The following is a 56,175-nucleotide window of genomic DNA, read 5'->3' as shown; positions in this document are numbered from 1 at the left end:
TAACGCCAATTTAAAAATAGAAAAAGGCGAAATATTTGGTGTTATCGGATATAGCGGCGCTGGGAAAAGTTCTTTAATCAGATTGTTTAATCAGTTAGAGAAACCGACTTCTGGCCAAATTACAATTGCGAATCGTGTTATATCAGCAATTACAGGAAGTGAACTTCGTAAGGCAAGGCAAGAAATCGGAATGATTTTTCAGCACTTTAACTTACTTTGGTCACGAACTGTACGTGAAAATATAGAGTTTCCACTTGAAATTGCAGGTGTTGATAAAACGAAGAGAAGAAAACGTGTTGATGAATTAATTCATCTTGTTGGATTAGAAGGAAGAGGAGACGCGTACCCATCTCAGCTGAGCGGGGGACAAAAACAACGCGTTGGGATTGCAAGAGCATTAGCTAACAACCCACAAGTACTTTTATGTGATGAAGCAACGTCGGCTCTTGATCCAGAAACGACAGATCAAATTTTGGATTTACTATTAGACATTAATAAGCGCCTTGGTTTAACAATTGTACTCATTACACATGAGATGCACGTAATTCGAAAGATTTGTAATCGAGTGGCGGTAATGGAGAGAGGAAAGATTGTAGAAACGGGTCCAGTACTTGATGTATTCCGTAATCCGAAGCAAGATATTACGAAACGATTTGTACAGCAGTTAACAGATTCTGAAGATACAAATGAAACGATTGAAAGTTTAATTGAAAAATATCCAGATGGAAAAGTAATTCGTTTGCAGTTTATTGGTGAGGCTGTAGAAAGACCAGTCCTTCAACGATTGATGCAACGCAGTGATATAGAAGTTAGCATTTTGCAAGGAAATATCGCACAAACGAATAACGGTTCTTACGGTAGTTTAGTTGTTCATTTAAATGGTGAGGAAACAGCGATCCAGCAAGCGATAGAAGGAATTCATCAAGATCAAGTAGAGCTGGAGGTGATTGCACATGGATAAGTTACTCGCAAATGTTGATTGGAATCAAATGTTAGAAGCAACTGGTGAAACGTTATATATGACGGCAATCGCAGCTCTTGCGACATTTGTTTTAGGATTAATTTTAGGATTGTTACTCTTCATGACAGCGAAAGATAATTTATGGGAAAACAAATCAATTAATACGGTGATTGGAGCATTCGTAAATATATTCCGTTCTATACCGTTCATCATTTTAATTATTTTATTAATCCCATTCACAAAGATTCTTCTTGGAACAATTCTTGGAGCAAGTGCAGCTCTGCCGGCTTTAATTATTGGAGCGGCACCATTCTACGCGAGAATGGTTGAAATTGCACTTCGCGAAATTGATAAAGGTGTAATTGAAGCTTCCAAAGCAATGGGAGCAAAAACAAGCACAATTATTTTGAAAGTATTGATTCCGGAATCGTTACCAGCATTAGTATCTGGTATTACGGTTACAACAATTGCTTTAGTAGGCTATACAGCAATGGCGGGAGTTGTTGGTGCTGGTGGCCTTGGAACACTTGCTTACTTAGAAGGATTCCAAAGGGGAAATAACGATGTAACAATCGTTGCGACAATTTGTGTATTACTAGTTGTATTTTTAATTCAGTGGATTGGTGATAGTTTAACGACTCGAATAGATAAACGATAATAAAAACGGGAGGATGTTTCAAATGAAAAAATTATTACTTACGGCACTTATTTCAACTTCAATTTTTGGTTTAGCTGCTTGTGGCGGGAAAGATAAAGATGAAAAGAAACTCGTTGTTGGTGCTTCTAACGTACCGCACGCTGAAATTTTAGAAAAGGCAAAACCGTTACTTGAGAAAAAAGGAATCGAGTTAGAAATTAAAAAATTCCAAGACTACGTATTACCAAATAAATCGTTAGCGGATAAAGATTTAGATGCAAACTACTTCCAGCACATTCCGTATTTAGAAAAAGAAATTAAAGATAAAAAATATGATTTTGAAATAGCGGGGAAAATTCATTTAGAACCAATTGGTGTATACTCTCAAAAGTATAAGAGCCTAAAAGAACTTCCAGACGGGGCGACAATCATTATGAGTAATTCCGTTACTGACCATGGACGTGGTTTAGCAATTTTACAAAAAGAAGGCATTTTAAAAATTAAAGACGGAGTAGAGCCAGTTAATGCAACTCCAAAAGATATTGCAGATAATCCGAAAAACTTAAAATTTAAAACAGATATCGAGCCGGGTTTACTACCACAAGTGTATAACAATAAGGAAGGCGATGCTGTTTTAATTAACTCTAACTATGCAATTGATGCGAAATTAAACCCAGAAAAAGATGCAATTGCAATTGAAGGTGATGATTCACCGTACGCAAACATAGTAGCTGTTCGTAAAGGTGATAAAGATAAAAAAGAGATTAAAGAGCTTGTAGAAGTATTGCATTCTAAAGAAATCGAAGACTTTATTAATAAAGAATATAAAGGAGCGGTTGTTCCTGTAAAAGAATAATTGCTGAAAAGGCTGGTGTATGCCAGCCTTTTTTATAACTACATAACTATAGGGGAGAAGGGGACATCATATGAAAAAGATTCTATTGTCAGTTGTTACAGCGCTGTCTGTATTTACATTAGCTGCTTGCGGAGGAAAAGAAGAGAATAAGCTTGTTGTTGGAGCTTCTAACGTGCCGCATGCTGTTATTTTAGAGAAAGCACAGCCAATCTTAGAGAAAAAAGGCATTAAGTTAGAGATTAAAAAGTTCCAGGATTATGTACTGCCAAATAAAGCGTTAGCGGATAAAGAGATTGATGCGAACTACTTCCAGCATATTCCGTATTTAGATAAGGAGATCCAAGAAAAGGGATATAAAATTGTAAACGCAGGAAAAATTCATTTAGAGCCAATGGGTATTTATTCTAAGAAATATAAAAGCTTAAAAGACTTACCAGATGGCGGGACAGTGATTATGAGTAATAACGTAGCGGAGCGAGGCCGTATGTTAGCATTGTTACAAAAAGGCGGCGTGATTAAGCTTAAAGATGGTGTAGATGTGGTTAAGGCGACAGTAAAAGATGTAGTCGAAAATCCGAAAAACTTAAAATTTAAAACAGATGTTGAACCTGGACTTTCACCGAAGTTGTATGAAAATAATGAGGGAGATGCTTTATTCATTAATTCGAACTACGCAATTGATGCAAAATTAAATCCAACGAAGGATGCAATTGCGATTGAAGGAGCAGACTCTCCGTATGCAAACATCATTGCAGTTCGTAAAGGTGATGAGAAGAAAAAAGAAATTAAAGAGCTAGTAGAAGTGTTACATTCAAAAGAAATTCAAGATTTTATTAATAAAGAATATAAAGGTGCTGTACTTCCGGTAAGTGAATAAATATAAGGAAAGGACTGGGAAATTACCAGTCCTTTTTTCTTTATATAAATAAGAAGAAAGGTGTATCATAGAAAGATGTAAAGGAAATACTTATATACATTTGTGAAAAAACGGTTACTTTTTTTCGTCGTTTGCGATATCATTTTATTTGATATAAAATTAGAATGAGAATAAAATGAGAATATGAACGTTTTAGGAATTTTTAAAATGTATATATAGGATTAATGGAGGTATTGAGATGGCTGGTTCTACATTAACGGTTAAAGACTTACACGTATCAATTGACGGCAAAGAAATTTTAAAGGGTGTAAACCTTGAAGTAAAAGGTGGAGAAATCCACGCAATTATGGGACCTAACGGAACAGGTAAATCAACTTTATCTTCTGCAATTATGGGTCACCCAAAGTATGAAGTAACAGAAGGTAGCATCATCATTGACGGTGAAGATGTATTAGAAATGGAAGTAGACGAGCGCGCACAAGCGGGTCTATTCCTAGCAATGCAATATCCAAGTGAAATTAGCGGAGTAACAAACGCTGACTTCTTACGTTCTGCAATTAACGCACGTCGTGAAGAAGGCGATGAAATTTCTCTTATGAAATTTATCCGTACATTAGATAAAAACATGGAATTCCTAGAAATGGATCCAGAAATGGCACAACGTTACTTAAACGAAGGTTTCTCTGGTGGAGAGAAAAAGCGTAACGAAATTCTTCAATTAATGATGATTGAGCCAAAAATCGCAATCTTAGATGAAATCGACTCAGGTCTTGATATCGATGCATTAAAAGTTGTATCTAAAGGTATTAACCAAATGCGCGGCGAAGAGTTCGGTTGCCTAATGATTACGCATTACCAACGCTTATTAAACTACATCACTCCAGACTTCGTTCACGTTATGATGAACGGTCGTATCGTTAAATCTGGTGGCCCTGAGCTTGCACAACGTCTAGAAGCTGAAGGTTACGACTGGATTAAAAAAGAATTAGGTATTGAAGACGAAACAACAGAGCAAGAAGCGTAAGAGAGGAGCATAAACATGACAATCGGTACATTACCTTTCGATCAAGAAACAATCCGTCAACGCGCAAGCGAAGTAAACGAAGCTGCTTGGTTGACTGAGTTCCGCTTACAAGCTCTTGCACAAGCAACAGAACTTCCAATGCCAACGCCTGATAAAACGAAAATTGAAAAATGGGACTTTATCGGAAAAGGCGACGCTGCTAAGCAAGAGCCTGTAAGTTCTTTAACAGAGCTTCCAGAAGCAGTGAAAAACTTAATCGATGAAAATAACAGCGTATTAGTGCAACGTACTGGTACAACTGCGTTCGTTTCTTTAGCAGACGAAGCAAAAGACAAAGGTGTTATTTTCACAGATATCGTAACAGCTGCAACAGAGCATGCTGAATTACTACAAAAGTATTTAATGAAAGACGGAGTGAAAGTAGACGAGCATCGTCTAACTGCACTTCATGCTGCATTAATCAACGGCGGTGCATTCGTATATGTTCCGAAAAACGTTGTTCTTGAAACTCCACTTCAAGCTGTATTCTTAGTAGACGGCGAAGAAGCTAACGTATATAACCACGTATTATTCGTAGCTGATGCGAACAGTACTGCAACTTATGTAGAAAACTATGTTGCAAATGAAAATGCTAAAGGTATTGCAAATATCGTAGCAGAAGTAATTGTGGAACAAGGCGCACAAGTGAAATTCGGTGCGGTTGATCTATTAGCAAAAGACGTAACAACTTACGTTAACCGCCGCGGTGTTGTTGGACGCGACGGCCGCATTGATTGGGCTCTAGGCCTTATGAATGATGGAAACACAATTTCAGAGAACGTTACGAACTTAATGGGCGACGGTTCATATGCTGATACGAAAACAGTAACAATTGGCCGTGGTAACCAAACACAAAACTTTACAACTAAAGTTGTTCACTTCGGTAAACACTCTGAAGGTTGGATTTTAAAACACGGTGTACAAAAAGATAGTGCAACATCTATCTTTAATGGAATTGGTAAGATTGAACACGGTGCATCTAAATCAAATGCACAACAATCTTCTCGCGTTCTTATGCTAGACGAAAAAGCTCGCGGTGATGCGAACCCAATTCTTTTAATTGATGAAGATGATGTTATGGCAGGTCACGCAGCTTCAGTAGGCCGCGTAGATCCGTACCAATTATACTACTTGATGAGCCGTGGTATTCCAAAACGCGAAGCAGAACGTTTAGTCATCCATGGATTCTTAGCACCTGTAGTAAATGAGCTTCCAATTGAAGGAGTAAAAGCACAGCTTGTTGAGGTAATTGAAAGGAAAGTTCGCTAATGAATATTCATGAAATACGCAAACAGTTTCCAATTCTTGATCAAAAAGTGAACGGCAAACAACTTGTTTATTTCGATAGTGCAGCAACTTCTCAAAAACCAATTCAAGTCATTGAAACGTTAGAACGTTACTATAAAGAATATAATTCTAACGTGCATCGCGGTGTTCATACGCTCGGTACGAAAGCTACCGACGCGTATGAAGGTGCACGTGAGAAAGTTCGCAAGTTTATTAACGCGAAATCAATGGAAGAGATTATTTTCACGCGCGGAACGACAACTGCATTAAATACAGTAGCGGCTAGCTATGGCCTTGAAAATGTAAAAGAAGGCGATGAAATCGTTATTTCTTACATGGAACACCATAGTAACATCATTCCGTGGCAACAAGTTGCGAAGAAAACTGGCGCAACTTTGAAATACCTTCCGCTTCAACCAGACGGTACAATTTCTTTAGAAGATGTTCGTCAAACTGTTACACCGAATACAAAAATCGTTTCTATTATGCAAGTATCAAACGTACTTGGAACGATTAACCCTGTAAAAGAAATCGGAGCAATCGCACACGAAAACGGAGCAATTATGGTCGTTGATGGTGCACAAAGTACACCTCACATGAAAGTGGATGTGCAAGATTTAAACTGTGATTTCTACGCATTATCTGCTCATAAGATGTGCGGACCTACAGGTATCGGCGTATTATATGGTAAGAAAGAATTGCTAAACAATATGGAGCCAATTGAATTTGGTGGTGAAATGATTGATTTCGTAGATTTACAAGAATCTACTTGGAAAGAGCTTCCGTGGAAGTTTGAAGCGGGTACACCGATTATCGGTAATGCAATCGGACTTGGTGCGGCAATTGATTTCCTAGAAGAAATCGGTCTTGATAATATTGAAAAGCATGAGCATGAATTAGCGCAATACGCTTTAGAAAGACTATCAGAAGTAGATGGCGTTACAATTTATGGTCCAAAGCATCGCGCTGGTCTTGTTACATTTAATATTGAAGACGTACATCCTCACGATGTAGCGACTGTATTAGATGTAGAAGGCATTGCAGTTCGCGCAGGACATCACTGTGCACAACCGCTTATGAAGTGGCTAAAAGCTTCTTCAACAGCACGTGCGAGCTTCTATTTATATAATACAAAAGAAGAAATTGATACATTTGTTGAATCGCTAATCAAGACAAAGGAGTATTTCACAAATGTCATTTAATAATTTAGATACGTTATATCGTCAAGTTATTATGGATCATTACAAAAATCCTCGTAACCATGGCGTGTTAGAAGATAGTGTTACCGTTAACTTGAACAATCCAACTTGCGGCGATCGTATTCAACTTACGATGAAAGTAGAAGAAGGTATTGTGCAAGAGGCGAAGTTTGAAGGCGAAGGATGTTCAATCTCAATGTCTTCAGCTTCAATGATGACACAAGCAGTAAAAGGTAAGAAAATTGAAGAAGCACTTCAGCTTTCGAAAATTTTCTCTGACATGATGCTAGGAAAAGAGTACGATGACAGCATCGATTTAGGAGATATTGAAGCATTACAAGGCGTATGCAAGTTCCCTGCACGTATTAAATGTGCAACATTAGCGTGGAAAGCGTTAGAAAAGGGCTTAAACGAAGATAAGTAATGTTAAAGGTTCCTAAAAATGAGGTTATCTAAGGAGGGACACACCAACATGGCGAAGCAACTGCCAGATATCGGCGATTACAAATATGGTTTCAAAGACAAAGACGTTTCGATTTTCCGTGCTGGACGCGGTTTAACAAAAGAGATCGTTGAAGAGATTTCACGTATGAAAGAAGAACCACAGTGGATGTTAGACTTCCGTTTAAAATCACTGGATAAGTTCTATGAAATGCCAATGCCACAATGGGGCGGCGACTTAAACGACTTAGATTTCGATGAAATTACGTACTACGTAAAACCATCTGAGAAATCTGAGAAGTCTTGGGATGAAGTACCTGATGAAATTAAAGCAACATTTGATAAATTAGGTATTCCAGAAGCTGAGCAAAAATATTTAGCTGGTGTATCTGCACAGTACGAATCTGAAGTTGTATACCACAACATGAAAGAAGACCTAGAAGCTCTAGGAATCGTCTTCAAAGATACAGATAGCGCATTAAAAGAGAACGAAGATATTTTCCGTGAGCATTTCGGAAAAGTAATCCCACCAACAGACAACAAATTCTCTGCATTAAACTCTGCAGTTTGGTCTGGTGGATCATTCATCTACGTTCCAAAAGGTATTAAAGTTGATACACCACTTCAAGCGTATTTCCGTATTAACTCTGAAAATATGGGACAATTCGAGCGTACGCTTATCATCGTAGACGAAGGCGCACACGTACACTACGTAGAAGGTTGTACAGCACCTGTTTACACTACTAACTCACTTCACAGTGCGGTAGTAGAAATCATCATTAAAAAAGATGCGTATTGCCGTTATACAACAATCCAAAACTGGGCGAACAACGTATACAACCTAGTTACAAAACGTGCGGTTTGTGAAGAAAACGCAACGATGGAATGGATTGATGGTAACATCGGTTCTAAATTAACGATGAAATACCCAGCAGTTATCTTAAAAGGCGAAGGCGCTCGTGGTTTAACATTATCAATCGCGATTGCTGGTAAAGGCCAACACCAAGATGCTGGTGCGAAAATGATTCACTTAGCACCAAACACGTCTTCAACAATCGTTTCTAAATCGATTGCGAAGCATGGTGGTAAAGTAACTTACCGTGGTATCGTACACTTCGGACCAAAAGCGAAAAACTCTCGCTCTAACATCGAGTGTGACACGTTAATCATGGATAACCAATCTACATCTGATACAATTCCTTACAACGAAATCAAAAACGATTACGTTTCACTTGAGCACGAAGCGAAAGTATCGAAAGTATCAGAAGAACAATTATTCTACCTAATGAGCCGTGGTATTTCTGAGCAAGAAGCTACAGAAATGATTGTAATGGGCTTCATCGAGCCATTCACTCGCGAACTTCCAATGGAATACGCAGTTGAAATGAACCGCCTAATCAAGTTTGAGATGGAAGGTTCTATTGGTTAATAGATAAAGTAGAAGCGCCCTGCTGTGCAGGGCGCTTTTTTGTTTTACGGATTTGTCTTGGCTTGGGAGAGGATACCCGGGTGGGTGTTCAGTTAAATATATCAACGATTTTTCAAATATATCGATCATAAACGGGAATATATCAACGATTATTTCAATATATCAACGTTTCGACAAGGAATATCGATTTGTCGACAAGATAAGACAAAAGAAAATCCTCACATACCCTAAACATTTTATAAGAACAGAGAACGACTAGGTTTAAGACAAAGATACTGACAAATCCACTTGAACAACCACCCACTGAATTCTCTATTAAACTTTTTGACAAATCCACCCCTCCCTCCACTATCTGGAATTCTTTCCTGCATTAGCAAAAGTTTCTCATATGAAAAGGACAATCTTTTGCTTTTTCTCACAATGCGAGTACAATGTAAAATAGCAAGAAAAGACGAAAAGTATTTACAGGATTATTGTGTGCGCATAGCGTAAATGGCAGTAAGGAACTGAGAGGAGGTTTTTTCTCTGAATACAAATAAAGAAACAATCATCCACCTTTATCATACAAACGATATACATAGTCATTTTGAAAATTGGCCGCAAATTTCTCGGTTTGTTCTAGGGGAGAAAAAGCGAAGACAGGAAGCGGGAGAGACTGTTTTGACGGTTGATATTGGTGATCATGTGGATCGTTTTCATAGTATTTCGGAAGCGACAAATGGCCTTGGGAATACGAAGCTTTTAAATGAGGCGTTATATGATTATGTAACGATCGGAAATAATGAAGGCATTACGTTAGCGAAGGAGCATTTGAATCGTCTATATGATGATGCTGGATTTGAGGTGCTCGTTGCGAATTTATTTAAAAAAGAAGGGGTACGTCCAGCGTGGGCGAAGCCTTATAAATTACATACGACGACAGATGGGATTATCATTGCTTTTATCGGATTAACGGTAGCTTATCCAGAGTTTTATCATATGCTCGATTGGCATATTGAAGATCCGCTTATCCATTTAGAGTCTATTTTAGAAGAAGTGAAAGATGAGGCGCATATTACCGTTGTCCTATCTCACCTTGGAAAAAGTATGGATGAGTATATGGCAGAGCATTATGATATAGATGTTATTTTAGGTGCACATACGCATCATTTATTTGAGCGTGGTGTTCTACTGAACAATACTTTACTTTGCTGTTGTGAAAAGTGGGGACGTTACGTTGGCCACGTTCAGCTTACTGTGGATAAAGAGACGAAGAAGCTGTTGAAAAAAGACGGTAGAGCGATTAAGACGGAACGGTTAGGTGCTTATAGCGAGCCGTTATCCACAATTGAAATACTGCAGGAAGAAAGTAAGCATATAATGGCAGAGCCTGTCGTTCATTTAAAAGAGTCATTACCGGTTGATTGGTTTCAGGAGACGCCGTTTTCTCATATGTTAGCAAGTGCGCTGAAAACATGGTGCGATGCAGAGATTGGCATGGTGAACGCCGGTGTACTTCTTGAAGGGCTAGAAGAGGGTGTTGTAACGCGCGGAGATATTCACAGAATTTGTCCACATCCAATTAATCCGTGTGCTTTGAAAGTTCCAGGAAAGATATTAAGAGAAGTTATTTTGAAAGCACGTAAACCGAACATGGAGAATCTTGAGGTGAAAGGATTCGGATTTCGGGGGAAAGTGATGGGGAAAATGATTTATGCTGGTGTAGAAGTCATTCCAGATACGATTCCTGGCAATAAAATTTTATTAGAAGATGTATTGATTAACGGCGAATCGCTGGAGTTAGACCGTATATATACGGTAGGAACAATCGATATGTTTACGTTTGGATACTTATACCCAGAGCTATCCACACTTTCTAGCAAACAATATTATATGCCAGAACTACTTAGAGATGTGTTAACGGATATGTTAATAACTCATACAACTTCCGTTAAACTATAGGCTAGTTAACTTGTAACACTCATTTTTCTCTTGTCATACAGATAAGAAAGAGAGGAGTGTGAACTATGGTTAATGTGGAGCCAATTATAATTGATAATTATACGTTTATTGCGGTTAGCGTGAAACTTCCAAAGACGAATTTGCTAGCTGTAATGAGCGATAAAGGATATATTATGTGTGGTGCATTAGATGTAGGTCTTTTAAATGAGAAATTAGGTGATCGAGGAATTATTGCTGGCCGTGCGGTTGGTGTAAGAACGATTGAACAACTTCTTGAAGCGCCACTAGAATCGGTAACGACTGGAGCTGAAGCGTTAGGCATTCCAGTAGGAACGATTGGAAAAGAAGCATTATTAAAAATGAGATAAGCATATATCGTCCCTCCTTCTTGCATAGAAATGATATAAGAAGGAGGTTTTTTTATGAGTATATTTCGCTCGAAAAACTCGCGGTTTCGAAGGGGACCTATTGCCTTTCGGTATATACTGCTTATGTCGTTTATTCTTTTTGTTATATTACTTACGCAAGGGTTGTGGATTGTGAATAATAGTATTCAGCCGACCTTAATTAAATATGGGGAAGTAGAGACACATAAAATGGCGACAGCAATTATGACGAAGGCGGTAAAGGATAGAATTAATGAAGGATTCGATGTCGATTCATTAATGAAAGTACAGAATGATAAAAACGGAAAAGTATCCACAATTAATTTAAATACGAAGCAAGTAAATGAAATCGTAACGTCAACGACCACGTACATAGAAAAATATTTGCAACAAGTAGAACAAGGAAAGTTGAAGGAGCTAGGTATTTCTGAAAAAAACGGGGCGACTATGGCAGTTCCTTTTGGACGTGTAACTGATAATGCACTCCTTGGTAATATAGGACCAGATATTCCGATTCATTTCACGCCAATTGGGCATGTGAATACAGATATTAAACAAAAAATTGAGCCGCATGGAATTAATACTACAGCGATTCAAATTGTTATGGAAATGGAAGTAACATTGCAAGTAATTATTCCATTTCATACGAAAGAGATAACTGTGAAACAAAATGTTCCGATTGCGACGCGTATCGTTCAAGGGGAAGTGCCTACGTATTATGGAAGCGGAAGTGTTGCTGTACCTGATAAAAAGAAAACAGATAGTTAGTTGCATATAAAGTGATACTCGGCTGAGCCGGGATTTTACTGGATAAAAAATAACCGTAGCAATGCAGCTACGGTTATCTTTTTGTATTTGCTCGTTCTTTGCGTTCCCAAAGGTTTAAATGCATGTATGGATCGAAGGCCCATTCTGTATAGCCATTGTCTTTATATATGCCAAAATGTAAGTGGGGTGGGAATTTTCCGGCTGTACCAGGAGGTCCATAACCAGTGCTACCAACAAATCCAATTACTTTTCCTGGCTCAACAATTTGTCCAAGCTGTATTTCTTTTGAGAACCCGCCTAAATGAGCGTAATAATGGTAATTGTTATGAAGGTCTCGAATACCAATGCGCCATCCACCAAGGCGGTTCCAGCCTTTTGTTTCAATAATGCCATAGCAAGTCGATCTTACTGGCACGCCATATCCAGCGAAAATATCGGTGCCTTCATGAATTCGTCTTCCGCCAAAACTTCTTCCAGCGCCGAAAGTACTACGGTAGCTATGGTCACTACGAATCGGAAGAGGAAAAGCATTTCCTTCTAAATTAATACGTCCATAATGTTTATAAATTTGGGCGTACTCGCTAATTAAATCAACTGTTTTTGCACGTCTATAATATTCCCAAAGCATAATTTTAATACGGTCTTCTGACGTTCCTTGTTTCCTTAAAATAGTCGCTGCGGTATGCAGAAGATCACGGTCGCTATTTGCATTTGCAAATCCATCTTTGTCACCATCTAAACCTATTCCGCCAAATAGAGAAATTGTATGGGGGAGAGTATCGTTACTATTAACAGGTCCAGCCCATATTTCTGGTTTGAAATAAAGGGAAATGATGGCATCTGGTTTTTTTGGAATATCTTTTCTTACGCTCCGTATATTTCTTTCATATTGATCCATTGCAGCTAAGTAATACCATGGAATGCCTGAAGACTGCTCGGTTTCTTTATATAGTGCCATGCGCTTTTCGTATATGCTTTGCTGATTATCTTCACCGTAAGCGATGTTTTGGTGGAGAAGAAAACAAATAGAAAGCAAAAGAGAAATTTTTCGAAGCATGAAATAGACTCCTTTCACAACATCACTCTTTTTAGTGTGGGATATACGGAGTATTTCATTATAGGGAACGATTGGAAAAAATCTTAGAATCTTCATTTGAGCAAATCGCTTTCATACGTTAGAATAGATATGTTACATTGAAAGAAGCGAACACGGTAAACTATTTCATATTGTGCGGAGTTGATAACCATGACAAAACAAACAGAATATAAGCGCAAGCCCGAATGGTTGAAAATTAAGTTAAACACGAATGAAAACTATACAGGCTTAAAGAAAATGATGCGTTCTAAGAATCTTCATACCGTTTGTGAAGAGGCAAAATGTCCGAATATTCATGAATGCTGGGCTGTAAGAAAAACAGCAACATTTATGATTTTAGGTGCGGTTTGTACACGTGCTTGTCGTTTTTGTGCGGTTAAAACAGGCTTACCAACTGAGCTTGATTTACAAGAACCAGAACGCGTAGCAGATTCAGTAGTACAAATGGGCTTAAAGCACGTTGTTATAACAGCGGTTGCACGTGATGATTTAAAGGACGGCGGAGCAGCTGTTTTTGCTGAAACAGTACGAGCAGTACGTCGTAAAAACCCATTCACGTCTATCGAAGTATTACCATCTGATATGGCTGGGGTAGAAGAAAACTTAAAAATGTTAATGGATGCAAAACCAGATATTTTAAACCATAACATTGAAACAGTACGTCGATTATCTAACCGAGTTCGCGCTAGAGCAAAGTATGACCGTTCATTAGAGTTTTTACGTCGAGCAAAAGAAATGCAGCCTGATATTCCAACTAAATCGAGCATTATGGTCGGCTTAGGTGAAACAAGAGAAGATTTAATTGAAGCAATGGATGACTTACGTGCAAACAATGTGGATATTTTAACTCTTGGACAATATCTACAACCATCTAAGAAGCATTTACCAGTTATTAAATATTATCCACCAGCAGAATTTGCAGAGCTTAAAGAAATTGCACTTAGCAAAGGATTTAGCCACTGTGAAGCTGGCCCACTTGTGCGTTCTTCTTACCATGCGGACGAGCAAGTACGTTCTGCAAAAGAAAAAACAGCAGAAGCTAAATAATGAAAAAAGAGAGCTAACGATCAGCTCTCTTTTTGTTTGTACTCTAAAACGGTATTTGTACATGTTAATAAAATCTTTTTTAATTCTTCTGTGGATAATTCAATTGTAAATTCAGGTACACCAGGTGTAATTAAAATTTTATCGTACGTATAAACGGAACTGTCCACAATAATTGTTACTTCTTGTGAATAACCAAAAGGAGCTACACATCCTGGAGTACAGCCAGTTTCCATTCTTAGTTCATCAGGAGAACAGAGCGATAAGCGTTCTCCCGTTATTTCTTTCATCTCTCCGCGGTTAAGCCGATTTCCTTCTAACGTAAAAAACACATAAAAATTTCCAGATGTTGATTTTAAAAATAAGCTTTTACTTGGAGTACCTTGTAAGCCAAGTCTTTCACGTACAATCCGATCCGTCTCATAATCGAGTACTGGTTCGTGTTCGAATTTTTCATAAGAAACATTTGTTTTATGTAGTAAAGCAAGTACGTCTTCGTACATATGAAATGATACCCCTTTCTATTGTTAGAACAGTCTCTTCTCGTGGCGTCAACTGAATGTTTTGGAAAGGGATATTACTTGGACGATGCTTCCCATAAGCGTGTTATGATACATTGTTCGTCGATTGTAATTTCGTAAATATCAGGATTCGTTAAAGTTCTCCATTCATTAAAGCCAATCGTATGATCAAAATGCTTTAAAATGAGCGTAAGTAAATTGCCATGTGTAACAAGTAGTGTTGTCGTATGGTTTAATTGTAAAACGTCTTGAATAAGCGATATGGCACGGTCTGTTGCTTGTTTTGTTGACTCTCCGCCTGAAAAGGCAATATCTATATTCGTAAAAGTGGATTCTAGTTTTTGCATCCAATCATCCATTGGAACGTTGCTCAATATGCGTTCAGTTAATCGTTCATCTTCTTGGATAGATAAGTTAGCTTGGAGTGCATAGGGCCGAATGGAATCGATAGCTCGGACAAATGGGCTTGAAATAATATGATCGATTTGTAGAATATTTTCTAAGAGGAATGTAGCAAGGGTATTTGCTTGGTCTTTTCCATCGGTCGTTAATTCAGCATCACATTCTTGCCCAGTTGCTGAACAATGTCGTATTAAAATAATTTTCTTCATAATTCATCCCCATCTTTCAAGTTGACGCTATATACTTCGACAAATGTGGAAATAATTCCTTTTTATTGGAAACAGCATATGGATTTAAATATGTGGAAAAGTAATGTGGATAATAAAAAATTGAGGTGCAATGATGAAAAAAATGATATGTATCGTATTCATTATTTGTTTTCTTGCGCAATTGTCCACAACATATGCAGAATCCAACCGAAAACTAAATTATCCAAGCAATCAAAATAAGTCATTTGTGAGTGGGGATGTTTTTTATAAACAGTTAGATAAGAAAATTTATAAAGAGTACAAAAATGCAGCATATAGTGTTCGTAAAAAAATTTCATTTAAAGAAGTGGCTGATGAGGAATTTTCTTTCCTGCAAAAAACAGCTGTCGGTTGTCGAAGTAGAGTGGTGCTTCAAGATTTTTTTGTTCACCCTGATCGCCAAGTTTATTTTTTCGCTTCTTTTACTCAAAATGAAGTAGAAGCGTTTCATAAGTACATCGTTATAGATGCAGAAACAAAGAGGGAGCTGCAAGAGGGCAAAAGTTATCATCCATATAAAAAATAAACCACCAATTTTGGTGGTTTATTTTTTACTCCGGTACACTCATTAATTTCTCTTTCATTTTGCGAATAAGAACGACAGCGCCAATTGTACACAGAAGTGTAATTCCTTCGGCAACGAAGATGTTGATTGTTTTTGTTTGGTAAAGTGCCGCGAAAAAGTCTACAAATGCGTGGAATAGTATAGCGTATACTAGGAAGATGTATTTCTTCTGTTTTACTGCGTATAAAACAAGCATTGTAAAGGCGATTTGAAGCACGAGTGCCATAATTCTTTCTAAGCTACCAAGGAAGTATAAGTAGGCAGGTTGCTGAATTAACATGTCCTGTAAAATACTGAGCTCGGGTTTTTGTTCAATCAGTCGAGAGAAGCTACCATCGTTAATAGAATTAGCAAAAATTAATGCTTGTAATGCAGAAAAACCGCCAATTAAAATAGATTCAATTCCGCCGTGACCAATTCCATAAGCGAAGCCATCTTTATATTCTAGATATTTTTTTAGTAAGAAGAAGAAGGCAACGAAGCGTCCTAATTCTTCAAAAATACCAGCAGTCAATCCGCCATAAATTGCGAAGACAAACGGATTTTCTAAAAATGGAGCGATTGTTGGATTACCGCGCATAAATAGGTGGAATGGTGTTTCAAGAATTTGAGTGAATCCGATAAAGATAAGAACACCAACGCCGACTACTTTCCAATTAATATTATATTTTTTACGGAAATAAACGAGTACGATAATTGGGAACAGAATCGAGACAATGAGTTGAAAAATGATGCTGGCAATTACAGTATTTGAAACCATACTTTCACCGCTTTCTAATATATGTACATATCTATTATGCATGAAATAGGGGAGAGATGAAACTTTTAGAAAGAAAATGAATTTACTTATTGACTCTAACGTTGCGTCATACTTTATCGTATGTACTAAGGGGGAGATACAAATGACAATGAGAGTAAAAGAAGTAGCTGATTTAGTTGGAATTAGTGTGCGCACACTGCATCATTACGATGAAATTGGGTTGTTAACCCCAGACGAGACGACAGAGTCTGGATATCGTCTGTATTCCAATGAAAATTTAGAGACATTGCAGCAAATTTTGTTTTTTAAAGAGCTTGGCTTCCCTTTGAAGAAAATTAAAGAGATTATCATGAGTCCATCATTTGATCGCGAAGAGGCACTACAGCTTCATAAGAAGATGCTTCTTGAAAAGCGTGCCAGATTAGATAAGGTGATTGCGACGATTGATAAAACAATTCAGCATACAAAAGGAGAGATTGAAATGACGAATAAAGAGAAATTTGAAGGATTCGATTTCAGCCATAACCCATATGAAGAAGAAGCACGTGAAAAATGGGGAGATGCAGCTGTAGATAAAGCGAACGAATATGCAAAAGGTATGTCAAAAGAGAACCAAGAGGAGTTTAATGCTATTTATAGAAATTTAGCAACGCTTAGACACGATGCACCAGATTCTAAAGAGGCGCAGGCAGCTATCAAAGTATGGTACGATTACTTGCAAAACTTTAGTCACTATTCATTAGACGCTTTTAAGGGACTCGGTCAAATGTACGTCGCTGATGAGCGCTTTACGAAAAATATCGATAAGTTTGGCGAGGGGTTAGCGCAGTTTATGTGTGATGCGATGGAGATTTATGCGGATCGTAATAAAAAATAAAAAGTAAAACAGGTGGAGGTTCTCTCCACCTGTTTTACTTTTTAATCATATTATTTAAAGTCTGATCCCCCGTATTGTTCAAATGAGGATTTTTACTCATTTCACGTTTTAGCATATCGAGGCTTTGCGTATATTCTGTATCATTTAATGCGCCAGATTGAAGCCCTTGAATTTGAGAAATTAACTTTTGGTCTGTTGATACATATGCTTTATAATAGCGAGGGACGATGGACAAAGCGGTTTTATATACTTGATCTGCTACGAGTTTTGGATCCGTTGTGTTTGCACGATATACAACAAATACTTCATCATCGGTAACGAGTGTAGCAGCGTTTGTAACGTCAGGAAGTTTGACTGTCATGCTTGTAATCATTTCAGCGACTTTCTCGCGATTAATGGCCCCTACTTGTTTGTTAGATACTTCATGCTTTTGTTTAGAAGAATAACCGACTCTTGTGAGTCTTGTATTTGTATTTTCCGTATGATACATGTCGTTTTTATTGGAAACAAGAACACGGCTTCCTTCTTCACGTTCCATTTCAGCTTTGTTCGCTGATTGGCAGCCTGCAAATAAGGAAAGAGTGAGAAGGGAAAGTAAAATTTGTTTTTTCACGATGTATCACCTCCTTCTCTATAGCATGTACTAATTTGCAATTTTTTGTATTTGAAATTGTTGGTTGTTATGCTTTGTGATACGATAAAAAGAAGAATGCTTAGAGAGGAAGTTAATGATGGAGCAAAAGCAAGAGCAAGAGATTCATGCTACGGTGAGCATTAATAATGTTCAGTACGAAGTAATTAAAAACTTTCGTGACGGTTTTAGTGAAGAAGCATTTAAAGAGCGCTATGCAGAAATTTTAAATAAATATGATTATATCGTTGGAGACTGGGGATATGAGCAACTTAGACTGCGAGGATTCTTTGATGATAGTAACCAACGTGCGACATATGATACGAAAATTAGTACGTTAACGGAGTATTTATACGAGTACTGTAACTTCGGTTGTGCACACTTCGTATTACGAAAAGTGAAGAAATAAAAAAATCCTCTTACAATTGTAAGAGGATTTTTTACATATTCTCGCTTATAAACAAATCGAGATATGATCGCCTTCAGAAAGTATTGCATTTGGTTTCATTTGTTGTCCATTTAATTGAATATCCCCATTTTTAATTTTATCCACAATGCGTGTACGGCTCCAGTCGGAAATATATGTGGATAAGGCTTTATCAATGCGGTGGGAACCGAAAACGATATCTAATACGATCGTGATTTCAGCTACGCCACTTTCTTTATGTTGCGTAATAGAAATAGTAGTACTTGTTTCTGTTTGATCTTGCTGAGTCATATCAATCGTTTCAACGTGATCAGTAAATGATTTATAAATACGCAGTTTTTGATTCCACGTATGATCTTTCGAACATTTATAAATGGCAAAGCGGTATATGTTTTTTCCATTGGCGTTATGCCTACGAATATTCGTATCAGTAAATAGGGTAGTACGTCCACAATTTTTACAATATTTTTCGATTGTGTGTTGCTGATTTTCATATAAACTCCAAGAAAGTTGTACTTTCTGCATTTTCCTTCACCTCTTATAGTAGTGGCAAAGAAACGTAATACAGCTATTTGGATGTCTTGTAGTATGAAGACATGAGAAAAAGACAAAAATAAAAGGAGGTTCCCCAAAGAGGAACCTCCGTAAACATCATACTACAGATGCAATACGTTCCTTTGTAATGGGAATGGGCAGACTACTCCCTTGAAAAAGCGTGGTGCTTTTTTGAGAGTAATGCTATCCAATTGCTGGTCCATTACAAAGTAAATGTTGGCATACGTAGATAACGTCCTTTCTATCCAAATAGATTTATTCTTCATTATAACATATAATACTGAAAATTCGAAATAATGAAGGTGGAAAAACACCAGCTAAAATAGCTGGTGCATACGATAAATTATATAAGTTCAAATAAAAATGAGCGTAATTCTTCTGCAATTTCTTCAGTCATAGAAAATGCGTGCTCTAAGTAGCCTGGTTCGTTTAAATCGTCAGCACCGATAATTGCAAATTTATTACTTTGCATATCAAGTACAATTGTTTTACCGTAATGACGATCGGAGTATAAAAGCGCTAAATCATGACGCTCATTTTCTCCCATAAAGCTAACGAAACGAGTTTTTGTAGCGACAGTGTCGTCGTACAGAAAGAAACGTTCTTCCATACACATGGCTCCTTTATTAAATATCTAAGTTTAAGTGTGGTTTATGATCTAAATGGTGATGCGTTTTAATGAATCGTACTGTTCTTGTTTTGTAACGCATTACGATAGAGTATGTTTCAGCTAAATCTCCGCCAAGGAATTTAACACCGTCTAATAACTCACCAGCAGATACACCAGTTGCTGAGAAGATTGCATCATCCCCAGATACTAAGTCATCTAACATAAGAAGTTGACGAGGGTCTTCTAATCCCATTTCACGACAACGAGCTTCTTCTTCTTCGTTCATTGGAACTAAGCGAGCTTGCATTTCACCTTCAAGGCACTTTAATGCTGCTGCAGAAATAACACCTTCTGGAGCTCCGCCAATACCTACGAATAAGTCGATACCCGTTCCAGGTAGTGCTGTTGCGATTGACGCACCAACATCACCGTCACCAAATAATTTTACGCGTGCACCTTTTGCACGAACACGGTCAATAATATCTTGATGACGTTCACGTTCTTGAACGATAACCGTTAGGTCACGAATCTTTTTATTGTTAGCTTCTGCTACAATTTCAATTGTTTTTTCAATTGGATCATCTAAGCTAATTTTACCAGCTGCTTTTGGACCAACCGCGATTTTTTCCATGTACATATCAGGAGCATGAAGAAGGTTCCCTTTGTCTGCGATTGCAATAACTGCCATTGCATTTGCAAGACCTTTTGCAACGATGTTTGTACCTTCTAATGGATCAACGGCGATGTCTACTTCCGGACCGTTACCTGTTCCTAGTTCTTCACCAATATACAACATCGGTGCTTCATCAAGTTCTCCTTCACCAATTACAACTGTACCTGCCATGTTTACTGAATCGAACATATCACGCATTGCTGTAGTTGCTGCATCATCTGCTTCATTTTTCTTTCCGCGGCCCATCCACTGTGCGGATGCTAAGGCTGCTGCTTCTGTTACACGGACAATTTCTAGTGCGAGTTCACGTTCCAAGATTCCATTCCTCCAATTTCAAAAATCATACAAATATAACTATAACAAATAACGGAGAAAAGGTGAATTCGAAAAATTGTCGATTTTTTCAGAAGAAAGCGTTACAATTAAAATGTAAATGCTTTAATTTCCAGGTAGGTGACATTCATGTATTTTGTAGACAGAAAGAAAATAGAACAAATGCTAGTATGTTTAGAACGAGCAACAAGTACATTTCAAGAGAAAAAGATATATGAAACCGAGTTTGAATTTTACGCATTAGAGCGCATAGCCCATCTTATTATTGATACTGTATTAGATGTAGGAAATGCGATGATCGATGGATTTATTATGCGCGATCCAGGAAGCTATGAAGATATTATTGATATTTTAATGGACGAGCGAGTGATAAGTGAAGAAGATGGCCAAGGGATGAAAGAAATTATCCTTCTTCGAAAAATGCTTACGCAAGATTATATTCAAATGAATCATGATGAATTATATAAGACGATTCAAAAACATATTGCAGTGGTGGAAAAGTACCCAGCAAATATTCGCAGTTATTTAGAAAAGGAATTAGGACCTGTATCTGCATTTGTACCAGAATAATTATGCTTATAAGATCCCCAGAGAATACCTTTTGGGGATTTTATATTGTATGTGAGAAAGAAAAGGGAGAAGGGTGAAGTATGGGGGAAGCACGTACTACGAAAGACGAGATTGTACAATTGTTGAAAGTAAAGGGAGAGCACACAGTAGCTGAACTAGCTGACGTTTTAGAGATTACAGAAATGGCAATCAGAAGACATTTAAGTAATCTTGAGAAAGACGGACTCATTTATTCTAAGATGGTAAGGCAACATGTCGGAAGACCAACTTATTTGTATGGATTAAGTGAAAAGGGAGAAGATACATTCCCGAAAGAGTATAAGCAATTTGCGATTGATATGCTAGAAGATTTAGCTCGAATGGGCGATGAAAAAATACTTCGTTACGTTTTAAAAGAGAGAACGAAGCGAATGGAAGAACAGTTGCAAAAGAGAGTAAGTAATCAAAAGAATTTAGCATATAAAGTGCAAGAGATAGCAGCTATGCAAGAGAAAAATGGTTATATGGTTCAAATAAAGAGAGATGGAGAGAACTCTTTCGTAATTGAAAAACAAAACTGTCCGTTAAAAGAAATTGCAGAGAGATTCCCGCAAGTATGTGAAGATGAAAAAGAGATGTATAAGCGTTTATTTACGGACGCAGATGTGAAAACGCTAGCAAACATGTGCGAGGGCGATTGTAGTTGTTCTTACCAAATAAAAGAGAAAAAATGAACGTTATGGGGCGCTTTAAGGTAAAGCGTTTTTTTCTTTGGAAAAAGCGGGTAATATAAGAGTGGTATGATAGGTGAGAACGTTAGCATAGAAGGAGAGACATAATGATGTATAAAGGTTACTTAATTGACTTAGACGGTACGATGTATCGCGGAGAAGAACAAATTGAAGAAGCGAGCGACTTCGTAAAAGCTTTAGGAGAGCGCGGCATTCCTTATTTATTCGTTACGAATAACTCAACGCGTAAACCAGAACAAGTGGCAGAAAAACTTGTTCGTTTCGATATTCCAGCGAAAGCAGAGCAAGTATTCACAACGAGTATGGCGACTGCGAACTTCATTTATGAACGTAAACAAGGTGCAACTGTATATATGATTGGTGAAGAAGGCTTACACGATGCACTTGTGGAAAAAGGATTTGAACTTGTGGATGAAAATCCTGATTTCGTTGTTGTTGGTTTAGATCGTGACATCACATATGAAAAATTAGCAAAAGCGTGTCTTGCTGTGCGTAACGGTGCAACGTTTATTTCCACAAATGGGGACATTGCCATCCCAACTGAGCGCGGGTTATTACCAGGTAACGGTTCATTAACATCGGTTGTAGCAGTATCGACAGGTGTGGATCCAATCTTTATCGGAAAACCAGAATCAATCATTATGGAACAAGCTTTAAAAGTTCTTGGTATAGGAAAAGATGAAGCATTAATGGTTGGGGATAACTATGATACAGACATTTTAGCAGGAGTAAATGCTGGTATGCATACGCTTCTTGTCCACACTGGAGTCACAACTGTGGAGAAGTTAACAGAATACGAAGTTCAACCGACGCAAGTTGTGCATAACTTGACGGAGTGGATTGAGAAGATGTAATGAAAAACAGGTAACCGGAAGAGGTTACCTGTTTTTTTTTATGCATAATTGCATATGTGCTATTGTTATATAAAATGTAAAATTTATATGTAATGATATTAAGGGGAGGGAATTAGAGTGTACTGGATGTCATGTATTATGTTTGTTTTTACATTATGTGTTTTATTTTTTGTTCTATGGAAGATATATAAAATAAATGAAATGAAAAAAAGTGTGGGAAAACTTATTGCAACATATCCACGAGTGAAGAGACGTTGGATTGCATTACTTGGACCAGCATATTTCATTGGACAATGTATGTATATATATGCTCAGTACGTAAGTGGCGATATTGATACAGCTGAACAGTTTCTTATTCAGTCGGGTAGGTTATGTTGTAGCAAGTTGTTTTATGACTTTAATAGCTATCCATCTTATTAAAAGTGTACAAATATATGAAAAAGGTGTAGTAGAAGGATTAAACTTTTATTCATACGAAGAATTAAAAGGCTATAAAACATCGACATGGGAAAATCCAAAAGAAAATATATTTTTATATCGCGGGCGAGAAAAAATGAATGACAATGTGAATTTACTTATTAGACAGGAAGATATGAATGAATTAGAAAGCATTCTTCAAAGATATATTCCGAAATTAATGATGAAATAAAAAACTCCAGTTTTAACAACCGGAGTTTTTTATTAGAATGTACGATTTACTACTTCTTTCACTTCTTCAAGATATTGTTTACGCACATTATCATCCACAGAAGGAACACTTGTATAGAATGTATGCTCAATTGTTTCAATGCCTGTAAAGTCAAAAATACCAACATCCGCTGTTTTCTTCATTGCATCAAACATGCCGCCTGCTGTGTATGCCTCTTTCGTATTACCCATTGTAGATAATAACAATCCTTTTTTACCGCTTAATAACTTTTCAATGCCGTTTTCACCGTAAGCATAAGCAAATCCATGGCTAAACACACGGTCAACGTATCCTTTTAAAATAGCAGGAAGTCCCGCCCACCAAACTGGATAAATAAATGTAATGCTATCAGCCCAAGAGATATGCTCTTGTTCTTCTTTAATATCTTCGGGTGTATTTCCTTGAGAAAATGAGATGAAATCGGAAGCGCCTAATACTGGATTGAAGTTTAATTCGTATAGATCGCGAACGCGTACTTCATGACCTTTTTCTTCTAATTCACGTTTTACCGTTTCTAAAATCGCATGGTTGAAGCTTTCTGTATTTGGGTGTGCATAAACGATTACATGTTTCATTGTTCTTCCTCCTATTTGTGGATATGTGAATAGCTATTTGTATATCTGTAACTATTATGGTTACTACTTTTATAGAAGTCAAGTAATACATATGTATGTATAAAAAGACGCTCGAAAATCGCCTTTTTATACCCCGCTCATACAAAGTACAAAGAAGACGAATAAAATGATAACAATACCAATGCCAAAGTTAAATACGAGAGTACTATCCATATATGTAGCCTCCTTGTTTGAAAGTAAAAAGCACTCTAGTTAAGAGTGCTTTTTTTATTTTGAATCTAATTTATAACTTTTAGAAAGTGATTCATGCGTGTAATGATTTACATTATTTTATGTATTTATACTTTGAAATGAGTAAGTCCTTGTTGGATATAGAAAAAAAGACACTCGTTCGAGTGTCTTTTAAGATGACAAAATGTGCCAATTGCTTGAGGTTGATAAGACGCTAATTTCCGTGTTAACGCCTTTTCTTTAATCAAGAAGTGTAGCAACAGCGATTCAAATAAATTGTACCATCTGTTTAATCGCGGTGCGTATGCAATTGTGCATATTATGATCATGAGGTAGGTAATGAACTGTGAATAATTTGAAGTGATTTATTTACGATTTCTTCTGCGGCATATATGCCGATTGCGTCTGTTTTTAAAATATGGGGTTGTAAGTTATCATGCATTGCCCCTAACTCACCATGAAGTGGTGCGAAGGCATGGTTCGCCTTTTCAAGCATGCATAAATCAAGTAAAGAATCCCCAGCTGTAATAATCGTATCTATTTGCAAAATTTCTTTTATATATTGCACGGCGTCCCATTTATTAATTGGTTTTGGTACAAAGTATAGCTTTCTACCTTGAAGTGAATGATTCCAGCCTTGTTTGTCTAACCAGGAAGTGAAAGATGATAATTCATCATAAGGAATGTTCTCCCGTTTAATAATGCAATAATGGAATAGATCATCGGCTGTTTTTTGTGATATAACCCAATCTTTATGAGCTATTTGTCCAAATTCCTTTAGTATGTCGTTTCTCTCTATACATTCAACCGATAGTCTTTCTTTTACTGTCCTGTTCCAAGTACCATCTTGTTTCCCGTTATGAAGGATATTACCGCCATTACTTGTAATGACGTATTCGGGAATGATTTCGTCTTGGAATAAAGCAATCCGCTGAAACTGCTCAATAGTTCTTGTTGTAACTGGGATGAAATGTGAGTGCAGTTGTAATTTTTTTAGTAGTGAAATGGTTTTATGTGATATAAAAGAAATTTCTTTTCCATCTAAAGTTTCAATGAGTTGAATTGATTCATCTTCTATAGGGGCACGAAACGATTTCCGGGAATAAATAAGCGTTTGATCAAGATCACTGGCGAAAATCATATTGTTTCCTTCCTAAGAGGCTTAATGAGCCCGCAACATGAATAAGCCATATTCTCATAGAGTTCAATAGGGACATTCTTTTCTTTAGCAAGAAGTAAAATATGCTTTAAATCGGGATTGTTTTGCTTACGTATTAAAATTTTCCACGGTATTCTCCGGAGTAATACGCGAGTTGTTTCACCGACTCCTGGTTTAATTAAGTTAATATCGTCAATTTCAAAGTGATTTTGGATAGACTGTATATCTTTTAATCCTTGCCAAGAGGGATCAGTGTAAGTTGAAGTAATATAACGTAATTGATTATCTATATGAGAATGAACAGAAGGGAATAAATCTGTTACCTCATCAACGAAGAAATTTGATAAGTCTTCTTGCTCTAGCTCTTTATAATATTTAACACCATGAAAATCATTTGGACCGATATAGGTATCATTTAGTATAGTGCGGCTAATTAGTCCAGAGACAGTTGCATTTAAGCAAGCGCTAGGAATAAGAAGATCTTCACGTGTACCGTAAATTGAAGTACAGTAACCGGGATCAGCAAGCACAGCCATACAATGAGAAATGTGTGTATTATTTCGTTCGTTAAATGTGTGTACGGCATATTCTAATTCTTTTTTTATTGCACCTTTCCCAGTCCATCCATCAATGAATTGAATTGTTTCTTTAGGGTGATGTTCCAAAATATAATGGAGTGCATTTTCATCAATACCGCGTCCGCGAACAATAGAAATACAATAGTGAGGTACATCAAGGTTGTATTGATAGCGTATGTAGCGTTTAATAAGAATGCCAATAGGTGTACCAGCACGAGCTAATGAAACGAGGACAAGGTTAGTTCCTTTAGTCTGTATAATTTGTTCGGCGACAACTCCAACAGCGATGGCTAGTTTGTGTTTGTATTGTTGCAGGGAAGAAAAGAATAAATCCATATACGCTTTAGATGGTTTATATTCCATTGGTAACATTTCAGAATAATGTGTGCCAGCTTGAATTGCTTGTTCTCTAGTTTCTGTGGAACTTTCTTTCATTAAATTACTAATATCTTTTAATAGAAAAATAGCATCATTTGGATCATAACTACTAATATGAGAATTTACTTTTACCATAATTATCAACCTTCCTTTTCTATGCTATTTGAAAATGAGACGATATGAATAAAAGGAATAACTGTTTGTAACTGCTGTAGAAGAGGAAACAGGGCTTCTTCTCCTAAATCACGCTCAATAAAAACAAATACTTCATCGTAATCATGAGGTGAAATATTATAAAAGTAATTTGTAATAGTAGAATCTTCAGGACTTGGATATGAGAAATGATTATGAATGGCATAGTTCACATCATTTGAAACAGGATGGATAGGGCTTCTCGTTGTAGATTGATATAAAATATTTTCACCCATTTCAGCAGCAATTTTCATTGGGATATACATAAATTCACCCGTTCCGAGACAGAGTGTTCGTTTTCCCATTCTTTCTCTTTTTAAAGCTTTTCCTGCTTCTTGAGCGAAAGAATGAATGTGCTTTTGTTCATATGCTGAAATGCCGAATCGCCCGGTATATTTTATATAATTTAATGTATAGGGTGATGTTGGGCAGATAAGGGTATGCTTTTTGAAATCAGGTTTTGTTTCTTCAATTTGAATATCTGTTTTTGAAATATTCAATGGTTGGCCAGTTGTATGAATACTGCCTTCTAATAAAGAAATAACATGAATCTTAATTTGAAGTTCTTCTTCTAATTGTTTAAATTGTTTTCTATTAGTATGAGAACGCCAGTCTAATAAAGAAGCAATTATATATTCTTCTCGTGGGAATTTATTTTGAATAGATCTAATAATATTTAATGCTGTTTTTCCTGTTGTCATCTCATCATCTACGAGAACAATTGGATTGTTGTTTTGAAAAAAGCTTTCATCTACATAACAACGGTGTGATGTTGCATGAGAATGTTCTTCCTCAAATGTAATGACAGATTCTAGGTGGGGTATCGATTCCCTAGTTGTATGTACATACTTTGCATTTTGAAAGCATTGAAACATAGAATGACCAAGTGATGTCGCTGTTTCAGCGAATCCGATGAACAAAACTTCTTCTTGCAGAGGATATTGATAACGAAATACTTCCTCTGGGATTTCATCAATTTCTAATGAAATGAGATTTAAAATTTCTTTTTGAAATGGATGAGAAATATTATGTAGTATTTCCATATATCTTGCAGCGAGAGCAACTCCACTTGATAGAGAGACTGCAGGTTTAATAGGAAGATGCTTTCCAAGGATTGTACTCACAAATAAAAAACTACGTTTCTTATTTATTCTCGCAGCCATTTGAAAAAGATTGTCTAGCGCTAAATTATATGGATTATCACGTACTTCTACATGAACTTGTATATTATTTAAAACGTTATACGTGTTGCTTTGCTTTTGCAATAAGGAGATCGGTGAATTGTTTGTTTTCATGTAGCACCCCGTAAATATTAGATTTTAAAATGGTTTTGCGAGCCCAGCCATAATGAGGTTTTACTTCATTCATTTTGTTAGAAAAACTGCTTTTTAGCACTCCATTATACGTATCTGCATTTTGTAAAATTAATCTCGCATCTAAATAATCTTCCATTGTGACGATATGCATTGCCTGTACAACTTTAATATGAGATGGGTGAATAACTGTCTTTCCGATTAAGCCATTTGCATGGTCAAGTGATACCTCTTGAATAAGCCCTTCTTCATGATCATTAGAAAAATATTCCCATACACATCCTGAAATAATATATTCATTTGTTGCCCTTGAGAAAACGTTAATAATGTCTGAAATACAATCACGGACAACAGTAATATGATAGATAGGTGTGTATTTATTGCGCCGAATACTAAATATACTTGAAAAATCAGTAGCACCAATACGTACATTTAAGATGTAATCGTGATAAGAATCTAGTAAATCCTTTATTTGTAATAATGATTCTGCCCGTGTTTCCTTATACATAATTTCGGGTGATTCTAAAATCGGCATGCCATATAGCGATAATGAGTATAACTCGTTTATATATGCAAGTTGATCGATATAAGTCTTTCCGTTAATCGGTGTGAATTTTGGAAAGACAAAACCACATAAACAATGAACAGCACTACCTAATTCAGTAACAATTTTCTTCATTTGACTTGGCTGTCGAACTCTAATAAAAAGAAGTGGGATGTCTGCTTGATTTAGTATGTTGGCACTGACTAAGTTAGCGATTTGCTGTATTTGAACGACGATGTTTTGCTCTGCAAGTTTTACTTCCTCATCGCTTATAGCGTCCTCTAGACAAAGAATAATTGAGATAGCATCCACATGTTTCCTTCTAATTATATCTTCCGTAATCGTTTCTTTCGTGCCAGGAGTATATAGTGTAGCGCCTAGTGCGTAAGCTAGTTGTTCTTTTTCTATATTTTTTGAAAAACTAAGAGGTTCTTTATAGAAAAAATTTTGCCGTTCTTCTGAGGAGAGATAAGAAAAGTAATTCAAATTGTCACCACCTTATTTATAATGATTCTGTTTAATCGTAACATAATAAGAAAAATCTTCCATTAAAATAAAGCGGTAAATTAAAAAAACATATTGAGAAAGATGAATTATAAGATGAATATCGAATATTGTTAATAGAAATATAATAGGGGGAAAGAGAAAGTGGATATACATAAGTTAACAGAGGAAGAAGCAAATGAGATAAATATGTGGGCGTACGAGGAACCATATAATTTATATAGTTTTTCAGGCGAGAAAGAAGTAATAAAAGAATTATTAGATGGAACTTATTATGGCTGTTGTGACGATCAAGGAGAGTTCATCGGCTATTTTTGTTTTGGAGAAAATGCACAAGTACCAGGTGGAAGAGATGCTAATTTATATGGTGGAGAAGATGTGATTGATATCGGACTTGGTATGAAGCCGGCGTTAACTGGGAAAGGAATGGGGAAAGAATTTTTCCAAGCTGGAATAGCGTTTGCTGCTAAGGAATTTAATTCGAAAATGTTTCGATTAAGTGTAGCAACATTTAATACAAGAGCGATTACGTTATATAAAAATATCGGATTTAAGCAAGGGCTTATTTTTTTGAGCCGCGGAAGAGAATTTATGCTTATGGAATACGAAAGACCGTCAGCATGAAACTGACGGCCTAGAAAACATTATTATTCTGAGTGCTCAGCTCGGTGCGCTAAACGACTTGATGCAGCGGCAGCGATTCCGCCAACGATATCATCAAGGAACGTGTGCACCTTTCCAGTTGATTTATCATTTAAGTATTCTAAAATACCAGGTTTTAATTTATCAATATATCCAAAGTTTGTGAAACCGATAGAGCCGTACACGTTCACGATAGAAAGTGCGATAACTTCATCAATTCCGTATAAGCCTTCATCACGTTTTACAATATCTTGTAACGGTTCACTTAGCATTCCCTTTTCAGCAAGGACATCAAGTTCGATACCTGTAATCAGTGCGTTTTGTACTTCACGTTTTGATAGTACACGTTCTACATTGTAACGGCATTCTGACATCTCTAAATTTGGATGGTATTTTTTTTGAAGAAAATGAACAAGTTCAGCAATATCGTCAATTGTTACACCGCGTTCTTGTAATAGTTGTAATGCTCTTTCTTGTAGTTGATTTGATTCTTTCATGTTTATCACCTTTTTTTCTTTTTAGTATTTGTATACGTTTCGTTGCTTTATCATGTGCATAGGAATGAAAGGCGAGCACAAGCTCATATATATAAAGAAAAACCATAGGTGGCGACTGCGATGATTCAGCATATTTATGAGCATTATCACATGCATGTTAAAGAATTAATCCCCCTTGGCCCCTATAAAAGCTTTTGGATTCGCAACAAAATTTATGTACTTGTTCCAATTGGAGAAATGGAGGAAGAAGTACTTGTAGAGATGAAAAAGCTCAGTGATTATATGAACCAGCAAGGGGATATAACTGTAGCGACTTTCGTTCCGACTATACACGGCTACTATGTAAGTGAGATAGAAGAACAAAATTATTGCTTATTAAAAGGTATGCGCACGTTAGAACGACATGCTATGTCATTAGGAAATGAACTTTCTATATTCCATAAACGAGGTGCATTCTTTCCAGAAGAAATCGAGCAATTAAGCCGCATTGGTGAATGGAAAGCGTTATGGGAAAAGAGACTCGATCAGTTAGAAAAGTTTTGGCAATCGCAAGTGATGAACCACCCTACAGACGTATTCGATCAATTGTTTATTGAATCCTTCCCGTATTACTTAGGAGTTGCAGAAAATGCCATTCAATATGTTGTTGATACAGAAATGGATGATACGCCGCAACTAACGGATGCAGCGACAATTTGCCAAGAACGATTCACACCTTTATTATGGCATCAAACGAAGCGTCTCAAACTCCCTTTTGATTGGGTGTATGATCACCCAACTCGAGATATAGCAGAATGGATTCGCTATATGATGATTGAAAAAAAGAAAGACTGGGATCAAACAATCGTTCAATTTGTTACAGATTATGAACGAAATTACTCGCTGTCCTCATTTGGTTGGCGCTTATTATTTGCAAGGCTCCTGTTCCCGCTTCATTATTTTGAAACGGTCGAACGATATTACCAAACTGGAAACGAAGAACAAAAAAGCATATATAGAGATCGCTTAGAAGCCATTTTACACGATGTGAACCGCTCAGAGCAATTTATGAAGCATTTTTATGGTTCACTTCGTTTACCAGTAGATAAGCTTGGGATTAGAAAATTAGATTGGTTATCTTAAAAATATAAAAAAGAGACCGAGTGAGGTCTCTTTTTTATATACCACAATTTTATGTAATACATTATGCCCCTACCTGCTGATCTGTACATATATTTAAAACGAATTGATGCCTTTCGAGCTTTTCATTTACTTTACCCAATAATTCTTGCTGGATTTCTTTAAATAAAAATTGATAGCTTGTATTCCATGTTGGTATAACGGATGAAAGGCCTAATAAATACTCTTTTTTCTTTTCTAGTTCTTGAATTGTTACAAAAGTGTTCCCCATTTTTGGCATCTGTCGTCCCCCTATGTTTTTTTACTGTATATGTGTGAACGATTCACTATATAGTATTAATTATCGCATTTTTTGAGAAGGATTTCCAATTTTGTTTTATGATGTTAACGGATAAATGTGATTTGAATAAAAAAAGGAGACCAAATTTGGTCTCCTTTTAGAAGGCGATTCTGAACGAGCCGCTTCCGCTTTTAGATTAAAATACTTGTTCTACTTCGATAACGCCTGGTACTTCTTCAAGTAACGCGCGCTCGATACCAGCTTTTAGTGTGATTGTAGAACTTGGGCAGCTTCCGCATGCACCCATAAGGCGTAGTTTTACGATACCTTCTTCAATGTCTACTAATTCAACGTCTCCGCCATCGCGAAGTAAGAATGGACGTAATTTATCTAATACTTCTAATACTTGTTCTTGCATATGTGGGTTTTCCATTTTTATCGACTCCTTTCATCAGTTTTATTATAATCAAGATAGAGGGGAAAATCTATTTTTTCTCTTCTTGTTTTATTGTCGAAATATTGTATCGTGTTTTTTCAGTATAGGGGTATGGGATAAGATTGTAAAATGATGTGCTTATGTAATAAGATATCTGAATATACTGTTGGAACAAGAAGTGGGGGAGAAGAAATGGTTAATGTTCAAGTGTATGGGACGAAAGTAATTTGTGCGAGCTGCGTCGGAATGCCAACTTCAACAGAAACGTTTGAATGGTTACAAGCGGCAATTGGTCGTAAATATGAAGGACAAGAAAATAAATTTAATTTCGAGTATATCGATTTCCAAGAAGAACAAGAAGATGCAGATAAAAAAGCATTCGCAGAGCGCGTAGTGGAAGAAGATTTATTTTATCCGGTCGTTCTTGTAAATGGAGAAATTGTTGGAGAAGGAAATCCTCGTTTGAAGGATGTTTACGAAGAAATCGAGAAATATTTATAAAACAAGAAGTCTTTGCGAATTTGCAAAGGCTTTTTTTATTGGAGGGATAGATATGAAAAATGGAGTGAAGCATGCGTTACCAACGGAAGTACAACAGTTAATGGAGCGGTATACAGTAGAATTAAAAGAAATTTTTTTGGATGAAAAAATAGTCGGGGTATATATTTACGGCTCCATCGCACTTGGTGCATTTTATGCAGAAACGAGCGATGTTGATTTTGTTACAGTGATAAATGATTCCGTGAATGAAGCTGAAAAACAGCAGCTTGTGGAACTACATAATAAACTTAGTGATAATACGCTAGGTAAAAGAATGGACGGTATGTATATTCCGCTTGCTGACTTAGGGAAATACAATGATGAAATGAACGAGTACGTGTATTGTGCAGATGGTAAAGCTAATGTTGGTCATTGGGACATTAATGCGGTCACATGGTGGACGTTGAAAAATCAAGGCATTACAGTTACAGGAAAAGAAGCAGAAGATCTTCCGCTGCAAATACAATGGAATGATGTAGTAAATACGATGAAATACAACGTAGAACAGTACTGGAGTGAAAAGGCGAAGAAGCCATATTTATTTTTTATAGAAGAGTGGGTAGAATCAGCTGTCGTTACGATGGGACGTATTTTATATACACTAGATCATAAAACAATCGTTTCAAAAGATAGAGGATTGCAATACTTGTCAGAACGTTCAGCGGAAGAATGGGAGCTCTTATTAAAAGAAGTAGCGAGAATACGGCACAATCCAAAAGAAAAGCGAATGCTCTCAAGGTGGAGAAGAGCAGATATGACGAAGAGGTACTTACTGCATTTAATTGAGACGTGTAGAGAGAAATGGTAGGGACGAAAATGGACAATACAGTGGGGTGTATTGTCTTTTTTATGTTGAATTTGGTATATAATGGTTTAAAAGGTTTAATTATACTGGAGGGGATAGGATGAATATAGAATTAGCTACATATGAAGAAAAGAATGAACAAATGAGTATGCGCCAAGTAATTAGCATTCTATTAATTATTTTTGGGGTCATGCATGGAATTGGTTTTTTGAACCTTTTATATGATTCTTCCTTATATCCATGGTATGTAGATCATCTTATTCCACCTTTCACGTTTTGTATGATTATCGTAATGTATGCACCGGCAAGAAATTGCTGCTTACATTTAATAAAATCATTACAATTCAATAATTTTAAACACTATGTAACGATAGTAATGACAGCGATTGTAATGCTTATATATCTTGCAATATTAAATTTAGTTTTACCACATGGGATTGGTGTGGACGAGTCTAGTATAGTAATAAAGCCTACTAAAAGTGAAATCATTTTATATGTAGTTGTGCTCACCATTTTTGCACCGATTTGGGAAGAACTTTTATTTCGGGGGATGTTTTTTACGAAATTATCCCAGCGCTTTTCTGCACTTACTAGTGCCGTTATAAGTGCTTTCATATTTACTTTTGGCCATCCCCTTACAGTAGGTAGTATTTTATATATTTTTGGTATGGGTATATGTTTAGCATACACATATAAGAAAACGAAGAATTTACTCGTTCCAATTGGGATTCATTTATTAAATAATTCGTTTTATTTATTAGTAAATTTTCAACTATAAAAAGACGCCTTTTAAAAAGGAAGTCTTTTTTATTTTGTAGTAGATAGAAAAGTATTTACAAGTATTGTGTAGAGGAAAGATAATAGAAAAAAATATGCGCATGGGGGAAGATGATGAGTAAATATAAATTACATATAGATAAAGAACAACTATGGAAAGGCTGCGTTTTAAATTCGATTGCCCATGCAATTAATGTAGCGCATTGTCCAGATTTCTCACATGAAAGTTCATGGGATGGATTTAACTATAGTATGCAAGATAGCCAAGGCGGACAAGGGACAATTACGTTTCATCCGAATTACACGATTGTATGTCTTCAAGATGTGAATAGCGAGAGAATTGATGAGTGGATTGATGCGAAAAATTATTTTGAAGGGGCACCTTCGGAAGTAATAGATATTGCGAAAGAAGAAGCACTTCAATACGTATTAGAAGAAGTAGAAGGCGAAACAGTTCCTTTGATTACAACTGCATTTTGGATTGAGGATAGCGGTGCGTATTCAATTGATTCATTTGAAGAGATGGAAGAGCACGGCGGATTCTTATTAGAAATTCCATTACTTGATACAGAATCAGCAATAGAAAGACTGGAAGAAGAGTATGAACTGACAGAGGAACAAATAGAGCTTTTACAACTCGTGTATAAGAAAAAAATCCAAAGTCCAAATGAGGAAATTAAGTTGTCTAAAGAAGAAATAGCAATGATTGGAACGGAAGATAGCGAAGGATTGGAATTTAGTAAGGAGTCATTTGAAGAAATGAATATTACTTGGGAGTTGTAGGGGAGGATAATATGTTTCCGATTGGTGATCAGCCGAAGATTACGAAAGACTTAGCAAGTATAGCTGGTGAGTTAGAAGAAGTAGCGATTGAGGGGAAAACAAAAAATATAGAACGATTAGCATCTTTGCAAGTTAAAAAGTTATGGGTGTTCACAGTAAATCAAAAGCAGTTTGATCATATTCTTACGTATGTTTGTCCTGATATATTATACGTTTACGAAATGAGGGTCGAGGATTTAAGTAGCCTTCAGAAATTGTCTAATTTACAACAGTTATATATGTGCTGGAATACAAAAGCAAAGATGTTATGGGATATTGAGTATAATAAAAAACTCAAATCCTTACTAATTGATGATTTTTCTAAGTTAGAAGATTTAAGTGCTTTAAGTAAGTGCACACAACTCAATACCTTCTATATGGGCGGTGGGATAAATACAGCGATGAAAGTACAAACTTTAAAACCACTCGCTGAATTACAGCAGTTGCAAAAGCTTACTATGATGAATTTAAAGGTTAAAGATGATTCATTAGAACCGTTAATGCAATTGAAAAATTTAAAGGAGTTAAGCTTATCTAATCAATTTAAGGTGGAAGAGTATGCAAAACTTTCTGTAGCATTGCCATATACGGTATGTGAGTCTTTTAAACCTTACGTATATATGGGCGATGCAATAGATGGGAAACATATAATGGTGACTGGGAGAAGAAGGCCAGTCCTTAATTCAAAAACGGATACTGTGAAGATGCAAAAATATGAAGAACAATTTAAAAAATTACAAGAAGAATATAAAGCACTAGTAGAAAGTACAATGTGAAATTACATTGCACTTTTTACTAGTTTTTTCATATACATATCAACTTCATGAAAGAATATGGGCTCTTTTTCTTCGGTATTCAGATGCACGGCGCAATGTAAATATTGCTGTAAGTAGCGAGTAGCTTGTTCGTACTGTTTTAATTTGTAGAAAGAAAAACAGGTAAGAAGTAGAAACGCTTTTTCTTCTAATATTGGAACGACAGCTAGTACGGGAGTAATGGAATGCATATTTGTTTCCACTAAATTTTCATAAGATACCCACGTTTGAAACCAGTCGAAAATAGTAGAAAGGTAATTCGGAATTTCGATAGTTTCATGTGAAACATTATGCAGAGGAAGTTAATAATGGACTATTCATTAGTTGTGTAAGTGGAAATATGTTTGAAATAGCAGAAGGCTAATTTGTGAGTTTTCTTAAGTCGAGATGTTTGTTTTAAAGTAGTAGTATATATTCACTAAAAAAAATGTATAAAAATGATTTTGATGCATCCTTTTTAGTGAATATATAAAATAATTAACTTAGTGTATTAAAGATATGATACATGATTATTTTAATATATTTAAAAGTAAAATGAAATAAGAAACGGATAATTGTCGGAATATATTCGATTTCCGTTCATTTTTATGAAATATGTGTACTTTTTGTTAGATTCCTTCATTTTGTCCATATACAATAAATGTATATAGAAATAAGAAAAGGATGATGTACGTGAAGGACACTGTTTTACAAGAAACGATTTCTCCACAAGAATTACATAAAGTTGTTCAAAAGAATACAGCTTATTATGATTTTAAGTGGGGTAAAGTAGAAAACCCTGCGCAAGGGAATACATGGAATTGGGTAGCCTTTTTCTTCCCAACCTTTTGGTTAGCTTATCGCAAAATGTATAAGTTATTTATTATATTTGCGTTATTGGCTATACCTAGTATAGTTATAACCCCTTTTATAGATATTCCAGAGGGGATTTATGTAACATTTAGTTTAGCTCTTCAATTAGGAATGATGATATTTACTGGATGGCAAGGAAACCGTTTATATTATAAGCAGGCTGTTCGTGTTTTTCGTAAGGGAGAAGATGCGTCTGATCATGAGAAGGCGTATTTCTTACAATCTAAGGGTGGCGCTAGTGTAGCTGGTATGATTGGTTTACAAGTTATAGTCGGGATTGTGTTTGGCGGAGCTATGCTCGGACTTTCTCTTTTACCAACTGAGCCGAATATTAAAAACGTTGTTCGTTCAACTGGTGAAGGGGTTACTTTAGAGATTATGACTGATAATCCAACCTGGAAGTTTGTGAAGAAAGAAAAAGATTATGATGTAGTAGAGTTTACTGGTTATGATTATACAGAGAAGAAAAACGTGAAAATTAAATTTGCTGTTTATTTCGATGAAGATTATTTCGAGTGGCAAGAGGTATATGAAAATAATAAGAAGTTAAGTGAAGAAGAAGTAGAAGAATATCAAATTTATATTGAAGAAAATAATTGGGGTTTCTAGAGGGAACTCGTTCATTTTGAAAAGAAGAATCTTGTGAAGGTTCTTCTTTTATTTATTAGGGGGAGAGAAATGATTTCAGCATTAATAGAAGCTCTAATAGGATCTATTAGTTTAAGTACGGGTTTACACACGAAAAAGATTGATGCTAACATACTTTACTTGCAGCAGTATGAATGGTTTCGAATCATATATGAAGACGAGAAGTATCGAAAGTTATTTATTACGAACTACAAAGTTCGCTCATATTTACAAAGTAAGTTAAGAGTTCGATTGCTCGTAAAAAATAAAAATGCACAACGAAGATTTTTAAAATTAGTAGAAGAGCAAATAGAAAAACGGCATACGAATTGAAATTTTGTAAAATACAATAAAAAATGAGAATTTGAGGTAGGGTTGTCAATAACGTGAGACTATGGCACTATAAAGAAATGCTATACAAATTTTATTTATCGAGATGTAAACATCAATTTTGATTTTTACGTATAAATAATGAACGGAGGAAATGAATTTATGGCTACTTTACCAAATTGTCCAAAATGTAATTCAGAATATACGTATGAGGATGGCGTCCTTTTCGTATGTCCAGAATGTGCTCATGAGTGGGGCCAAGAAGCAGAAGCTGAAAATAATGATGGTGCAAAAGTTGTAAAAGATGCGAACGGAAACGTTCTTCAAGATGGCGATGCTGTTACTGTTATTAAAGATTTAAAAGTAAAAGGAACTTCTTCAGTTGTGAAGATCGGTACGAAAGTAAAAAGTATCCGTCTAGTTGATGGCGATCACGATATCGATTGCAAAATCGACGGTTTCGGAGCTATGAAGTTAAAATCACAGTTCGTTAAGAAGGCGTAAGTAAATAAAAGAGGAGGCGAATAGCCTCCTCTTTTTATTATGTCACTTTTTGTCGGTAAATCGATATTTCGTACAAAATCGTTGATATATTCTGAGTTATGATAGATATATTTGAAAAATCGTTGATATATTGCAAGTTATGATAGATATATTGAAAAAATCGTTAATATAATTTCACTCACCGAGAACGATGCATCATTTACTGAGCGAAAGTTACGATTTACCTCGCATCATAGTCAACCTCTTTCAACTGACATCGCTTATTAAAGAACGTTTTATATCCAAGCTGTAAAAAGATAATGACAGCAAAGGCAGTACTTCCTGAAATACCGAGTATGATAGCGATTTGATATTGAATGGCTGTGAATGGTGATACACCGGATAATATTTGACCAGTCATCATGCCTGGTAAGCTTATAATCCCCATTCCGACCATAGAATTAATTGTTGGTAAAATAGCAGAATCAAAAGCGTCTCGAATGAGCGGAGCAGCTGCTTCTTTCGGTGTTGCTCCGAGCATAAGTGCACCTTCAATTTGACCTCTTTGCGACTTCATATTGTTTAAGAACGTATTTGCGCCGAGAGAAACACCAGTCATGGCATTCCCAACTAACATTCCTGTAATAGGGACGATATATTGCGGAGCATACCAAGGGTCATGACCGATAATAACGAAGATAAATAGTAGAAGTGGCCCAATTGATCCGGCGACCATGGAAAGGGCGGCTACTCGTTTTAATTCTTTAGACATCGGGATGTTAACTCGTTTATAAATATTAAAAATTGCAAAGGTAGTAATAGAAGTAATAAGAGCAATTGTATAAAATGGATTACTGTTTTCAAATACGTATGTAAGGACATATGCAACAAGTACGAGCTGAATGGTCATACGGAATGTTGCGAGCGCGATTTGTTTTTCGCGAGGTATTCCTTTTAATTTTACAAGTCCAATTAAAATAAGAATAAAAATATAGGCAGCTGCAAGTTGCCAAATTTGGAGTTCAATAACGCCCTTCAACAGAGAGCACTTCCTTTCTAGTTGCACCGTTTGCTTTACTAATCTCAATAATGTCGTCTGCAATTTCTTGTGGAAGTTGTTGTGAGTGTGTGATGAAGATAATTGTTTTTTTCTTTTTTCGTGCTAGTTCAGTAAATTGTTTCATAACGCGGCGTTCTGTATCACTGTCTAATGCTGAAGTTGGTTCATCTAATAAATAGACAGGCGGATCCATAAGTACGATACGTGCAAAGGCAAGTCTTTGTTTTTCACCGCCGGATAATGAGGAGGCGCTATCTTCTAATTGCTTGTCTAAGCTAACGGTTTGTAGTGCGCTCCGCAGGGCATCATCATTTGGAAATGGTTTTTCAGAAAGACGAAGTCCCATTAATAGATTTTCTTTAACGGTTCCATCAAAAAGAGGTGGAGTTTGCCCAAGCATAACTACGTCACGACGTAATTGAATAGGCGGATAATCAGAAATTAACTTTCCGTTATATTCAATTGTGCCGGATGTTGGAGATTGTAAATCGTTTAACATGCGAAGCAATGTGCTTTTTCCGCTTCCGCTTTCACCGATAATGCAAGTGATCTTTTCTTTTTGAATCTGTAAATAAGGAATGTGTAGTATATCTTTATATATAACGTCTTTTAATATAAACATAAATCGCTCCTTTCTGATTCTAGTTATATCGTATCAAAAAAGAGGGGAAAATGGTTATAACGAACAACGTTTTTTCTGCGTCTTGAGTTTTATTAATAAGTTAAGTAAACGATCTAATTCTTGGCTGAAAGAAATCACTTTATCATGAGTGAATCCGTATCGTTCAACGAGATAGATTAACTCTTTCTTTTTCGCTTCTATTCGATTGTTTAGTTTCGATAAGTTCATAAGTGGAATGTAATGCCTCCTACAAAAGTATTTATAACATAAAAAATAAGACCGAATGAATTCGGTCTTCAAGGAAATAATAAAACAACTTACAAATAGCATACACTGTTTATCAATAGTTTTTAATATAAAAATGAAAAATAAATCATTATACATATTGAGAAAGATGTGTCTGATAATTTTTAAAAACTGATGCAAAGAAGCTGCCTACATAGTAGACAGCCTGTAAAGTATTAACCTTTATGATATTTGTACATCCAAAGAAGGCCGGATTTTAATAATCTTGGTACACGTCCCATTAACGGTTGATTTGCGAGTAAACCGAATCCATGCTTCTTACCAAGAGATCCTAGAACACCTTTTAATTTAATAACAGGTAGTTCATCAGGGAGTGGTTCATTATTCCAACGTTTTAATAATATTTGGACAATTTGTTCTCCTTGACCTTCAGCAAGTTGGGCAGATGGTGCATGTGGAAGTGCTGCGCAATCTCCTACAACGTAAACGTGCTCGTTGTTTGGAATATTGTGATATTTCGTTAAGACAACCCGTCCGCTACCGTCTTGTTCAACTGGAAGGTTTCGAACAACTTCATTTGCTTGAATACCAGCTGTCCAGACAATTGCATCACATTCAAGTGGTTCATCGTGATTATACACAATATTTGGTTCCACTTTTGTAATGTTAGAGTTTCTTATAATATTAACTTTATGTTTTACGAACCATTCTTCTACGTATCTACTTAATTTCTCTGGATACGGGAATAAAATTCTATCTTTTCGATCAAATAAATAGATTTTTAAATCAGAACGGCTTTCGCGAAGTTCACTTGCAACTTCCACACCACTTAAGCCAGCACCAACGACAGCTACTGTTGCATTTGGTTCTAGACTATTTAATTGTTCATATGTTTTACGTGTTTGTTCAATTGATTGTAGACTATGTGTATATTCCTTCGCCCCAGGAACGTTATGATATTTATCTTCACAGCCAAGTCCGATAATTAAATCATCATATTGGATTGCTTCGCCGCCATCGAGATGAACCGCTTTTTCTTCGAGGTCAATATTTGTTATTGTGCCGTATTGAATATTGAGGCGTGGGTGCTCAGGAAACGGTATACGAATATGCGTTTCTGAAATAGTACCCGCAACTAATGCATAATATTCAGTTTTGAAGCAATGATATGGTACTTTGTCGATTAATGTCACTTGTACATCATCTGGAAGTTGGTTGCTTGGAAGTAGCCTTTGTAGAATTCTCATTCCACCGTAGCCGCCACCTAGTATTACGAGGTGTTTCATGATGGATTACCCCTTTTCTGTTGAAATATCCCCTAATCATAAAATTTTATATTAATAAAATATTTTGACTTTACTCAATCAAATTATATCGAATTTGTGAACAAATAACAATGCATGAATGAATACTCTGTTGTACAATAAGAAGAAAAGTAAAGTAAACTGTTTTGCCTTTTTAGTTACTATTTCATTGCAAGTAGCATGTTATATAAAATAAAATCATCTACTTTGAAGTGAAATAGTGAAGTAACTAAATAGTTTAGGATGTATAACGAAAACAACAAGAGACAGCTTAGTTTTCTTCTTATAGATGAAGTCAGAAGGTAATTTGTTTTGTAGTACAGGGGGGAGAATTTTGATTAAACCATTAATTGAATTTTGTGTAGGTAACCTTGCAAGTGGTTCACAAGCAGCTCTAGAAAAATTAGAAAAAGATCCAAATTTAGATGTAATGGAGTATGGTTGTCTAGGGTATTGTGGTATTTGTTTTGAAGGACCGTTTGCACTTGTAAATGGTGAAGTTGTACAAGGTGCAACAGTAGAAGAGCTTGTTAATAATGTATATGAGTATTTGGATGAAAATCCAATGTTTTAAGGTGTTGCGAATGAGCAACGCCTTTTTCATTTTATTTTAGATAAAACGTTATTTTGGAGGGTAGTTTAATACTATAGATAAATAAAAAAAGGCCCTTTTTAGAAGGGCTTTTTTCTTACACAATGTGTGTAAGAGTGGCTCATCGCCAAACGTTGTCAAATATGAGAAACGGGGGACATTCATATTGTGTTCTAAAAGCATGCATTCTATACTTAAAATAACAAATTATTTTTGGAGTGAATACAAATGAGCCAATTTTCTTTTACAAAAATGCATGGTCTTGGCAATAGTTATATATATGTAAATATGTTTGAAGAGCAAATTCCTGAAGAAGATTTAGCTCTTGTGGCGGAAAAGGTTTCAAATATTAATACTGGTATTGGAGCAGACGGAATGATTTTAATTTGTCCGTCTGATGTAGCTCCGGTGAAAATGCGTATGTTTAATAATGATGGATCAGAAGGAAAGAGCTGTGGTAATGGTTTGCGCTGCGTAGCGAAATATGCGTATGAGCATAAACTAGTAGAGGAAACAGTTTTCACAATTGAAACGTTAGCTGGCATTGTAACGGCAGAAGTAACGGTAGAAGATGGAAAAGTTATATTAGCGAAAATTGATATGGGTGCACCACGCTTAACACGCGAAGAGATACCGATGCTCGGTGAAGGTGAAACACCATTTATTCGTGAAAACTTCTTATACAATAATCATCGTTATGCATTTACGGCTGTTTCAATGGGGAACCCGCACGCGGTTATTTTTGTTGAGGATGTAGAGAAGGCACCTCTTACAACACTTGGTCCAGTTCTTGAGACACATGAAATGTTCCCAGAGCGAGTGAATGTTGAATTTATCGAGATTTTAAACGATGAAGAAATGAATTTCCGCGTTTGGGAACGTGGTTCTGGTGTAACGCAAGCTTGCGGAACAGGGGCATGTGCTGCCGTTGTAGCTGCTATTTTGAATGGCAAGATGGAACGTGGTAAAGAAATTACAGTCCATTTAGCTGGCGGCGATTTAATGATTGCGTGGACAGAAGAAGGAAACGTGTTAATGAAAGGACCTGCGGAAGTAATTTGCCGCGGAGTGTATGAGTACAAGATAGAAGCGTAAAGATGTATAATAGAATGAGAACAGAAAGGATGGTGTATTTCATGATTGAAGTAACAGAACAAGCAGCTTTTCAAATTAAAGATATGTTAAAAGATGCTGAAGATGGAGAGAAGTACGTGCGCCTTGCTGTACATGGCGGCGGATGTACTGGCCTTTCTTACGGCTTAGGATTTGAAGTAGAACCAAAAGAAGACGACACAGTTCTTGAGTTTTTCGGTGTTGAATTTGTTATCGATACAGAAAGTGCTCCAATTGTTAAAGGAGTAAAAATTGATTATAAACAATCTATGCTTGGCGGCGGATTCACAATCGACAATCCAAACGCAATCGCATCATGCGGATGCGGATCATCTTTCCGTACAGCGACGAATGCTGGTAAGCCAGAAGAGTGCTAAGTTTTTAGCCGAAATAGAAAAAGACCTTTTTAGCGATGGAATAAAATCGTTAAGGAGGTCTTTTCTTTTGCCGTAAAAGCCCGATTACCAAGGCTAATCAATATTTCACTTTATTTTTGCATAGATGCAAGTATCAGTTAGTTGTTTGCCGTCAGCTGAAAAATCTTCATTACGTAATATCCCTTCAAGTTCAAAGCCTAGTTTTTCAGGGAGTGCACGACTTTTCGTGTTATTACATTCACATCGTATTTCAATCCTTCTAAATTTGAATAACTGAAATCCAAGGTTTGTTAACGCACTTACTGTTTCTGTCATATATCCACTGCCACTAAATTGCGTGTTAATCCAGTATCCAATTTCACATTTAGAAACCTTCCAATCAATTCGATGAAGGCTAGCTGTTCCAACAAAATCATTCGTCTCTTTATGATAGATAAGATAGCGAAAGCTTTCTCTTTTCAAAAAATCTATATGTGCATTTCTCAGAAGAATTTCCGTTTCTTCAACAGTAGGAATGGACTGAAATAAAGACAACCATTGCTTTAATTCATTAATGGAATCTTTAATAGCTTGTTGTACTATATCCCCTTCACCAGCTTGAAGTGGTGCTCGAAGAATGAGTCTGTCTGTTTCTATTTGTAACGGAACATTTAATAAAATAGGGTTCATATCATTTCTCCTCTCGAAACCTTTAAATTAGGACAGAATGAAACTTATATCATAAAAAAACTTTCACCCAAAAGAAATAATTCTGGAGGACGAGAGTTGCAATTTATAATAAATGAATTGAAAAATACTTTATCTCACTAATAGAAAATCACGTCACAGCATCACTATTAGTTATTATAGAACTGTGCGAAGTACAGGAATATAGTAAAGCTTATCTCCCATAAAGGAACCTCTCAAAAACGAGTAAACAATAAATATATATTCAATTCATCATTTAGAAATCCCTTTTCACATATTGAAAACTAAACTATCAGTTGGTACAGCAGCATTAGGTTGTTAAACTAATGCATATGTTAATTGAATAAGGAGTTATTATTTTTTAACCTGCTTTAAATTGAACGCATAATTCACGATTGATTATCTAAACGCAATCGCATCATGCAGATTTGGATCATTTTTCCGTACAGCGACGAATGCTGGTAAGCCAGAAGAGTGCTAAGTTTTTAGCCAAAATAGAAAAGACCTTTTTAGCGATAGAATAAAATCGTTAGAAAGGTCTTTTCTTTTGGCGTTAAAACAGAAAATGCATGTAACGTTACTTTAGAATTTAATTTGAATGTTATTATATATAGAATATATGATAATTATTGTGAATTCGACTTTCATATTGTTCGTTTAAGACAAGATTATGCAACAGAAATGTAAATGAATAGCAGAAATATACTATTTATTAGTTATATTTAATGTTAATATTTGTAACGAAGATGATTGGTGAGGGCTGATTAAAGTTTCATTTTATATAAAAAAGGTGCATGAGGGAGAAGGCTATAGCAAATTGTATAGAACTGAATAGTTCCGTATTAATTTAAATACGTTGATTACTAAATATTAAAAAATACCGGGGGGATTAGAGTGAAGTCATTTAAGAAAGTACTTATAGTAGGGATGGCGTTGACTACAGTATCGATTTTGGGAGCTTGTTCTAGCGATACAGACGTATTAACAAAAGTAGGAGCAAAGCAACCAGCGAAGGCGGAAGGTGACGTACTAAAAGATCAGAAGAAAACACCTATGACTACGAGTAAACGTGAAAGTATTAAAAATGAGGACGCTTCATCATCACAGAAGCGTTATATTTCTCATGATGAATCTCAAAAAATTGAGGAAGGTATGACGTATACGGATATTCTTAATACGATTGACTACGGTGGTGAGAACATAAAATATTATAATAACAATGAAAAACGCGTATTTTATACTGAAAAAGATACGGATGGTACATATGAAATTATGGTTGAATTAAATACATATGGTTACGTTGTGAATATTGAACGTACTGCTATAAAGGATACAGATAAAGATAAAGGTAAGGAGAATCGGGTATCTACGAAACGTATTGAAGAGCCTGTAAAGGAATATGAAGAAAAAAACGATCGTGTACCGTGGTATAAAGATGTAAATAACAATTCGGCAGCAGTAAGTTACAATCACTATTTGAAAATCAAAAAAGGTATGCCTGCGAATCAAGTAAAAGCTGCAATTGGACAGCCACATGTGATTGAGAAATATAAATCTTATTCAGTATATGACTATACTGGTTATGGTGGAGAAGGATCATTACGTGTAATCTTTGAACCGAATGGAACTGTTACGGATGTAGTGGAAGACGGTTTACCACGATAATAAATTAGTTACGGGAAGAGTTGTAGTAAAGTTGTCTTTGATTTTATAAAGTTTTTGGAGCATCCCCGAATATAGGTGGAAAAATAATTCTATTAGCCATGTTGATTATAGTATTAGTATTTACCGAAGTTTCTTCCCAATTCAATAGCGTTATTGTGCATGTTGTTGTCGTATTATTCTTGTTGGTATATACCGCAGTATGGCAGCAATTGTAACTGGACGTAAAAGGAAGCGGAGGAGTAGCAGCTTCCTTTTAAAAGAAGGAGGAAAATATGATGGAGGATATTCTTGAATTCATAGGGAGATACGTAATTAAACCTATTATTAGTTTAGTGAGATATCTTGTAATAGAGATTATAATTGAGGGGATAATAGAAGGCGTAATAAACGGTATAAGGAAATTACGTGATAAGTGGCGAAATTGGCGTGAAAGACGTTATTGGCGGTAGTGTAGCTGATGAGAGTGCAAAACAAAAACGTTATACAGAAGTTATGAAGAAGTTTAATGAAATGATAGCAAACCACCCGCATTTAGAATCTGTACTCGTTCCAATTGGTGATGGAATGACAATTTCTAAAGTGAAGAAATAATTATTATCTTACAAAAGTGTAATGTTCATGTCATGTTTTTGAATTTCTTCTTTAAGCTCCGGGCTTTAAGATAAGAATATAAGAAAAAACATATGAGGTGAAGGAAATGAAAAGATACATTGCACTATTTAGTATTTTAGTTGTATTTGCAAGTTTGTTAGTTGGTTGTGATTTAAACCGTATGGGTAAAGATGAGTATTATGTTCAAATTACAGTAGATGGAAAAGAATTTGATAGTAAAGCTAGTGATGGGCAGAAATTTAAAGATTATGAATATAAGCTGACTGGCTTGGATAAAGACGGTAAAGAGAAAGAATTAGAATTCATAGCTCAAAAAAATCTTCGTAAAGAAGCATTCCTACGCGTATACCACTCAGATAAAAAAGGTGTAACAGCTTGGGAAGAAGTGAAGAAAGACGAGCTTCCAGCGAAAGTGAAAGAAAAATTAGGCGTGAAATAAGACAGATAGAAAAGGAATTGACGAACAGGGTCAATTCCTTTTTTTGCTTTCAAATTCTTCTTCTGAAATGACTTTAAATCCGTGTCTTTTAAATAAAGCAGTAGTTACCCCGTAACCAGTTTGCTTATTGCCATTAAATTCACCAGTGTAAATCGTAGAACTGCCACAAGATGGACTACGTTCCTTTAAAATAATATATTCTGGATGTAAATTTTTAATTTGTTCTAATGCTTTATAAGCACCATTTACGAAAGCTTCTGTGACATCTTCACCATCTTTTGTCATCACTTTCGCTTTTCCGTCCAAAACGTCGTCGCCATTCCCGCCAATAATTTCAGCAGAAGGACGAGGTGTTGGCAGTCCTCCTAATACTTCAGGACAAATGAGGACTGTATCTTCTTTTTGTAGTAGCTTCTCTATTTTTGAAACGAGATTGTCATTTCCGTCATATCGACAAGCTATACCACCTAAACAAGCGCTAATTACGATCATATTTTCATCTCCATTAAAAAAATATTAAATTCCACGCCAAATTCTCTTCCTGCCTCTTACTTATAAATGAGGTGATATAAATGGGAAGCTTATATAATTTAATGAAACCATACAGTGAATTTCGAAGTAAAGAAGAGTTTAATGCATATCAAAAACAAGTTTTGAAGTGCTATCGATTTCAATTGAATAAAACGGATGCTACCATTATTCATTTTTTAGGAAAGTATGCGGTGAATGAGAAACAAAAAACAGTAGGAGTCGCCTGTCCGTTAATGGAGACGATTGCGAAGAATGTTGGAAAGAGTATTCGTACAGTACGCCGTTCAATTGCAAAGTTAGAGGAACTAGGAATTATAAAGCGTGTTGCAACAAAAGAAAGACATAAGCGCGGCGGGTATAGTGCGAACTTATATATTTTTCTTATATCTGCAATTGACCGCATGGATGACCGTATGAAAATGTCCGCATGTGAAAGTGAGGATTATACAGCTGGCTGTAGCGGAAAGGAGCAAAAAAGCGAGAGGGAAACAACTCTTTCTAAAAACATTCTACAAATAAAAGAGAAAAGAAAAATAACGTACGAGCTTGATGAGACGTATTGCCGTCATGATATACCGAAGCCTTTTATATACGCACTGGTACCGATGACGAGTAATCCGAAGAAAATTAATATATTTTGGAGTAAGGTCGAGCTTGCGTATAAAAAGAGCGGGTTACTAGAGCAAGGTGTTTTACTAGAGCAGATATTAGCTGATGAAGAAGTGTATGGAAATTTCATTTGGCGAGTGAAGAGTGTTGTGAGAGCTTATAAATATGGGGAAATCCGTAAAAATGTGAAGGCACTTTTATATAGTACAGTGCGAGATTTATTTTTAGAGGTTGGATTAGAATGGGGAGCAGCTGTGAGAAGAAGTAAGGGGATAGCGTTATTTGATCCATTTAAAAAGGAGCCATGCGTATAATACATGACTCCAAGTAGCTAGTCGAACTTTCTTACAACTGGAACACGAATCGCTACAAATAGTACGAAGACGATAACAGCAATTGCACCGCTTTTCATAACGGTTACGATTGGAATTCCCATTGCAAGTGCGATTGATGTGAATGCATAAGAGAGCGGGATAAAGCCCATGGATGATAGCATAAGTAAGCTCATTACGCGTCCCATCATTTCCTCTTTTACTGTCGATTGAATCATCGCCATAAGCGGAACGATAGCCATTGCAATTGTAATACCATAAAACATCCCGGCTAATAATGCTTGCCAAAGTACGGTGCTAAAGTTGATGGATAAGAAGAATACACCAGACAGTAGCATCATGATAATGCAAAATAGTCCGCGTCTACGATTAATATTTTTTAAACCGACAATGACAGCGCCTATTGCCATTCCGCCGCCTACAGATGCTTCTAAGTAACTGAAATGGAGCGAGTCACCGTGCAGAACATTTTTAACGAAAAGCGGGAAACCGACTTGCATCGGACCAATTAAAAATAAATTTAAAAAGGCGCTACAAAGAAGGAAAGTTGAAAGGAATGGCGATTCCTTTACATATAAGATTCCTTCTTTAATGGAAGTGAACATACCTTTATCTGTATCTTTTAGTTCTGGCATCGTAAATTGTATTTTTTGAACGAGTATGGCTGCGACAATCAGTAATAAAATTGTAATAGAAAATATTGTCTCGTAGTTTGTAAATTTGATCAGAATTCCGCCAAGTACAGGTCCTAAGATGACCGATGCTTGGTTCGTCATTTGTGTAAGTGAATTCGCTTGTGTTAACCGGCTTTTTTCTACCAATTCAGGTAAGATAGATCCATCTGCTGACCAGAAGAAAGCATCAGCAAGTCCAAAGAATAAAGCGAATAAAGCAAATGTATATAGTGTTACATCACCAACGATAAACCATGTGAGAATGGTTGCGACAAGAATCGCTCGAATAATATTGGAGTAAAACATAATGTTTTTTTTCGGGAATTTATCAGCTACAGCGCCGCCGATAATCATAAAAATAAGCCTTGGAACACTAAGAGCTACGAAAACAACACCGAGTGAAGCTTCAAGGTTTAATGTTTTTGCTATGTACCACGTTTGTGAAAAAGTAAAAAAGGCTAAAGCAAAGCTTGAAAAAAGAGTAGCTGCCCAAAGAAAAAGGAAATTCGTATTTTTTAATAACGGTTTTCCGCTTCCTTCTAAAGCAGTTTTATTTTGTTGTAGTTCCTCCATATTGCTTCCTTTCTATGTGACAAATTTAAACTAAAAAACCAGTAAACGCCCGATTGGTGAGGGCTAATACTCAATGGGAGATGCCCTCCGCTGAGTATAGTTTCACTTTATACAGTTTCTAATATTTCTATACTGCACTTTCTCATTGTAGACAATAATAATGGATTTGCCCAGTAGCTATTTAACGACAAAAAAAGATGCCGAATGGGCATCTTTTTTTAGGCTAACGCAATATAAATATCCAATTGTGCATGATTTGGGTCTAATGCTCTTTCGGCGTAAAGTTCAAAGTCTGTTGTGAAGGCACGTTTATTTTCTTTCGACCATTTCCAAATATATTCCCAAGCTTCGCAAACGACTTCAGCAACTGGTCCCTTTCTCGTTGTAAATACCGCATACGTAGCGGCAGGTATTGTTAAAGTTATCATATTTTCAGGAACATCTTCTAATGAAGAAACGGGCATACCGATTGTAAATGTATATGTACCAGTTTCATCTGATTCGTAGTTGGAGTAGAAAGCGAATGTTTCTTTCGTTTGTTGATTTGGGATGTGATGCATCATTTGTTCTTGAAAGTATTTGTTCCAAAGCCCGGGGATTTTTCCTTCAGGAGATGCCTCTATTTCATTAGTTGTCGTAACCGAAACGCCGATTGCTTGGAAAGCTTCTTTTTTTACGATAATGGGTTCGTTTATCATTACAAATTCCTCCTTTAAAATAAGAACATACGTTCTTTAATAATATAACATATTTTTACATGTAACGGTTATTATTTTTTGAAAATTTTAATCATAAACAACAAACTGAAATAACTAAAAAATGGTAAAAATTCTATTGTATGTATGAATAGGTTAGGGAGTATGTTAAGATTTTTATGTATCCTTTAACTGTTATATAAGCCTATGCAGTAGAACGTTTTTACTATATTAAAAATGGTAAAGGTTTGTATAAGTGTCCGATATATATGCTATTTTTGATAAATTAAAATAGTAATATTCTATGAGATTTATATTGTTGACATTGGGATTTCAACGATACATTTTCGTAGGACGGATTGTTGCGAGTGGATATATATTGCTATGTATACGGCTACGAAATTAAGTAGACGGATAGCAAGTATATAGAAAGGAGAAAGGTAGAAAATATGAAGCAAGTATTGAAGTGTTTTAATGTCGTAACGATGATCACACTTCTCCTATCCATCATATTGCCTTCACCCAGTGCTTTTGCTACAGAGATAAATAAAAAAAGCTGGGATGAGTTACAAGGAAATGATGTGAAAATTAAGGCAGAGCAAGTAAATGCTGAAATATATAAGGGAGAAGTAGCGGAGAGGGAGCACGTATTTCAATATACGATTGAAAATACGGGAGCTACACCAATTCAAGAATTGGTGCTTAAACAAAATAATGAAAATGAAATTACGTTCCCTTCGCAATCTGTGAAAGTAAACGGAGAGAAGTTACCTGAAAATAAGGTAGCGGATTTCTATGTAGAGGAAAAAGATAAGGGAGGAAAGGTTCTTTCTTCTAATCTTAAAATTAAAGATTTAAAATCACATGAAAAAATGACTGTGTTAATAAAAGCTCGTCGTGCACAACATTTTAATAAAGAGTATAAGCAAAAAATTAGTGTGCAAAAGGATCAACTACAAATAGGAAACATGTCTGTAGATGTTGAAGGGATTCCTTCTGAAGACAAGGTTGAAGCTAATACCGATGATGAGGCTGACAGTAGTAAGAAAGAAATCGGATCACCAGCTGATGCTAAATCAAAAGAAGTGGATGGAAAATTAAAAGTATCTGCAGGAGATAAAAATAAACCTACAGCGAACACGGAACTAGTGAAGCAGCCAGTAGATAAAGATGAGAAGAAACTAGAAAAAGAAGCGGAAAATCAGAGCGATGCAAAAGTACAAGCTGCATCAGAGAATGCTTCGAAGGTTCAAATGCAAACAGGGGATAAGCAAGGATTTGGAGATCCACTGTATTCTACAATTACTGCTGGTAATTTAGTACAGACTGGTAATGTAACACTTGGTTTGACGACTGATCATTATGGCAGACAAAGTATGGGTTATAAAACGAATAAAATGACTGTGGACGTTGATAACGATGATAGTACTTTTAATTCGTCAACAGGTGCATTTCCTAACATTCCTGCCGGAAGTAAAGTGAAAAAGGCTTACTTATTCTGGACAGCAGCAATGGGGTTACCAGGAAATATTGCTGATAGAAAGGTTACCGAGGATCAAGTAAGGCAACCAGTCAAAATGAAAATGGGAAATAAAGAATATGCAGATGTAACTGCTGATAGCATACGAAAAGCGGATTACCTACCTTATATTTCTAATTACTCAGGTAGTGGCGCAGGATATGTTGCGTATGCAGATGTAACAAATGTAATTGCACAGCAAGGGATTTCACAAACGTTGACAGTTGCAAATGTGCCACAAATTAAAGATGTAACAGGTGGCGGCTATTACTGGGGTAACTGGAATCTTATATTAGTTTATGAAAACTATAAAGAAACAGTAAAAGACATGAAGATTTGGGAAGGGCTAGTCTCTCAAAAAAGTACAGCCTGGACAGATATTAGTGTTAATAAAATAAACACACCAAAAGAAGGTGCTTTTAAGGCGAAATTTAGTTATTTTTCATCGCAAGGTGACCCAGCTGAGAAAGATGGATATGCATATGATTATGGAGAATATGATTTTGGTGCTGGATATATAAAGATAAAAAATATTAACGGTAAAGACAATGATGCGAATGATTCGTCTATGACAGAAGTACAAGTAGACGGTACTAACGAGTTTGTTACAAAAAAATATCCAGGATATAACCCGGATTGGACAAATTCATTCAGTACTGACATTCATACGTATCATCTTGAAGGACCTACTCAAGTAAAAAATGATTTAAAAGAAGCAAAAATGCGTTTTAGAGCAAATGGTGGCGGTGGTGATATTTACGTATTAAATAACGCTACATTCGTTACAGAACATAATGCTCCAAACTTACAAGTTGATAAAAAGGCATTAGATAGTGCCGGTAAAGAAGTTAAGGAAATTAAAGCTGGTGAAGAGTTTACGTATCAAATTGAAGTGAAGAATGATACGAAAAATAACCAAGCACCTGTATCTAATGTAAAAGGTTTTGATAAATTAGATGATCGTTTAGAGTATGTTCCGGGATCTATACAATATATTTCTGGAAGTAATAAAGGAAATAAAACAGATAATGCAAGCGATGATGAAGCGGAGTTTGTAAATAATCAAATTGATTTCCGTGTTGGTGAAGGTGCTAATGCTAAAGACGGCGGTGTTTTAAAGCCTGGTGAAAGTGCCATTATTACATTCAAAGTAAAAGTGAAAGCTTCTGTACAATCAGATACAACAATAAAAAATATCGTTGCTGTAAAGGGAAAAGATAGTACCGAGGTAAATTATGAAACTACAGATGATGCAAATGTTACGGTTACGCTTCCGAAAGAAGTTCCGGGAGAAATAGAAGCAAGAAAAATAGCTTCTAATAAAACACCGAAGCTAGGTGACGAGGTAGAGTATCGTATTACATTTAAAAATAAGACAAAAGATGGACGTCTAGATGTATTGACAATTGAAGACGAATTACCAAGTAATCTTGAATACGTGAAAGATAGCTTGAAAGCAGAAGGTGCAAAACCAGAGCCAGTAGAGCTGAAGTTTGAAAATGGCAAAGTAATGGCAAAGTATCCAGAAATTATGGATATGGAAGAAAGAAGTATCGTCTTTAAAACAAAAGTAAAAGAAACTGCAAAAATTGGTGAAGAAATTGTTAATAAAGCAACCGTTAGTGATAAAACAAATCCACCAAAGGATTTAGAGGAGAAGATTACACCACAGCATAAGGCCGGTAAAATTGCTGCAAAGAAAAAAGCAACAAATAAAAAGCCGAAGCTAGGAGAAGAAGTTGAATATCAAATTAGCTTCAAAAATACGGTGGAAAACGGAAAACTAGATGCAGTTACAATAGAAGATGAAATTCCAGCTAACTTAGAATTTGTTCAAGGTAGTGAGAGAGCTGAAGGTGCTGAACCAAATCCAGTAGAGTTAAAAGTAGAAAATGGTAAGGTAATCGCAAAATATCCAGAGATTACGGATACAAAAGAGCGAAGCATTTCCTTTAAAGTGAAAGTAAAAGAAGAGGCAAAAGCCGGAGAAACGATTGTTAATAAAGCGGTTGTGAGTGAGCCAAATGGACAGTCTGAGCATCCAGAAGAAAAGATTACGCCGGATTATAAATACGGTAAAGTGGATGTTGAAAAAAGCGTAACGAATCAAACACCAAAACTAGGAGAAGAAGTAGAATACCGAATTAGCTTTAAAAATACGGTAGAAAACGGAAAACTAGAAAAGGTAACGATAGAGGATATAATTCCTAACGGTTTAGAGTATGTAAAAGGCAGTGAAAAGGCTGAAGGTGAAAAACCAGCTCCATTAAAGTTAAGTGTGAAAGATGGAAAAGTCATTGCTGAATACGAAAATATTACAGATATGAAAGAAAGAAGTATTGTCTTTAAGGTAAAGGTGAAGGAAGAAGCGGAAGTAGGTAAGGAAATCATTAATAAGGCAATTGTTGATGATATGAAACATCCGAAAGAACCAGAAGCAAAAATCACACCATTACACAAAGATGGAAAAATTAAAGCGAAGAAAATCGTAAATAATGAAACACCGAAGTTAGGAGAAGAAGTAGAATACCGAATTAGTATGAAAAATACGGTTAAGTACGGAAAGCTAACAGACGTGATAATAGAGGATACTCTACCAGAAGGTTTAGAGTATGTAGAAAATAGTTTGAAAGCAGAAGGTGCCGGAACAGATTCAGTAGAGCTGAAATTTGAAAATGGTAAGGTAATGGCAAAATATCCAGAAATTATGGATACAGAAGAAAGAAGTATCGTTTTTAAAGTGAAAGTAAAAGAAGAAGTAACAGTCGGTAAAAAAATCATTAATAAAGCAACTATTGATGATTCGCAAAATAAGCCAGTTAATCCGACTGCGGAAATTATTCCTCAGTATAAAGATGGAAAACTTGAAGCGAAAAAGATGGTAAATAATGAAACGCCGAAGTTAGGAGAAGAAGTGGAATACCGAATCAGCTTTAAAAATACGGTAGAACATGGAAAGCTAACAGAGGTAAAGATAGAAGATGATTTACCAAATGGATTAGAGTATGTGAAAGATAGTGTAAAAGCAGTAGGTGCTAAGCCAGCTCCAGTGGAATTGAAATTTGAAAACGGTAAGGTAATGGCGAAGTATCCTGAGATTACAGATACAAAAGAGAGAAGTATTACCTTTAAAGTGAAAGTAAAAGGTAAAGTGAGCGATTGGATTGTTAATGAAGCGATTGTGAGCGATACGAAACATCCGCCAGAAACACCGACAGCAGAAATTATTCCGCAACATAAAGACGGAAAAGTGAAAGCGAAGAAGACGGTAAATAATGAAACGCCGAAGTTAGGAGAAGAAGTAGAATACCGAATTAGTTTTAAAAACACGGTAGAAGACGGAAAACTAGCAGAGGTGAAAATAGAAGATACTTTACCCGAAGGTTTAGAGTACGTAGAAAACAGTGTGAAAGCAGAAGGTTCTAAGCCGGATCCAGTAGAATTGAAAGTGGAAAATGGTAAGGTAATGGCGAAGTATCCAGAGATTACGGATACAGAAGAAAGAAGTATCACTTTTAAAGTGAAAGTAAAAGATGAAGTGAAAGTCGGTAAAAAAATCGTCAATAAAGCAATTATTGATGATACGAAAAATGAGCCAGAAACACCGACGGCAGAAATTACTCCACAGCATAAAGACGGAAAAGTGGAAGCGAAGAAGACGGTAAATAATGAAACGCCGAAGTTAGGAGAAGAAGTGGAATACCGAATTAGCTTTAAAAATACGGTAGAAAACGGAAAGCTAGCAGAGTTAAAAATAGAAGACGATTTACCAAATGGATTAGAGTATGTGAAAGATAGTCTGAAGGCCGTAGGTGATAAGCCTGTACCAACAGAACTTAAAGTTGAGAATGGAAAAGTAACAGTGAAGTATCCAGAAATTACGGATACGAAAGAAAGAAGTATCATCTTTAAAGTAAAGGTAAAAGAATCAGTAAAAGTTGGAGAGGAAATAACAAATAAAGCGATTATTCACGTAGATGATCCAAATCATCCAGTTATGGAACCGACAGCGACAATAAAGCCAGAATATAAAGATGGTAAGGTAAAAGCAACGAAGACAGTAAGTAATAAAGAACCGAAGCTAGGAGAAGAAATCGAATACCGAATTAGCTTTGAAAATACGGTAGAAAACGGAAAAATAGCAGAGGTAAAGATAGAAGATGAAATTCCAGCCGGTTTAGAGTACGTGCAAGATAGTATTCGATTTGAAGGGGCTGAACCAAATCCAGTAGAGTTAAAAATGGAGTTTGGAAAAGTAATAGCGAAGTATTTAGAAATTACAGATACAAAAGAACGTAGTATTATTTTTAAAGCGAAGGTAAAAGCAGCACCAAGTAAAGGGATAACAAATAGAGCGATAGTGGACGATAGAATAAATCCACCACTTGAGCCTACAGTTACAATTTTACCGAAAACAAAAGAAGATTTTAAGATACCGGAAGATCCGAAAGAACCAGAAGTGAAACCGGAAGATCCGAAAGAACCGAAGGAGCCAGAGGTGAAACCGGAGGATCTGAAAGAACCGAAAGAACCAGAAGTAAAACCAGAGGATCCGAAAGAACCAGAAGTGAAACCGGAGGATCCGAAAGAACCGAA

At 36.1% G+C, this 56,175-nt stretch carries 62 protein-coding genes and 3 pseudogenes (1 of these 65 running past the window's edge); 40 read left to right on the top strand and 25 right to left on the bottom strand.

The genetic code is table 11. The features are described from left to right. The 12 genes from BUA87_RS22355 to yunB form a co-directional block, all read left to right on the top strand. Window positions 1–961, top strand: the 3' portion of a protein-coding gene (locus tag BUA87_RS22355) for a methionine ABC transporter ATP-binding protein (RefSeq protein ID WP_000601791.1). It extends 65 nt beyond the left edge of the window; only the last 961 of its 1,026 coding nucleotides appear in the window; its start codon lies beyond the left edge, outside the window; its stop codon occupies window positions 959–961. Further along, complete coding sequence (locus BUA87_RS22350; protein WP_000359401.1) at window positions 954–1,619, top strand: methionine ABC transporter permease; 666 nt, start codon at window positions 954–956, stop codon at window positions 1,617–1,619. Before BUA87_RS22355 ends, BUA87_RS22350 begins: the two co-directional genes overlap by 8 nt. 22 nt (window positions 1,620–1,641) lie before the next feature. Further along, a complete protein-coding gene (gene metQ, locus BUA87_RS22345) occupies window positions 1,642–2,454 on the top strand; it encodes a methionine ABC transporter substrate-binding lipoprotein MetQ (RefSeq protein ID WP_000735080.1) in 813 nt (270 codons plus the stop codon). Window positions 2,455–2,524: 70 nt separating this feature from the next. Further along, a complete protein-coding gene (gene metQ, locus BUA87_RS22340; RefSeq protein WP_000722399.1) occupies window positions 2,525–3,331 on the top strand; it encodes a methionine ABC transporter substrate-binding lipoprotein MetQ in 807 nt (268 codons plus the stop codon). A 238-nt stretch (window positions 3,332–3,569) separates the two neighbouring features. Then, window positions 3,570–4,355: a Fe-S cluster assembly ATPase SufC gene (gene sufC, locus BUA87_RS22335; RefSeq protein WP_000929163.1), complete on the top strand. Its 786-nt coding sequence runs from the start codon at window positions 3,570–3,572 to the stop codon at window positions 4,353–4,355. Between the two features lie 15 nt (window positions 4,356–4,370). Further along, window positions 4,371–5,663: a Fe-S cluster assembly protein SufD gene (sufD, locus tag BUA87_RS22330; RefSeq protein ID WP_000152173.1), complete on the top strand. Its 1,293-nt coding sequence runs from the start codon at window positions 4,371–4,373 to the stop codon at window positions 5,661–5,663. Next, window positions 5,663–6,883: a cysteine desulfurase SufS gene (gene sufS / locus BUA87_RS22325; RefSeq protein WP_001020767.1), complete on the top strand. Its 1,221-nt coding sequence runs from the start codon at window positions 5,663–5,665 to the stop codon at window positions 6,881–6,883. Before sufD ends, sufS begins: the two co-directional genes overlap by 1 nt. Continuing rightward, on the top strand, window positions 6,873–7,304 hold the full coding sequence (sufU, locus tag BUA87_RS22320) for a Fe-S cluster assembly sulfur transfer protein SufU (protein WP_000009523.1): 432 nt from the start codon (window positions 6,873–6,875) through the stop codon (window positions 7,302–7,304). The genes sufS and sufU overlap by 11 nt, the downstream gene beginning before the upstream one ends. A 48-nt stretch (window positions 7,305–7,352) precedes the next feature. Then, window positions 7,353–8,750, top strand: a complete 1,398-nt coding sequence (gene sufB, locus BUA87_RS22315; RefSeq protein ID WP_001118824.1) for a Fe-S cluster assembly protein SufB — start codon at window positions 7,353–7,355, stop codon at window positions 8,748–8,750. A 525-nt stretch (window positions 8,751–9,275) separates the two neighbouring features. Beyond that, window positions 9,276–10,691 carry a bifunctional metallophosphatase/5'-nucleotidase gene (locus BUA87_RS22310; protein ID WP_276591288.1) on the top strand — a complete coding sequence of 472 codons (1,416 nt, stop codon included), beginning with the start codon at window positions 9,276–9,278 and terminating at the stop codon, window positions 10,689–10,691. A 65-nt stretch (window positions 10,692–10,756) separates the two neighbouring features. Further along, window positions 10,757–11,059, top strand: a complete 303-nt coding sequence (locus BUA87_RS22305; RefSeq protein WP_000248467.1) for a YunC family protein — start codon at window positions 10,757–10,759, stop codon at window positions 11,057–11,059. Window positions 11,060–11,113: 54 nt separating this feature from the next. Next, window positions 11,114–11,845: a sporulation protein YunB gene (yunB, locus tag BUA87_RS22300; RefSeq protein WP_000021807.1), complete on the top strand. Its 732-nt coding sequence runs from the start codon at window positions 11,114–11,116 to the stop codon at window positions 11,843–11,845. A gap of 73 nt (window positions 11,846–11,918) precedes the next feature. On the opposite strand, the gene BUA87_RS22295 is transcribed toward yunB, so the two are convergent. Then, on the bottom strand, window positions 11,919–12,902 hold the full coding sequence (locus BUA87_RS22295) for a M23 family metallopeptidase (protein ID WP_072940865.1): 984 nt from the start codon (window positions 12,900–12,902) through the stop codon (window positions 11,919–11,921). 189 nt (window positions 12,903–13,091) lie between these two features. Between BUA87_RS22295 and lipA the strand changes: the two genes are divergently transcribed. After that, a complete protein-coding gene (lipA, locus tag BUA87_RS22290) occupies window positions 13,092–13,988 on the top strand; it encodes a lipoyl synthase (RefSeq protein WP_000166367.1) in 897 nt (298 codons plus the stop codon). Window positions 13,989–14,008: 20 nt separating this feature from the next. Here the strand turns inward: lipA and BUA87_RS22285 are convergent, their stop codons facing one another. Both BUA87_RS22285 and BUA87_RS22280 read right to left on the bottom strand, forming a co-directional pair. Continuing rightward, entirely contained in the window at window positions 14,009–14,488 is a 480-nt protein-coding gene (locus BUA87_RS22285; protein WP_000272751.1) for a YbaK/EbsC family protein, read from the bottom strand. A 74-nt stretch (window positions 14,489–14,562) separates the two neighbouring features. After that, the gene (locus BUA87_RS22280; RefSeq protein WP_071714570.1) at window positions 14,563–15,117 is read right to left on the bottom strand and encodes a histidine phosphatase family protein; all 555 of its coding nucleotides are present in this window, start codon (window positions 15,115–15,117) and stop codon (window positions 14,563–14,565) included. Between the two features lie 133 nt (window positions 15,118–15,250). Here BUA87_RS22280 and BUA87_RS22275 point away from each other — a divergent pair, with 133 nt between their 5' ends. Next, on the top strand, window positions 15,251–15,682 hold the full coding sequence (locus BUA87_RS22275; protein ID WP_000738182.1) for a hypothetical protein: 432 nt from the start codon (window positions 15,251–15,253) through the stop codon (window positions 15,680–15,682). Between the two features lie 25 nt (window positions 15,683–15,707). On the opposite strand, the gene BUA87_RS22270 is transcribed toward BUA87_RS22275, so the two are convergent. Beyond that, window positions 15,708–16,523: a YhfC family intramembrane metalloprotease gene (locus BUA87_RS22270; RefSeq protein ID WP_072940862.1), complete on the bottom strand. Its 816-nt coding sequence runs from the start codon at window positions 16,521–16,523 to the stop codon at window positions 15,708–15,710. Window positions 16,524–16,623: 100 nt separating this feature from the next. On the opposite strand from BUA87_RS22270, the gene BUA87_RS22265 reads away from it, so the two are divergent. Further along, a complete protein-coding gene (locus BUA87_RS22265; RefSeq protein ID WP_000178777.1) occupies window positions 16,624–17,358 on the top strand; it encodes a MerR family transcriptional regulator in 735 nt (244 codons plus the stop codon). A 34-nt stretch (window positions 17,359–17,392) separates the two neighbouring features. On the opposite strand, the gene BUA87_RS22260 is transcribed toward BUA87_RS22265, so the two are convergent. Beyond that, complete coding sequence (locus BUA87_RS22260; protein ID WP_000744131.1) at window positions 17,393–17,971, bottom strand: YhcN/YlaJ family sporulation lipoprotein; 579 nt, start codon at window positions 17,969–17,971, stop codon at window positions 17,393–17,395. A gap of 118 nt (window positions 17,972–18,089) precedes the next feature. On the opposite strand from BUA87_RS22260, the gene BUA87_RS22255 reads away from it, so the two are divergent. Beyond that, complete coding sequence (locus tag BUA87_RS22255) at window positions 18,090–18,398, top strand: YutD family protein (RefSeq protein ID WP_000435946.1); 309 nt, start codon at window positions 18,090–18,092, stop codon at window positions 18,396–18,398. Window positions 18,399–18,443: 45 nt separating this feature from the next. Here BUA87_RS22255 and BUA87_RS22250 read toward each other — a convergent pair whose 3' ends face one another. The 3 genes from BUA87_RS22250 to glpX all read right to left on the bottom strand — a co-directional run bounded on the left by BUA87_RS22250 (window position 18,444) and on the right by glpX (window position 20,569). After that, complete coding sequence (locus tag BUA87_RS22250; RefSeq protein ID WP_001174588.1) at window positions 18,444–18,941, bottom strand: hypothetical protein; 498 nt, start codon at window positions 18,939–18,941, stop codon at window positions 18,444–18,446. A 373-nt stretch (window positions 18,942–19,314) separates the two neighbouring features. Further along, window positions 19,315–19,581: a DUF3055 domain-containing protein gene (locus BUA87_RS22240; RefSeq protein ID WP_000392611.1), complete on the bottom strand. Its 267-nt coding sequence runs from the start codon at window positions 19,579–19,581 to the stop codon at window positions 19,315–19,317. A 16-nt stretch (window positions 19,582–19,597) separates the two neighbouring features. Continuing rightward, entirely contained in the window at window positions 19,598–20,569 is a 972-nt protein-coding gene (gene glpX, locus BUA87_RS22235; protein ID WP_000439090.1) for a class II fructose-bisphosphatase, read from the bottom strand. A gap of 147 nt (window positions 20,570–20,716) precedes the next feature. Between glpX and BUA87_RS22230 the strand changes: the two genes are divergently transcribed. The 4 genes and pseudogenes from BUA87_RS22230 (at window position 20,717) to BUA87_RS22215 (ending at window position 23,391) form a co-directional block, all read left to right on the top strand. Continuing rightward, complete coding sequence (locus BUA87_RS22230) at window positions 20,717–21,157, top strand: DUF86 domain-containing protein (protein WP_000274010.1); 441 nt, start codon at window positions 20,717–20,719, stop codon at window positions 21,155–21,157. Window positions 21,158–21,237: 80 nt separating this feature from the next. Further along, window positions 21,238–21,870: a helix-turn-helix transcriptional regulator gene (locus BUA87_RS22225; RefSeq protein ID WP_071714569.1), complete on the top strand. Its 633-nt coding sequence runs from the start codon at window positions 21,238–21,240 to the stop codon at window positions 21,868–21,870. Window positions 21,871–21,977: 107 nt separating this feature from the next. Next, window positions 21,978–22,742: a TIGR01457 family HAD-type hydrolase gene (locus BUA87_RS22220; RefSeq protein ID WP_065229547.1), complete on the top strand. Its 765-nt coding sequence runs from the start codon at window positions 21,978–21,980 to the stop codon at window positions 22,740–22,742. A gap of 117 nt (window positions 22,743–22,859) precedes the next feature. Then, a pseudogene (locus tag BUA87_RS22215) lies at window positions 22,860–23,391 on the top strand (iron ABC transporter substrate-binding protein). Window positions 23,392–23,423: 32 nt separating this feature from the next. Here the strand turns inward: BUA87_RS22215 and BUA87_RS22210 are convergent. The 5 genes from BUA87_RS22210 to BUA87_RS22185 all read right to left on the bottom strand — a co-directional run bounded on the left by BUA87_RS22210 (window position 23,424) and on the right by BUA87_RS22185 (window position 28,886). Further along, window positions 23,424–24,005, bottom strand: a complete 582-nt coding sequence (locus BUA87_RS22210) for an NAD(P)H-dependent oxidoreductase (RefSeq protein ID WP_071714567.1) — start codon at window positions 24,003–24,005, stop codon at window positions 23,424–23,426. A gap of 556 nt (window positions 24,006–24,561) precedes the next feature. Next, complete coding sequence (locus BUA87_RS31025; RefSeq protein ID WP_065229514.1) at window positions 24,562–25,377, bottom strand: HAD family hydrolase; 816 nt, start codon at window positions 25,375–25,377, stop codon at window positions 24,562–24,564. After that, entirely contained in the window at window positions 25,374–26,486 is a 1,113-nt protein-coding gene (locus tag BUA87_RS22195; RefSeq protein ID WP_072940855.1) for a cysteine protease StiP family protein, read from the bottom strand. The genes BUA87_RS31025 and BUA87_RS22195 overlap by 4 nt, the downstream gene beginning before the upstream one ends. Before the next feature lie 5 nt (window positions 26,487–26,491). Further along, complete coding sequence (locus BUA87_RS22190) at window positions 26,492–27,838, bottom strand: phosphoribosyltransferase family protein (protein ID WP_061660697.1); 1,347 nt, start codon at window positions 27,836–27,838, stop codon at window positions 26,492–26,494. Continuing rightward, window positions 27,783–28,886, bottom strand: a complete 1,104-nt coding sequence (locus tag BUA87_RS22185) for an HpcH/HpaI aldolase/citrate lyase family protein (protein WP_071714563.1) — start codon at window positions 28,884–28,886, stop codon at window positions 27,783–27,785. Before BUA87_RS22185 ends, BUA87_RS22190 begins: the two co-directional genes overlap by 56 nt. A 162-nt stretch (window positions 28,887–29,048) precedes the next feature. On the opposite strand from BUA87_RS22185, the gene BUA87_RS22180 reads away from it, so the two are divergent. Then, on the top strand, window positions 29,049–29,528 hold the full coding sequence (locus BUA87_RS22180) for a GNAT family N-acetyltransferase (RefSeq protein ID WP_000351141.1): 480 nt from the start codon (window positions 29,049–29,051) through the stop codon (window positions 29,526–29,528). 23 nt (window positions 29,529–29,551) lie between these two features. Here the strand turns inward: BUA87_RS22180 and BUA87_RS22175 are convergent, their stop codons facing one another. Beyond that, window positions 29,552–30,043 carry a phosphatidylglycerophosphatase A family protein gene (locus BUA87_RS22175; RefSeq protein ID WP_000665103.1) on the bottom strand — a complete coding sequence of 164 codons (492 nt, stop codon included), beginning with the start codon at window positions 30,041–30,043 and terminating at the stop codon, window positions 29,552–29,554. A 120-nt stretch (window positions 30,044–30,163) separates the two neighbouring features. Between BUA87_RS22175 and yutH the strand changes: the two genes are divergently transcribed. After that, window positions 30,164–31,165, top strand: a complete 1,002-nt coding sequence (gene yutH, locus BUA87_RS22170; RefSeq protein WP_000614216.1) for a spore coat putative kinase YutH — start codon at window positions 30,164–30,166, stop codon at window positions 31,163–31,165. A 61-nt stretch (window positions 31,166–31,226) separates the two neighbouring features. On the opposite strand, the gene BUA87_RS22165 is transcribed toward yutH, so the two are convergent. Further along, window positions 31,227–31,442 carry a hypothetical protein gene (locus tag BUA87_RS22165; protein WP_001125507.1) on the bottom strand — a complete coding sequence of 72 codons (216 nt, stop codon included), beginning with the start codon at window positions 31,440–31,442 and terminating at the stop codon, window positions 31,227–31,229. 196 nt (window positions 31,443–31,638) lie between these two features. After that, window positions 31,639–31,875 (bottom strand): NifU family protein, encoded by a 237-nt coding sequence (locus tag BUA87_RS22160; RefSeq protein WP_000431159.1) that lies wholly within the window; start codon window positions 31,873–31,875, stop codon window positions 31,639–31,641. Between the two features lie 195 nt (window positions 31,876–32,070). Here BUA87_RS22160 and BUA87_RS22155 point away from each other — a divergent pair, with 195 nt between their 5' ends. From BUA87_RS22155 to BUA87_RS22135, 5 genes are all read left to right on the top strand, one after another. Beyond that, complete coding sequence (locus BUA87_RS22155; protein ID WP_072940851.1) at window positions 32,071–32,379, top strand: YuzD family protein; 309 nt, start codon at window positions 32,071–32,073, stop codon at window positions 32,377–32,379. 52 nt (window positions 32,380–32,431) lie between these two features. Then, window positions 32,432–33,226 carry a nucleotidyltransferase domain-containing protein gene (locus BUA87_RS22150; RefSeq protein WP_071714573.1) on the top strand — a complete coding sequence of 265 codons (795 nt, stop codon included), beginning with the start codon at window positions 32,432–32,434 and terminating at the stop codon, window positions 33,224–33,226. Between the two features lie 97 nt (window positions 33,227–33,323). Beyond that, window positions 33,324–34,001 (top strand): CPBP family intramembrane glutamic endopeptidase, encoded by a 678-nt coding sequence (locus BUA87_RS22145; RefSeq protein ID WP_065229511.1) that lies wholly within the window; start codon window positions 33,324–33,326, stop codon window positions 33,999–34,001. 113 nt (window positions 34,002–34,114) lie between these two features. Next, entirely contained in the window at window positions 34,115–34,783 is a 669-nt protein-coding gene (locus BUA87_RS22140; protein WP_072940848.1) for a hypothetical protein, read from the top strand. Window positions 34,784–34,794: 11 nt separating this feature from the next. Next, complete coding sequence (locus BUA87_RS22135; protein ID WP_072940845.1) at window positions 34,795–35,598, top strand: leucine-rich repeat domain-containing protein; 804 nt, start codon at window positions 34,795–34,797, stop codon at window positions 35,596–35,598. Between the two features lie 2 nt (window positions 35,599–35,600). On the opposite strand, the gene BUA87_RS22130 is transcribed toward BUA87_RS22135, so the two are convergent. Further along, the gene (locus BUA87_RS22130; protein ID WP_065229508.1) at window positions 35,601–35,933 is read right to left on the bottom strand and encodes a hypothetical protein; all 333 of its coding nucleotides are present in this window, start codon (window positions 35,931–35,933) and stop codon (window positions 35,601–35,603) included. Between the two features lie 367 nt (window positions 35,934–36,300). Between BUA87_RS22130 and BUA87_RS22125 the strand changes: the two genes are divergently transcribed. The 3 genes from BUA87_RS22125 (at window position 36,301) to phnA (ending at window position 37,950) form a co-directional block, all read left to right on the top strand. Further along, window positions 36,301–37,098, top strand: a complete 798-nt coding sequence (locus tag BUA87_RS22125) for a DUF2628 domain-containing protein (RefSeq protein WP_072940842.1) — start codon at window positions 36,301–36,303, stop codon at window positions 37,096–37,098. A 69-nt stretch (window positions 37,099–37,167) separates the two neighbouring features. Beyond that, window positions 37,168–37,449, top strand: a complete 282-nt coding sequence (locus tag BUA87_RS22120) for a hypothetical protein (RefSeq protein ID WP_033657549.1) — start codon at window positions 37,168–37,170, stop codon at window positions 37,447–37,449. 159 nt (window positions 37,450–37,608) lie between these two features. Next, complete coding sequence (phnA, locus tag BUA87_RS22115) at window positions 37,609–37,950, top strand: alkylphosphonate utilization operon protein PhnA (protein ID WP_000212737.1); 342 nt, start codon at window positions 37,609–37,611, stop codon at window positions 37,948–37,950. A 220-nt stretch (window positions 37,951–38,170) separates the two neighbouring features. Here phnA and fetB read toward each other — a convergent pair whose 3' ends face one another. The 4 genes from fetB to BUA87_RS22095 form a co-directional block, all read right to left on the bottom strand. Beyond that, the gene (fetB, locus tag BUA87_RS22110; protein ID WP_000679260.1) at window positions 38,171–38,968 is read right to left on the bottom strand and encodes an ABC transporter permease; all 798 of its coding nucleotides are present in this window, start codon (window positions 38,966–38,968) and stop codon (window positions 38,171–38,173) included. Next, a complete protein-coding gene (locus BUA87_RS22105; protein ID WP_065229507.1) occupies window positions 38,952–39,611 on the bottom strand; it encodes an ABC transporter ATP-binding protein in 660 nt (219 codons plus the stop codon). Before BUA87_RS22105 ends, fetB begins: the two co-directional genes overlap by 17 nt. A gap of 54 nt (window positions 39,612–39,665) precedes the next feature. Then, complete coding sequence (locus tag BUA87_RS31020) at window positions 39,666–39,839, bottom strand: aspartyl-phosphate phosphatase Spo0E family protein (RefSeq protein WP_001054090.1); 174 nt, start codon at window positions 39,837–39,839, stop codon at window positions 39,666–39,668. 233 nt (window positions 39,840–40,072) lie between these two features. Next, window positions 40,073–41,143, bottom strand: coding sequence for an NAD(P)/FAD-dependent oxidoreductase (locus BUA87_RS22095; protein WP_000682065.1), 1,071 nt, complete (start codon window positions 41,141–41,143; stop codon window positions 40,073–40,075). Between the two features lie 352 nt (window positions 41,144–41,495). Between BUA87_RS22095 and BUA87_RS22090 the strand changes: the two genes are divergently transcribed. The 3 genes from BUA87_RS22090 (at window position 41,496) to BUA87_RS22080 (ending at window position 43,243) form a co-directional block, all read left to right on the top strand. Next, window positions 41,496–41,735: a YuzB family protein gene (locus BUA87_RS22090; RefSeq protein ID WP_000595026.1), complete on the top strand. Its 240-nt coding sequence runs from the start codon at window positions 41,496–41,498 to the stop codon at window positions 41,733–41,735. A gap of 246 nt (window positions 41,736–41,981) precedes the next feature. After that, on the top strand, window positions 41,982–42,848 hold the full coding sequence (gene dapF, locus BUA87_RS22085) for a diaminopimelate epimerase (protein WP_000077394.1): 867 nt from the start codon (window positions 41,982–41,984) through the stop codon (window positions 42,846–42,848). 41 nt (window positions 42,849–42,889) lie between these two features. Next, entirely contained in the window at window positions 42,890–43,243 is a 354-nt protein-coding gene (locus BUA87_RS22080) for a HesB/IscA family protein (protein WP_000573830.1), read from the top strand. Between the two features lie 105 nt (window positions 43,244–43,348). Here the strand turns inward: BUA87_RS22080 and BUA87_RS22075 are convergent, their stop codons facing one another. Then, window positions 43,349–43,912 (bottom strand): GNAT family N-acetyltransferase, encoded by a 564-nt coding sequence (locus BUA87_RS22075; RefSeq protein WP_072940839.1) that lies wholly within the window; start codon window positions 43,910–43,912, stop codon window positions 43,349–43,351. 406 nt (window positions 43,913–44,318) lie between these two features. On the opposite strand from BUA87_RS22075, the pseudogene BUA87_RS30525 reads away from it, so the two are divergent. From BUA87_RS30525 to BUA87_RS22060, 5 genes and pseudogenes are all read left to right on the top strand, one after another. Then, window positions 44,319–44,411, top strand: a pseudogene (locus BUA87_RS30525) (iron-sulfur cluster assembly accessory protein); the annotation flags it as partial. Window positions 44,412–44,824: 413 nt separating this feature from the next. Continuing rightward, complete coding sequence (locus BUA87_RS22070; RefSeq protein ID WP_016513190.1) at window positions 44,825–45,595, top strand: hypothetical protein; 771 nt, start codon at window positions 44,825–44,827, stop codon at window positions 45,593–45,595. 98 nt (window positions 45,596–45,693) lie between these two features. Next, window positions 45,694–45,887: pseudogene (locus tag BUA87_RS31960) on the top strand (hypothetical protein). Window positions 45,888–46,000: 113 nt separating this feature from the next. Next, the gene (locus tag BUA87_RS22065; RefSeq protein ID WP_002094183.1) at window positions 46,001–46,186 is read left to right on the top strand and encodes an O-methyltransferase; all 186 of its coding nucleotides are present in this window, start codon (window positions 46,001–46,003) and stop codon (window positions 46,184–46,186) included. A 106-nt stretch (window positions 46,187–46,292) separates the two neighbouring features. Then, a complete protein-coding gene (locus BUA87_RS22060; protein WP_072940836.1) occupies window positions 46,293–46,646 on the top strand; it encodes a YxeA family protein in 354 nt (117 codons plus the stop codon). A 30-nt stretch (window positions 46,647–46,676) separates the two neighbouring features. On the opposite strand, the gene BUA87_RS22055 is transcribed toward BUA87_RS22060, so the two are convergent. After that, window positions 46,677–47,138 carry a 2-thiouracil desulfurase family protein gene (locus BUA87_RS22055; protein WP_000635511.1) on the bottom strand — a complete coding sequence of 154 codons (462 nt, stop codon included), beginning with the start codon at window positions 47,136–47,138 and terminating at the stop codon, window positions 46,677–46,679. Window positions 47,139–47,218: 80 nt separating this feature from the next. Between BUA87_RS22055 and BUA87_RS22050 the strand changes: the two genes are divergently transcribed. Beyond that, window positions 47,219–48,100, top strand: a complete 882-nt coding sequence (locus BUA87_RS22050) for a helix-turn-helix domain-containing protein (protein WP_061660694.1) — start codon at window positions 47,219–47,221, stop codon at window positions 48,098–48,100. A gap of 17 nt (window positions 48,101–48,117) precedes the next feature. On the opposite strand, the gene BUA87_RS22045 is transcribed toward BUA87_RS22050, so the two are convergent. Together BUA87_RS22045 and BUA87_RS22040 are read right to left on the bottom strand one after the other, a co-directional pair. Further along, window positions 48,118–49,365 (bottom strand): MFS transporter, encoded by a 1,248-nt coding sequence (locus BUA87_RS22045; RefSeq protein WP_000391931.1) that lies wholly within the window; start codon window positions 49,363–49,365, stop codon window positions 48,118–48,120. Between the two features lie 218 nt (window positions 49,366–49,583). Beyond that, complete coding sequence (locus BUA87_RS22040) at window positions 49,584–50,063, bottom strand: GyrI-like domain-containing protein (protein ID WP_072940832.1); 480 nt, start codon at window positions 50,061–50,063, stop codon at window positions 49,584–49,586. A gap of 446 nt (window positions 50,064–50,509) precedes the next feature. Between BUA87_RS22040 and BUA87_RS22035 the strand changes: the two genes are divergently transcribed. After that, window positions 50,510–56,175: isopeptide-forming domain-containing fimbrial protein (locus BUA87_RS22035; RefSeq protein ID WP_256678991.1), on the top strand; the 5,666-nt coding region annotated here is incomplete at its 3' end.

The sequence above is a fragment of the Bacillus sp. bc15 genome (assembly GCF_900142585.1).
GTDB lineage: Bacteria > Bacillota > Bacilli > Bacillales > Bacillaceae_G > Bacillus_A > Bacillus_A cereus.
The sequence above is the reverse complement of the archived record's forward strand: the minus strand, read 5'-3'. Positions and strand labels throughout refer to the sequence as shown.

What these genes read in the sequence shown, in the direction of transcription:
- BUA87_RS22350 (WP_000359401.1), top strand. Translation starts at nt 954, where the DNA reads ATGGATAAGTTACTCGCAAATGTTGATTGGAATCAAATGTTAGAAGCA.
- metQ (WP_000735080.1), top strand. Translation starts at nt 1,642, where the DNA reads ATGAAAAAATTATTACTTACGGCACTTATTTCAACTTCAATTTTTGGT.
- metQ (WP_000722399.1), top strand. Translation starts at nt 2,525, where the DNA reads ATGAAAAAGATTCTATTGTCAGTTGTTACAGCGCTGTCTGTATTTACA.
- sufC (WP_000929163.1), top strand. Translation starts at nt 3,570, where the DNA reads ATGGCTGGTTCTACATTAACGGTTAAAGACTTACACGTATCAATTGAC.
- sufD (WP_000152173.1), top strand. Translation starts at nt 4,371, where the DNA reads ATGACAATCGGTACATTACCTTTCGATCAAGAAACAATCCGTCAACGC.
- sufS (WP_001020767.1), top strand. Translation starts at nt 5,663, where the DNA reads ATGAATATTCATGAAATACGCAAACAGTTTCCAATTCTTGATCAAAAA.
- sufU (WP_000009523.1), top strand. Translation starts at nt 6,873, where the DNA reads ATGTCATTTAATAATTTAGATACGTTATATCGTCAAGTTATTATGGAT.
- sufB (WP_001118824.1), top strand. Translation starts at nt 7,353, where the DNA reads ATGGCGAAGCAACTGCCAGATATCGGCGATTACAAATATGGTTTCAAA.
- BUA87_RS22305 (WP_000248467.1), top strand. Translation starts at nt 10,757, where the DNA reads ATGGTTAATGTGGAGCCAATTATAATTGATAATTATACGTTTATTGCG.
- yunB (WP_000021807.1), top strand. Translation starts at nt 11,114, where the DNA reads ATGAGTATATTTCGCTCGAAAAACTCGCGGTTTCGAAGGGGACCTATT.
- BUA87_RS22295 (WP_072940865.1), bottom strand. Translation starts at nt 12,902, where the DNA reads ATGCTTCGAAAAATTTCTCTTTTGCTTTCTATTTGTTTTCTTCTCCAC.
- lipA (WP_000166367.1), top strand. Translation starts at nt 13,092, where the DNA reads ATGACAAAACAAACAGAATATAAGCGCAAGCCCGAATGGTTGAAAATT.
- BUA87_RS22285 (WP_000272751.1), bottom strand. Translation starts at nt 14,488, where the DNA reads ATGTACGAAGACGTACTTGCTTTACTACATAAAACAAATGTTTCTTAT.
- BUA87_RS22280 (WP_071714570.1), bottom strand. Translation starts at nt 15,117, where the DNA reads ATGAAGAAAATTATTTTAATACGACATTGTTCAGCAACTGGGCAAGAA.
- BUA87_RS22275 (WP_000738182.1), top strand. Translation starts at nt 15,251, where the DNA reads ATGAAAAAAATGATATGTATCGTATTCATTATTTGTTTTCTTGCGCAA.
- BUA87_RS22270 (WP_072940862.1), bottom strand. Translation starts at nt 16,523, where the DNA reads ATGCATAATAGATATGTACATATATTAGAAAGCGGTGAAAGTATGGTT.
- BUA87_RS22265 (WP_000178777.1), top strand. Translation starts at nt 16,624, where the DNA reads ATGACAATGAGAGTAAAAGAAGTAGCTGATTTAGTTGGAATTAGTGTG.
- BUA87_RS22255 (WP_000435946.1), top strand. Translation starts at nt 18,090, where the DNA reads ATGGAGCAAAAGCAAGAGCAAGAGATTCATGCTACGGTGAGCATTAAT.
- BUA87_RS22250 (WP_001174588.1), bottom strand. Translation starts at nt 18,941, where the DNA reads ATGCAGAAAGTACAACTTTCTTGGAGTTTATATGAAAATCAGCAACAC.
- BUA87_RS22240 (WP_000392611.1), bottom strand. Translation starts at nt 19,581, where the DNA reads ATGGAAGAACGTTTCTTTCTGTACGACGACACTGTCGCTACAAAAACT.
- BUA87_RS22230 (WP_000274010.1), top strand. Translation starts at nt 20,717, where the DNA reads ATGTATTTTGTAGACAGAAAGAAAATAGAACAAATGCTAGTATGTTTA.
- BUA87_RS22225 (WP_071714569.1), top strand. Translation starts at nt 21,238, where the DNA reads ATGGGGGAAGCACGTACTACGAAAGACGAGATTGTACAATTGTTGAAA.
- BUA87_RS22220 (WP_065229547.1), top strand. Translation starts at nt 21,978, where the DNA reads ATGTATAAAGGTTACTTAATTGACTTAGACGGTACGATGTATCGCGGA.
- BUA87_RS22210 (WP_071714567.1), bottom strand. Translation starts at nt 24,005, where the DNA reads ATGAAACATGTAATCGTTTATGCACACCCAAATACAGAAAGCTTCAAC.
- BUA87_RS31025 (WP_065229514.1), bottom strand. Translation starts at nt 25,377, where the DNA reads ATGATTTTCGCCAGTGATCTTGATCAAACGCTTATTTATTCCCGGAAA.
- BUA87_RS22195 (WP_072940855.1), bottom strand. Translation starts at nt 26,486, where the DNA reads ATGGTAAAAGTAAATTCTCATATTAGTAGTTATGATCCAAATGATGCT.
- BUA87_RS22190 (WP_061660697.1), bottom strand. Translation starts at nt 27,838, where the DNA reads ATGAAAACAAACAATTCACCGATCTCCTTATTGCAAAAGCAAAGCAAC.
- BUA87_RS22175 (WP_000665103.1), bottom strand. Translation starts at nt 30,043, where the DNA reads ATGAAAGAATCAAATCAACTACAAGAAAGAGCATTACAACTATTACAA.
- yutH (WP_000614216.1), top strand. Translation starts at nt 30,164, where the DNA reads ATGATTCAGCATATTTATGAGCATTATCACATGCATGTTAAAGAATTA.
- BUA87_RS22165 (WP_001125507.1), bottom strand. Translation starts at nt 31,442, where the DNA reads ATGCCAAAAATGGGGAACACTTTTGTAACAATTCAAGAACTAGAAAAG.
- BUA87_RS22160 (WP_000431159.1), bottom strand. Translation starts at nt 31,875, where the DNA reads ATGGAAAACCCACATATGCAAGAACAAGTATTAGAAGTATTAGATAAA.
- BUA87_RS22155 (WP_072940851.1), top strand. Translation starts at nt 32,071, where the DNA reads ATGGTTAATGTTCAAGTGTATGGGACGAAAGTAATTTGTGCGAGCTGC.
- BUA87_RS22150 (WP_071714573.1), top strand. Translation starts at nt 32,432, where the DNA reads ATGAAAAATGGAGTGAAGCATGCGTTACCAACGGAAGTACAACAGTTA.
- BUA87_RS22145 (WP_065229511.1), top strand. Translation starts at nt 33,324, where the DNA reads ATGAATATAGAATTAGCTACATATGAAGAAAAGAATGAACAAATGAGT.
- BUA87_RS22140 (WP_072940848.1), top strand. Translation starts at nt 34,115, where the DNA reads ATGAGTAAATATAAATTACATATAGATAAAGAACAACTATGGAAAGGC.
- BUA87_RS22135 (WP_072940845.1), top strand. Translation starts at nt 34,795, where the DNA reads ATGTTTCCGATTGGTGATCAGCCGAAGATTACGAAAGACTTAGCAAGT.
- BUA87_RS22125 (WP_072940842.1), top strand. Translation starts at nt 36,301, where the DNA reads ATGATGTACGTGAAGGACACTGTTTTACAAGAAACGATTTCTCCACAA.
- BUA87_RS22120 (WP_033657549.1), top strand. Translation starts at nt 37,168, where the DNA reads ATGATTTCAGCATTAATAGAAGCTCTAATAGGATCTATTAGTTTAAGT.
- phnA (WP_000212737.1), top strand. Translation starts at nt 37,609, where the DNA reads ATGGCTACTTTACCAAATTGTCCAAAATGTAATTCAGAATATACGTAT.
- BUA87_RS22105 (WP_065229507.1), bottom strand. Translation starts at nt 39,611, where the DNA reads ATGTTTATATTAAAAGACGTTATATATAAAGATATACTACACATTCCT.
- BUA87_RS31020 (WP_001054090.1), bottom strand. Translation starts at nt 39,839, where the DNA reads ATGAACTTATCGAAACTAAACAATCGAATAGAAGCGAAAAAGAAAGAG.
- BUA87_RS22095 (WP_000682065.1), bottom strand. Translation starts at nt 41,143, where the DNA reads ATGAAACACCTCGTAATACTAGGTGGCGGCTACGGTGGAATGAGAATT.
- dapF (WP_000077394.1), top strand. Translation starts at nt 41,982, where the DNA reads ATGAGCCAATTTTCTTTTACAAAAATGCATGGTCTTGGCAATAGTTAT.
- BUA87_RS22080 (WP_000573830.1), top strand. Translation starts at nt 42,890, where the DNA reads ATGATTGAAGTAACAGAACAAGCAGCTTTTCAAATTAAAGATATGTTA.
- BUA87_RS22075 (WP_072940839.1), bottom strand. Translation starts at nt 43,912, where the DNA reads ATGAACCCTATTTTATTAAATGTTCCGTTACAAATAGAAACAGACAGA.
- BUA87_RS22060 (WP_072940836.1), top strand. Translation starts at nt 46,293, where the DNA reads ATGAAAAGATACATTGCACTATTTAGTATTTTAGTTGTATTTGCAAGT.
- BUA87_RS22055 (WP_000635511.1), bottom strand. Translation starts at nt 47,138, where the DNA reads ATGATCGTAATTAGCGCTTGTTTAGGTGGTATAGCTTGTCGATATGAC.
- BUA87_RS22050 (WP_061660694.1), top strand. Translation starts at nt 47,219, where the DNA reads ATGGGAAGCTTATATAATTTAATGAAACCATACAGTGAATTTCGAAGT.
- BUA87_RS22045 (WP_000391931.1), bottom strand. Translation starts at nt 49,365, where the DNA reads ATGGAGGAACTACAACAAAATAAAACTGCTTTAGAAGGAAGCGGAAAA.
- BUA87_RS22040 (WP_072940832.1), bottom strand. Translation starts at nt 50,063, where the DNA reads ATGATAAACGAACCCATTATCGTAAAAAAAGAAGCTTTCCAAGCAATC.